Below are 42936 nucleotides of genomic sequence, written 5' to 3' on the forward strand. Positions count from 1 at the left end.
CCGAAACCAGCCCCGCACCCGCCCCGAAACCAGCCCCGCACCCTGCACCGGCTCGACAAGCAGGGCCCGCTGTACACTTTTTAGGGCGTCGCGCATGGGTGACGTCAAGCTCCGGGCCACGACTACGGCCCCGAGTAACTGCAAAGGATCCACACTTCACATGACGACACTTCCCCGCCTGGTTGCCTTCGATCTCGATGACACGCTGGCCGCTTCCAAGTCGCCGCTCGACCCGCGCATGGCCGAACTCATGGTCAACCTGCTCGGGGTCGTCGACGTATGCGTCATCTCCGGCGGGCAGATCGCCCAGTTCCACATGCAGTTGATCGACAACCTCGACACCGTGAGTGAAGACATCCTCTCGCGCCTGCACCTGATGCCCACCTGCGGCACGCAGTACTACCGGCACGCCGACGGTGCCTGGAACCAGATCTACGCCGAGTACCTGACCGACGCCGAGAAGACGGATGCCCTCGCCGCCGTCGAGATCTCCGCGCGTTCGCTGGGCTACTGGGAGAGCGACACCTGGGGCCCGATCCTCGAGGACCGCGGTTCGCAGATCACCTTCTCCGCCCTCGGCCAGGCCGCCCCGGTGGCCGCCAAAGTCGCGTGGGACCCAACGGGTGAGAAGAAGAACACCCTGCGCGAAGCCGTGCAGGCGCTACTGCCCGACCTCGAGGTGCGCTCCGGCGGCTCCACCTCGGTGGACATCACCCGTCGCGGCATCGACAAGGCGTATGGCATGAACAAGCTCGCAGCCCTCACCGGCGTGCCGCTCGACGACATGCTGTTCGTGGGCGACCGCCTCGACGAGAACGGCAACGACTACCCGGTCAAGGTTCTCGGCGTGGAGTGCGTCGCCGTGCAGGGCTGGGAAGACACCGCCGCGTTCCTTGAGACGCTGATCCCGCAGCTCGCCGCCGCCGCCGCCGCAGCCGCAGCAGCCTCTGCCGCTGCCACTGCCTCCGCCTGACGGATTCTGATCAGTCGAACCCCGCGACGAAATCTTGCAACCACGGCCGCAGGTCCGGCCCGAGGTCCTCGCGGTCTGCGGCGAGCCGCACGATCGCCTTGATGTAGTCCAGGCGGTCGCCGGTGTCATAGCGGCGGCCGCGGAAGATCACTCCGAACACGCCACCCGTCGCATCCGGGGTCGTCGCAAGCTCCTGCAGCGCATCCGTGAGCTGAATCTCGTTGCCCTTGCCCGGCAGGGTGTGCTCGAGCACGTCGAACACCTCCGGGCGCAGCACATAGCGGCCGATGATGGCCAGGTTCGACGGGGCATCCGCGGCGCTGGGCTTCTCCACGAGCCCGGTCACGCGCACCACGTCGGGGTCGTCGGTGGGCTCGATCGCGGCACAGCCGTAGAGGTGGATCTGCAACGGATCGACCTCCATCAGCGCCACGATTCTGGCGTTGCGCGCGCCCTGCTCCACCAGCATCCGGGCCAGCAACGGGTCACGGATGTCGATCAGGTCATCACCCAGCAGCACCGCGAACGGCTTGTCGCCGACGTGCATCTTCGCGCGCAGCACCGCATGCCCGAGTCCGAGCGGGTCGCCCTGGCGCAAGTAGTGGATGTCGGCCAGCCGGGTGGGGAGCCGCACCTTCGCGAGGCGGTCGTGGTCGCCCTTCTTCTCGAGCAGCGACTCCAACTCGGTCATGCGGTCGAAGTGGTTCTCCAACGCGTTCTTATGCCGCCCTGTCACCATCAGCAGGTCGGTCAGGCCGGCCGCGGCTGCCTCCTCGACCACGTACTGGATCGCGGGCTTGTCGACGACGGGAAGCATTTCCTTCGGCATGGCCTTGGTCGCCGGCAGGAAGCGTGTTCCCAGTCCTGCCGCGGGAATGACGGCCTTGGTAATCTCGGAGCTCATGAGACTCAGACTAAGGGCGCAGTGTTGCCGCCGCATCACCCACCGCGGATCTTTCGGTCTGGCGCCGTGATCTGTCTCGGTCACCGGCCACTGCCCGTGAGGTCACCTGCCGCCCGCTCTGGGCTGCCTTGCCGTACCCCTGAGTCGGGCTGGCAGCTGCGGCTAATTCAGGAGAAACTCGGCCACAGTCATCCGTTGCGCCGTATTCCCGGGGGCTGTGCCGCGCATCCAGCCCAGATCTCCTGAGTTAGCCACCTGTGAGTCCGGTGGCCGGTGCCTCAGCTGGCGTAACTTCTGCAATTCGCGGCCGGAGGGTCACGCCAAGCCGGGTCGGGCACATCCGTCAGAATCTGCAGGAGTTGTGCGCGGCCGTAGGGGGCTAACTCAGGAAAACCGAGCCGGCTGCGGCTTGCGCCCCCGGAATTACGCAACGAATACCGAGGCCCATCCCGGATCTCCTGAGTTAGCCACAGAAAAGGCAAGTGCACGTGCCGACGGGCACCCCGGCGCACACCCGCACCCGACCTGCAGTCCCCGTCAGCGCCCGCGGCCGCCGCGCAACAGAACCAACCCGAGCACCGTGCCGACCGCAGTCCCGACCGTGTTCGCGACCACATCGGCGAGGGTGGCGAACCGGTCCGGCAGGAAGATCAGCTGCCCGAGCTCGATGGTGCAGCTCGCCGCGAACCCGACAAGCACGGCCAGCCACCACCGTCGTGCGCCGGCCACGAGCACGACGAACAGGCCGACCGGCACGAACAGGGCGATGTTGGCGATGAACTCGACCAGGCCGTAGCGCACCCAGCCGGGCGCGCCGTGTTCCTGCAGCCAATCGATAAGGGCCAGGAGTGAATCGTATGCCGCCCGGTCGACCGGCACCGGCCAGAACGCGATGAAGGCCAGCGCGACCAGATAGACGAGCATGAGCCAGGGCGCCCACCGGCGCAGCCGGGTGGGCGCGGCTCCGCCCGCCGCGGCAGGGCCCGGCGGTCTCGGCGGGGGAGTGCGACTCGCGTCGGTCATGTCTCGCCTCCCGGTACGTCACGATCGGCGAACCGACGGCGCCGGGACCTGACCGCAACACTGTCGATCTATTTACCGTAGACGCATCCGTGCGCGGGGGCTCGCAAATACGCTCTGAGCCGAAGGATGCCCACCGCCGACCACTTCTATTCCGGTCGAGAGTGACTGGTAAAGCGGGCGCTCTCGACCGGAACGGGCACCCTCACGACGGGAACCCCGCCCCTACCGCCCGGCCGACACCCGCTTCGGCAGCACGAAGACGAGCAGCAGTGCCAGCACGCTGAACGCGGCGCTCACGCCCATCGCCGCGGTGGCGCTGTCGGTGAAGCCGGCGGCGACGGCCTCCGCCCCGGGGCCGGCCACGACCAGCGTGCCGAAGAAGACGCTGCCGATCACGGCGATGCCCACGGCGCTGCCGACCCGCTGCATCACGCCGACCACGCCGCTGGCCGCACCGGCCTCGGAGCGGTCCACGGTCGCCACGATGAACTGGGCGTTCGGCGCGATGAAGAATCCGCTGCCGAGACCCGCGATCAGCAGCGGCGGCAGCAGCTCCCAGTTGGTGATCGCCGGGCCGATCAGGAGCAGGGCCAGCCAGACCCAGACCAGGCCGATGGTGACCAGGGACACGCCGATGATCAGCACGGTGCGGCCGAGCCGCTGCGCCAGCCGGTTGCTCTGCGAAGCGCCGATGATGGTTCCGATCGCGAACGGGATCGATACCAGCCCCGACTCGAGGGCGGTGTGCCCGAGGCCGGCCTGCCAGAGGATCGAAATGGTGAAGAAGATGCTGGTGAACGCGGCGAAGTAGACCAGGGCGAGCACGATGCCGCCGGTGAACGCCGGATGCCGGAACAGCCGCGGCGGCACCAGCGGGCTCTTGCCCCACCGGGTGTACGCCACCTCCCAGAAGCCGAATGCCACAATCAACAGCGCCCCCGCTGCCAGGGTCAGGTAGGTCCAGAGCGGCCAGCCCTGGTCCTCGCCCTCGATCAGGGGAACGAGCAGCGCCACGAGCCCGCCGGAGATCAGCAATAGGCCCACCCAGTCGATGCCGCCGCTCGGGGTGCCCGGGGCACGTTCGGAGCCGGCCGGCAACAGGATCGCCGCCGCGACGAGGGCGACGATGCCGATCGGCAGGTTGACCCAGAAGACCAGGCGCCATCCGTTCTCGTCGCCGAAGGCCTCGATGATCAGGCCGCCGATGATCGGGCCGAGCGCCGTGGATACGCCGATCACCGTGCCCATGATCGCGAACGCCTTGCCGCGGGTGATGGGCGGGAACAGAAGCTGGATCACAGCGGTCACGGCCGGCACGAACATGCCGCCGGCAAGCCCCTGCACGACCCGGGCGATGATCAGCTGCAGATCGTTCTGCGCGAGCCCGCAAGCCAGGCTGGCCAGGGTGAACAGCAGCAGACCGGTGAAGAAGACCCACTTGTGGCCGATGCGGTCGCCGAGCCGCCCGGCCGGGATCAGCGCGATCCCGAAGGCGAGCGCGTAGCCGGAGATGATCCAGGAGAGGGTGGCCTCCGAGGCATCCAGGCTGGTACGGATGGTCGGAAGCGCCACATTCACGATCGTGGTGTCGAGCAGCGCCATGAACATGCCGGCCAGCAGCACGATCAGGGCCTGCCAGGCATGCCGTGGGATAGCGACAGGTGCGGGGAGACCCGGGCTGGAATCGGTCATGACATGATCCTCTCGCGCTTCTGGCCGCGCCGGCCCGGCCGCACCAAACACCAACTACCAAACACCAACTACCAAACACCAACTACAAAAACCCCCACTCCGAAGAGTGAGGGTTTTGCATATCTGTCGGGGTAACAGGATTTGAACCTGCGACCTCGTCGTCCCGAACGACGCGCGCTACCAAGCTGCGCCATACCCCGATGGCCCGTAAGCCTTGACAAGTATAACCCCCCGGATGCCCTACCACGACCATCCGGTGCCGAGCCTGCCGATACCCCCGCTACGCCGCCGTCAGCGTGAGCAGGGTCGCCTCCGGCGCGCAGGCGAACCGCACCGGCGCGTAGATCGACGTGCCGAGCCCCGCGGACACGTTCAGGTACGAGGTGTGCAGTCCGGAGTCCCAGAGGCTGAGGCCCTTGACCTGCTTGCGTGGGATGTCGCAGTTGGTGACGAGGGCGCCGTACCGGGGAACGCACACCTGCCCGCCGTGCGTGTGCCCGGCCAGGATCAGCTGGGCACCATGGTTGACGAACGAGTTGAGCACCCGCTGGTAGGGCGCGTGGGCGACGCCCACCGTGAGCGTCGACCGCGGCGGGGTCGCCTCCTCGGGGTCGGGCCAGTGCTCCTCCGACAACGGGTCGTTCGCTCTCAGGTCGTCGATCGCCCGGGTGATCAGGTCGAGGCGGTCGAGCCCGATGTGCGGGTCATCCACCCCGAACAGCTCCAGGTGGGTGCCGTTGATGTCGAGCGCGGCCGCCGCGTTGTCGAGGTCGATCCAGCCGAGGTCGCCGAACACCCGGTGCAGGTGGGCGATGTCGAGCTTCTCGTGAAACGCCGAGCGAAGCGTCGACGGGGCACGAAAGTACCGCATCGGGTTCTTCAACTGCGGCCCGTAGTAGTCGTTCGACCCGTTGACGAAGATGCCCGGAATGCCGCGGAACGGTTCGAGGGCATACTCGATCCCGGAAATGCCGTCGGCGTGACCGAGGTTGTCGCCCGTGTTCACGATCAGGTCCGGCGCGAGGTCGGCCAAGCCGCGCACCCAGTCTTGTTTATCCCGCTGCCACGGTGCCATGTGCAGGTCGGAGAGGTGCAGCACCTTGATCGGGGCGGATCCCGGCGCGAGCACCGGAACGAGAACCTCGCGGAGGGTGAACATGCGGCGCTCCACGAGAGAGCCCCAGGCGAACGCGACGACTCCGGCCGCGGCTACCACCCCGGCGCTGACGGCCAGGGAGGTGCCTGCGGAGTTGGCGCGCGTCATCCGTTGCCCCCGCCGTTCGCGTCGGGTTTCGCGTCGGGTTTCGCGTCGGGCTTCGCGCCGGCGGCAAGCTTGCCGACCACGATCGTGACGGAGCTGCCCGCCGCGGCGCCGGAGCCGGCGGTCGGTGTCATGGAGAGCACCGTGCCGACCTGCTTCGGGTCGGTGACGTCCTGCTCCTGCTTGACGATGCCGAAGCCCGCCAGGGTGGAGGTAGCTTCGGCCTCGGTCTTGCCCACGACATCGGGCACGATCTTGAGCGCGCCGTTGCTGGAGTAGACGGTCACGGTCGAGCCGCGGCTGGCGCTGCTGCCGCCGGCCGGGTCGGTGCGGGCCACGGTGCCGGCGGGCATCTCGGAGTCGGTCACACCGCCGTCGACCACGTCGAAGCCGGCCGAGGTCAGGGTGGAGGCGGCTTCGCTCATCGACTTGCCGCGCAGGTCGGGCACGGGAATCTGAACGGCCTGCAGCACCTTGTTGGATGCCTCGGCGAAGGCGTCTCCGCCGTACTTCGCGTTCGCGACGCTCATCACCTCCGGCCACATGCGGTGACGGGCGGTGGCGGCCGTGCCGCCCTCCCAGTCGTCCACGAGACGCTGGTTGATGTCGCCGGTGACGCTGACGACGCCGACCACCGTGGCGACCTTGGTGCTCGCGCCGCTCATCCAGGTGTCCTTGTTGCCGTCGGTGGTTCCGGTCTTGCCGATCATCGGCACCCTCGGGGAGACCGCGGAATTCGACGCGCGTCCCGTGCCTTCGGTCATCACCTTTTGCATGGCATACGTCATGCCGGCGTCGACCTCGGGGGTGACCGCCTGGGTGCACTTGGTCTGCGGCGGGGTCATGTCGACGCCGTCGCCGCCGACGATCCGGTCGATCACGATCGGGCTGCAGCTGAGGCCGTTGTTGGCGATGCCGGCGAAGGCGATGGCCATGCTGAGCGGCGCGACCTCGTTCGTGCCGAGCACGGCCGAGGGTCCCTTGACGAGTGGCTCCAGGTCGGCGCGGCCCACTCCGAAGGCGTTGGCCATGTCGGCGATGCCGCAGAGGTCCAGCTTCTTCGCCATGCCGATGAAGCCGGTGTTGATGGAACCGATCGTCGACTGCAGCGCGCTGTAGTTCGTGCCGGGCTCGTTCGCGTCGTTCTTGGGGTTGAAGACATAGCTCTGGTTGCCTTCACAGCTGTTCTTGAACACGCCCCAGTCGCTCTTGCGGCGGGAGTCGACGCGTTCGTTGAGCGTGTGCCCCTGGGTCAGCCACTCGGCGAGGGTGAAGACCTTGTAGGTCGAGCCGGGCTGGAACCCGAGCGAGCCGCCCTCGTTGGAGTTGGTGTTGTAGTTGATGCCCGTGTAGTCGTTGTTGTTCTCGGTCACGGCCGGGTCCTGGCTGTAATCCTTGTTCTGGGTCATGGCCAACACTCGGCCGGTGCCCACCTCGACGCTCGTGATCACACCGCCCACGTCCCAGTCCCCGTACTGCTTCGGCACGTGCTTCTTCATGGTGGTCTCGGCGGCGTTCTGCAGGTCGAGGTCGAGCGTGGTGTAGATCTCGTAGCCGCCGCGACGGAAGTTGGCCATGCGGGTGCCTTCGTCTTCGCCGAAGGAGGGGTCATTCTGCAGGGTGTTGACGACCAGGCTGCAGAAGTACGCGCTGCCGCCGGCTGTCGCACACCCGGTGCTGGGTTCCGTGATGGTCGGCTCGATCACTGTGGCCAGGGCGGCGTCGTGGTCTTCCTGGGTGATCTTCTGATACTTGAGCATCTCGCCCAGGATGTAGTCGCGGCGTTCCTTGTTGGCGGCATACCCGTTGGCGACGCCGTTGGTTTCGCTGTCCGGGTTGTCGAGCTGGAACTTGACCGGGTTGTTCACGATCGCCACCAGGCTCGCCGCCTGCGCCAGTGACAGGCCCGCGGCGGTGGTGTTGTAGTAGTAGTTGGCGGCCGATTCGATGCCGTAGACCGTGCCGCCGAAACCGGTGATGTTCAGGTACTGGCGAAGGATGTCGTCCTTCGCGTACTGCTTCTCCACGCCGATGGCGAGGCGCATCTCCTTGAGCTTGCGGTCGGGGGTGGTCTCCGTGGCCGTGTCGTAGCAGCTCATGCGCTTCTTTTCGTCGGCCAGAGCCTCGCACTTCTGCACCTGCACGTTTTTCACGTACTGCTGGGTGATCGAGGAGCCGCCGCGCGCGGTGCCGGTGGCCACGGTGCTCACGACGCCCTTGACGGTGCCCTCGAGGTCGATGCCGCCATGCTCATAGAAGCGGGGGTCCTCGCCCGCGATCACGGCATCCTTCACGAACGGGCTGATCGCGTCCCACTCGACTTCCACCCGGTTCTGATCGTAGAACGAGGCCAGAAGCAGGGGGCTGCCGTCGGCGTTGGTCGCGTAGATGTTGCTCTTCTGCGCCAGCTGGTCGATCGCGAGGTAGTCGGGGAGGCTCTCGAACATGTTGATCGTGTTCGTGGCTGTCATGCCGGAGAGGGCCAGAGCGGGGGTGACAGCGGCGGCGACGAGGACGCCGGCCACGGCGCTCATCCCGACGAAACCGAGGAACCCGCCGAGCGCTCCACTGACCGTACGATTTTTGGCAGACATACTATTGAGACTAAGTGACAAATCTGAATAACCGCCTGAATCGGAGCCTTATGCCTGCCTGGGAGTACCTTACGACGCCGCTGATGATTCACAACACAGCTGCCATTTTGAACAACTGGGGCTCGGAGGGCTGGGAGCTCGTGCAGGTCGTTCCCGGACCCGAGGGTGGGCTTGTCGCCTACCTCAAGCGCCCCGTCGCCACCGAAGGAGCCTGAGGCGTGGCGCAGATCGCTGCCCGACTGGCCGAGCTCGGCATCGAGCTGCCGAGCGTCGTGCCTCCCGTGGCCACCTATGTGCCGGCCATGGTCTCCGGCTCGCTGGTGTTCACCAGCGGTCAGCTGCCGATGATCTCGGGGGCGCTGCCGGCCACCGGCAAGGTCGGCGACGGCCACGGACTCGTGCCGGCCGCCGACGCCCAGGACTACGCCCGGCAGTGCGCGCTCAACGGGCTTGCCGCCATCCAGGCCGCGATCGGATCGCTGGACCGAGTGACGCAGGTCGTCAAGGTCACCGGCTTCGTCGCATCCGACCCGTCGTTCACCGGCCAGCCCGGTGTCGTCAACGGTGCCTCCCAGGTGCTCGGCGAGATCTTCGGCGACCGGGGCGTGCATGCCCGCTCGGCCGTCGGCGTCGCTGTGCTGCCGCTGGATTCCCCGGTCGAGCTGGAGCTCATCGTCTCCTTCGCCTGAGCCCCAGAAAGCGGGCAGGCCCACTGGGCCTGCCCGCTTTCGTGTGTCTACTCGGGTGCGTGCCCGAACGAATTGGTTAGACGCTGGTTACTTCAGGGTGGACATGATCGCCGTCATCACCGAGGTGTCAGCGAGGGTGGTGGTGTCGCCGACCTCGCGGCCCTCCGCGACATCCTGCAGCAGACGCCGGATGATCTTGCCCGAGCGCGTCTTCGGCAGCTCGCTCACGATGAAGATCTGGCGGGGCCTCGCGATGGCACCGATTTGCTGGGACACGTGCGCCCGCAGCACGGCCTGGATGTCCGCGTGCGAGGACTCCTCCAGGTGGCTGTACTTGATGATGACGAACGCCACCACCGCCTGGCCGGTCGTGTCGTCGTGCGCGCCGACCACGGCCGCCTCGGCGGTCATCGGGTGCGCCACCAGCGACGACTCGATCTCGGCCGTGGACAGACGGTGCCCCGACACGTTCATCACGTCGTCGACCCGGCCGAGCAGCCAGATCTCACCGTCACGGTCGAGGCGGGCGCCATCACCGGCGAAGTAGCGCGGGTTCTCCGATCCAAACTTCTCCCAGTACGTCTCCTTGAAGCGCTCCGGGTCACCCCAGATGCCGCGCAGCATCGACGGCCACGGTTCGGTCACCACGAGCAGGCCACCGTTGTCGCGGCCCACGTGGTTTCCCTCGTCGTCGAGCACGTCGATCACGACGCCGGGGATCGGGCTCTGCGCCGAGCCGGGCTTGGTCGTAGTCACGCCGGGCAGGGCGGAAATCATGATCGCGCCGGTCTCGGTCTGCCACCAGGTGTCGACCACCGGCGCGACATTGCCGCCGATGACCTCGCGATACCACATCCACGCCTCCGGGTTGATGGGCTCGCCCACCGAACCGAGCAGGCGCAGGCTGGTCAGGTCGAAGCCCTGCGGGATCTGGCGACCCAGCTTCATGAAGGTACGGATGGCCGTGGGCGCCGTGTACAGGATGCTCACCTTGTACTTCTCAACGATTTCCCACCACCGGCCGGGGTGAGGGGTGTCCGGGGTGCCCTCGAAAAGCACCTGGGTGGCGCCGTTGGCGAGCGGGCCGTAGACCACGTAGCTGTGGCCGGTGATCCAGCCGACGTCGGCGGTGCACCAGTAGACATCAGTCTCGGGGTGCAGGTCGAACACGTTCTTGTGGGTGAACGCCACCTGCGTGAGGTAGCCACCGGTGGTGTGCAGGATGCCCTTGGGCTTGCCGGTGGTGCCGGACGTGTAGAGGATGAACAGCGGGTTCTCGGCCGGGAAGCCCAGCGCCTCATGCTCTCCCGCGACCGAGGCGAGCTCGTCGTGCCACCACAGGTCGCGGTCGAACCACTCCACGAAGCCGTCGGTGCGCTTGACCACGAGCACGTTGCGCACGGTGGTCTCGCCGCCCTCCAGAGCCGCGTCGACGGCCGGCTTGAGAGCGGACGCCTTGCCCTTGCGGTAACCGCCGTCGGCGGTGATCACGAGCACGGCGCTGGCGTCATCGATGCGCGAACGGAGGCTTTCGGCGCTGAAACCGCCGAAGATGACCGAGTGCACTGCGCCGATGCGGGCCACGGCGAGCATCGAGATGACGGCCTCCGGGATCATCGGCAGGTAGATCGCGACGCGGTCCCCGGCATTCACGCCGAGTTTTGTCAGCACATTCGCAGCACGCTTCACTTCGGCAGTGAGCTCGGCATATGTGATGTCGCGGGAGTCTCCCGGCTCACCCTCGAAATGCAGCGCGACCCGGTCGCCGTTGCCGGCCAGCACGTGCCGGTCGAGGCAGTTCCAGGCCACGTTCAATTCGCCGTCTTCGAACCATTTGGCGAACGGTGGATTGGTCCAGTCCAGGGTTTTTGTGAACGGCTTATGCCAGTGCAGAAGCTCGCGGGCCTGATCAGCCCAGAATTTCAATCGGTCGTCCGTGGCGTCCTGATAGATCTGCGGCTTCGCGATGGATTGTGCGGCAAATTCCGGTGTCGGCGGGAATCTGCGGGATTCATGGAGAAGGTTATCGATCTTGACGCTCATACGTATGTCGCTCCTTTGCGATGCGCTGCGTGTATCGGGCGCGTGAACCAGCCCCTCCTGAACCCTACACGGCGACATGTGTCGCCCAGGTTGCGCGGAATTGCGGCGAGTTCCCACCCCCAATTGTGGTCTCATCAGGCACCCGGGTTCTGTGTCCTCATTTATGAGGACACGGGGGACTTGCGCATCTGTAATTCCCCTTGTACATTTGTCTTTGTCTGAACGAAAGTTTTGACCTGCGGTGTGTCTGGTTCCCCCCAATCAGCGCACTGCCGAGGCGGCACCTGTTCCCCCCAATAGGTGCCGCCCCCCTTTTTAACCTTTGGTTTTTCGCGGTGGTGCGTCCCGGTCCTCCCCAGCCAGCGGTCGGCCCGGGTTCTCCTCGATCCGGCGCAGGGGCCGGATGCGCTCCCACCGCCGATCTAACGTCGGGGCATGCCCGAGCCGTTCGTCGCCGTCCCGTCGTATGGCAGGTCCGTGCCTGTCCGCCCTCCCAACGGTGCTCCCGACCGCCGCACGGATGCCCGGCCGCCCGGTGCGCTCAGCCCCGGTGCTCTCAGCCCCGGTGTGCTGCCGGCGATCCGGCCCCTCGACGTGTTCGTGCTCGGCCCGCTCGCCGAATTCGCCGCCGACGGCGAGGTCACCGATCTGTTCGTCAACGGCGCCGCCGGGCTGTGGGTGGATGCCGGCCACGGACTGCTGCACGCCCCGCAGTGGAGCTGCCCGGAACCGGCTGTGCGGGAATTGGCGGTGCGCCTGATCGCCCTCGGCGGGCGCCACATCGACGAGGCCAGCCCCTGCGTCGATGTGCGGCTGTCCGACGGCATCCGGGTGCATGCGGTGCTGCCGCCGGCGTCGAGCACGGGCACGCTGCTGTCCATCCGGCTGCCTCGCGCCGAGCGCCTGAGCCTCGCCACGCTCGCCGCCGGGGGTCTGTTCGGGGTGGGGGAGGCATCCGTCGCCGTCGCTGACCGGCTGCGCGTGGCCGTGCACCGGCGCGAGAACCTGCTCATCACGGGAGCCGCCGGCAGCGGCAAGACCACCCTGCTCGCGGCGCTGCTGGGCGAGGCACCGCCTGGGGAACGCATCGTGGCCATCGAGGACGTCGCCGAACTGCGCATAGACCACCCGCATGTCGTGGCGCTCGAGGCACGGCAGCCGAACCTCGAGGGTGCCGGCCGGATCGGCCTGGAGAGTCTCCTGCGCGAGGCGTTACGGATGCGCCCCGACCGGCTGGTGCTCGGCGAATGCCGCGGTGCCGAGATCCGGGAGCTGCTGGCCGCGCTCAACACAGGCCACGACGGCGGCGCCGGTACCCTGCACGCGAACTCCCTGCACGACGTTCCGGCCCGACTCGAGGCCCTCGGCGCTCTCGCCGGACTAAGTCCGGAAGCGGTGGCGCGGCAGGCGGTGAGCGCGATCGGGCTGGTGCTGCACCTCGAGCGCCGCGAGGGCCGCCGTCGGCTCGCTCCGCTCGGCCGGTTCGCGCTGGACGCCCGGGATCGCCTGCTGGTGATCGCCGCGGCCCCGGGGAACCGCTGGGCCCCGGGGGAGTCCGGCCCGCCCAGACCGGTCCGCACACACGGGCGGCGGGCCGCCGCGGCCGCCGAGACTGGAGAGTCGGAATGAGAGTCGGCACGAGACTTGGCAGGAGACTCGGCACGTGGCTCGGCGTGAAACGGCGGCACGGTCCGCCCAGCCCGGCCATCGAGGAGGTGGCGCAGGTGACCCAACGCATCGCGGTTCTCCTCGCCGCCGGCGTCTCCCCGGCATCCGCGTGGGCCTACCTCGAACCCGTCGCTTCGCACCCCGTCGGCGAAAAGTCTCTGTCGCCGACACCGCCCTCTTCGGGGGCACAGATCATCCGGGCGGCGGCCGACGCCGGGCGCCGCGGCGACAACATCGCCGACGCCGTGGCCGCCGAGGCCCGCGCACTCGGCGGCCAGATCGGCGCCGCCTGGCTGGGCCTCGCCGCGGCCTGGCAGGTGGCCACCCAGGCCGGAGCGCCGCTGGCCTCCTGCCTGCGGCAACTGGCGTCATCCTTCCGGGACCTCGGCCAGTTGCATGCCGACCTCGCCGTGGCGCTCGCCGGCCCGAGCGCCACGGCACGGATGGTCGCGTTCCTGCCGGTCGTCGGTGTGCTGTTCGGCAGCCTTCTGGGCTTCAACACGCTGCAGACGCTATTCCTCACCGCACCCGGCTGGGCCTGCCTCGCCGGCGGCGGCGCCCTCATGCTGGCGGCGGACCGCTGGAACCGGCGGCTCGTGCACTCCGCCCGGGCACGGGACCCGACCCCCGGGCTCGAACTGGACCTCACCGCCATCGCCATGACCGGCGGCGGCTCCGTCGACCGCGCCCGGACCCTGGTCGACGCGGCGGCAGAGCGGTTCGCCCTGCACCGCGCGGACTCGGCGGCCAGCATCGACCGGGTGCTCGCTCTGTCGGTGCGCGCCGGCGTTCCCGCCGCGGAGCTGTTGCGAAGCGAGGCCGACCAGCTGCGTCGGCAGGCCCGCAGCGACGGCCAGCACCGGGCCGCCACCCTCGCGGTCACGCTCATGATCCCGCTCGGGGTGTGCGTGCTGCCCGCATTCATGCTGGTCGGAGTTCTGCCGCTGTTGATGACCGTCCTCTCGTCCACAGTGCTCGTTTTCTGAAGTTCTGCACCGAAGCGAGCGGCTGTCGGTGTTCCGCCCTCGCCCGCGCCAGTCTGAGACCACTCGTGCCGCCCACACACCGCGTCGCCCGACGCGAGAAGGAGACGAACGAATGCCCACCATCGAACCGACCACCGATTCTGCCCTGACACCGACCACCGATCAGGCCGCCAAACCGACCAGGGGTCAGGCCCTGCGACCGACCGTTGAACCGGCCACCGACGAGGTCACCAACCTGACCAGGAACCTGATCGCCGAGCGCGCCACCGGCACGATCGACGCAGCGACCACCGGCCCCGGCCTCGGCCACGATTCTCTGCGCAAGGCGGCACCGGCACCCCGGCTTCCGCGCCCCGACCGGTTCCGGCTGCCGCGCGGCCTGCGCGCCGAGACGGGTGCAGCCACCGCCGAATACGCCGTCGCAACGATGGCGGCGGTCGGATTCGCCGGCCTGTTGATCGTCATCCTGCGCGGCGACGAGGTGCGCGGCATCCTGACCGATCTGGTGCGCAATGCGCTTTCCGTGGGGTAGCCGCCGGCCCGACGTGCACTCCGACGGGCACTCCGACGGGCGCTCCGACGACGCCCCGAGCGCCCGAAGCCGCGCGCGGCGCCGCCCCGGCCCCAGGGACCGCCCCCGCGACCGCGGCAGCGTCACCGCCGAGTTCGCGACGGTCGTTCCGGCTGTACTGCTCGTGCTCGCCTGCTGCCTGGGCGCCCTGCAGGTGATCGGCCAGCAGGTGCGCCTCACGGATGCCGCGGCCGATGCCGCCCGGTCCCTCTCCCGCGGCGACAGCGTCGACCGGGCCTCTGGGCTGGTGCAGCGGGCGGTGCAGGGGGCCTCGATGACCCCGGAGCGCCGGGGTGAGTTCGTCTGCGTGAACCTGCGCGCACCGAGCTCGTTCAGCGCTTTCGCGGCCTTCGGCCTCACGCTCCGGGCCGGGTCCTGCGCGCTCGGCGGTGGCCGGTGAGGCCCCGCCGGGGGAGGTCCCGGACGCTGACTTCCCGGGCTCTGCGGCGGCGGACCGTGACTCGCCGGGCTCTGCGGCGGCGGCACTGGTCAGCACCCGAGCGCGGCTCGGGTACGGTGCTAGCTGTCGGGGTGCTGGGCGCGGTCATGCTCCTGACGGCGGTGCTGCTGCCGCTGTTCGCCGCGCTGGTGGTCGGTCAGGCGGTGCAGGGGGCAGCGGATGCCGCGGCGCTCGCCGCCGCCGACACCGCCTCGGGCGCCGTGGCCGGGATTCCCTGCGCGGCGGCGGCCGAAGCCGCGAGGCTGAACGGGGCATCCGTCACCGTCTGCACGGTGGAGGGATTGATCGCATCGGTGACCGCGGTGCGCGGCTACCTCGGGTTCGAGCTGGGCGCGCAGGCACGGGCCGGGCCGCCCGATTCGCCCGGCGGCCCCGCCGGCTGACTTCGTCTCAGCGGGCGCGAAAGCCACGGGCGGCTCAGTCGAAGAGGGCCTCGATGTAGCGGTAGTCCACGGCGGTGGGTCGAGCCGGGAATGTGCTGGAGTCGAATTCGAGGCCGGAGCCGCGTAGATAGAGGTAGCGCTTGTTGCCGTCGGCAGGGATCTCGAGTCGCGGCCGCGGATCGCCGGATTCCAGGAACTGGGTGGTGACTGTCTTGCCTTGGAGGGGGCCGTCCGTGAGCTTCGCGGTGTACGTGCCCGTCGCTGAATTCGCCATGCTCCAATTGTCTCCGCCAGCGCAGGCCTGGCAACCCCCAATGGTCTCGCGCGGCGTGGTCGATTAGGCAGGCACCATATTGAAGTGTGTATGGTGTGCCATGGCCCACTTGGACCCGTACCTATAAAGAGGAGTCTGGTGCCAGGCACTAAGAAGCTGGTCATTGTCGAATCGCCGACGAAGATGAAATCGATCGCCGCGTATCTGGGCGACGGCTACGAGGTCTTGTCCTCGGTCGGCCATATTCGCGACTTGATCGAGCCCAAGAACCTGCCACCCGAACTGAAAAAGGGTCCGCTCGGCAAGTTCTCGGTCGACGTGGAAAACGGTTTCGAGCCGTACTACGTCGTGTCCGACGCGAAGAAGAAGACCGTGGCCGAACTCAAACGGGCCATGAAGAACGCCGACGAACTCCTGCTCGCAACTGATGAGGACCGCGAAGGCGAGGCCATCGCCTGGCACCTGCTGCAGGTCCTGCAGCCCAAGGTGCCGGTCAAGCGCATGGTCTTCCACGAAATCACCAAGGAAGCCATCCTTCAGGCGAAGGACAACACCCGCGACCTCGACACCGCCCTCGTCGACGCGCAGGAGACCCGGCGCATCCTCGACCGCATCTACGGCTACGAGATTTCCCCCGTGCTTTGGCGCAAGGTCGGCCCGGGCCTGTCCGCCGGCCGCGTGCAGTCCGCGGCCACCCGCCTCGTCGTCGAACGCGAACGCGAGCGCCTCGCGTTCGTGTCGGCCGGCTATTGGGACCTCATCGCCCAGCTTGCTACCGGCGCGTCCCGGGCGGATTCCGCATTCCAGTCGAAGCTCGTGCGCCTGGGCGGAGAGCGCATCGCCTCCGGCGGCGACTTCGACGACCTCGGCCGGCTGAAACCCAAGGTGACGGCGGTCACGCTCGACGAGGCATCCGCCCTCGCCCTGGCCACCGCCCTCAAGGAACCATCGGTCGCCCTGACCGTGACGAAGGTGACCGCCAAGCCCTACCGTCGTAGCCCGGCCGCGCCCTTCACCACCTCGACCCTGCAGCAGGAGGCGGCCCGCAAGCTTCGCTTCACCGCCCGCCAGACCATGAGCGTGGCCCAGTCGCTCTACGAAAACGGGTACATCACCTATATGCGAACCGACTCGCCGTCGCTGTCGCAGCAGGCGATCACGGCCGCGCGCACCCAGGCGGCGGCGCTCTACGGCCCCGAAACGGTGCCCGACAAGCCCCGCCTGTACAAGGGCAAGAGCAAGAACGCTCAGGAGGCGCACGAGGCGATCCGTCCGTCCGGCGACACATTCCGCACCCCTTCGGCGCTCGCATCCACTCTGCGCGGCAACGACTTCAAGCTCTATGACCTGATCTGGAAGCGCACCGTCGCCTCGCAGATGGCGGATGCGACCGGCTCGACCGCGTCGGTGACCATCGCGGCCGGGCCGACCGGCACGTCCACGCACCCCGCGACATCCGGGGTGCTCGCGGAATTCGCCGCCAGCGGCACCGTGATCACGTTCCGCGGCTTCATGCTGGCCTATGAGGAATCCCGTGACGAGGAGCGCAACGCACCCACCGACGCCACCGAGTCCAAGCTGCCGCCGCTCGAAGAGGGCCAGAAGCTGACCCTGCTCGACGTGGAAGCCAAGGGCCACGAGACCACCCCGGCCGCCCGCTACACCGAGGCGAGCCTGGTGAAGAAGCTCGAGGAGCTCGGCATCGGCCGCCCCTCGACGTACGCGTCGATCATCTCCACGATCACCGAGCGCGGCTACGTCACCCCCCGCGGCCAGTCGCTGGTGCCCAACTGGATCGCCTTCTCCGTCGTTCGCCTGCTCGAGGAGTACTTCTCCGACCTGGTCGAATACGACTTCACCGCCGAGATGGAAGACGACCTCGACCGCATCGCCGACGGCAAAGCCGACCGGGTGGACTGGCTGACCAGCTTCTACTTCGGTTCCGACAAGCACCGCGGCCTGCGCCAGGTCATCGACAACCTCGGCGAGATCGACGCGCGCTCGATCAACTCGATGCCCATCGGCGACGACATCACCCTGCGCATCGGCAAGTACGGTCCCTACCTCGAGGTCATCGACCCGGGCGCGGCACCGGATGCCCCGCCGCGCCGGGTGAACATCCCGCCGAACCTGGCCCCCGACGAGCTGACCCCGGCGAAAGCCCGCGAACTCATCGACGCGCCGGTCATCACCGACCGCGTGATCGGCGAGAACCCGGAGAACGGCAAGCGGATCGTGGCGAAGGACGGCCGGTTCGGCCCCTACGTCACCGAGCTGGAGCCCGAGGTCGAGGTCGTCGAACCCGGCGAGACCATCGACCCGGTCACCGGCGAGGTGACCCTGCTTGCCGATTCGGCCGCCGCCGAGGCTGCCTCCACGACCAAAACGACGGCCGCGGCCGCGAAGCCCAAGCGCAAGCCCCCGGCGAAGAAGGTCGCCGCGGTGAAACCGCGCACGGCCTCGTTGTTCAAGACCATGGACCTCGCCACGATCGACCTCGACACGGCCCTGCATTTGCTCGCCCTGCCGCGCGTGGTCGGCCTCGACCCGGAGACGGGCGCGGAGATCACGGCCCAGAACGGCAAGTTCGGCCCGTATCTCAAGAAGGGCGTGGACACCCGGTCACTGACCAGCGAGGACCAGATCTTCGAGATCGATCTGGCCGGTGCGGTCGACCTGTACGCCCAGCCCAAGTACGGCGCCCGGCGGGCGTCGAGCGCGCTCAAGGAGTTCGAGGCTCCCGACCCCGAGAGCGGCAAGGCGATCAAGATCAAGGACGGCCGGTTCGGCGCCTACGTCACCGACGGCATCACCAACGCCACCATCCCGAAAGCCGAGACGGTGGAGGAGGTCGACTTCGACCGCGCCGTGCAGCTGCTCGCCGACAAGCGCGCCAAGGGCCCGGCCGTCAAGAAGGCGCCGGCGAAGAAGGCCCCGGCCAAGAAGACGGCGGTCAAGAAGGCCCCGGCGAAGAAGACGGCGGTCAGGAAGGCCCCGGCTCGGAAGTCGGCCGTCAAAAAGCCGACTCCGTCGGGTGCCACCACGACGGTGCGCGCTCAGCGCACCCCGGCTCAGAAGGCCGCGACGGCGGCCAAGGCTGCGGCGACCCGGGCGGCCACCGCGGCCGCGAAGGCCGCGACCCAGGCGTCGTCGCTGTCGTGACCCGAGAAGTTCCGGAAGCCGTGACCGGTCCCGCCGCTGCCGGGCTGTTCATCACCCTCGAGGGTGGTGACGGGAGCGGCAAGACGACCCAGTCGGAGCTTCTCACCGACTGGCTCCGGCAGAGCGGGCGCACCGTGCTGCGCACCCGCGAGCCCGGCGGAACGGATGTCGGCGGCGCCATCCGTGAGATCGTGCTGCACCACCGCGGTGAGATCGCACCGCGGGCCGAGGCGCTCCTCTACGCCGCCGACCGGGCCCAGCACATCGCGACCGCGGTGCGGCCGGCGCTCGCCCGAGGCGAAGTGGTGATCCAGGACCGCTATCTGGACTCATCCGTCGCCTACCAGGGTGCCGGACGGGTGCTCGACGCCACCCCGGTGCGTGATCTGTCGCTCTGGGCGGCGGAGGGACTGTTGCCCGCGCTGACCGTGCTGCTCGACCTCGACGAGACCGTGGCGCGCGGCCGCCTCGACGCTGAGAACAAGCCCTTCGACCGGCTCGAGGCGGAGAAGAGCGACTTTCACCGCCGGGTGCGCGCCGCGTTCCTCGCCCTGGCCGACGCCGAGCCGGAGCGGTTTCTGGTCGTGGACGCCGGGCGTCCGGTGGCCGAGATCGCCGCCGTCATCCGCGACCGGGTCGCCGCGCTGCTCTAGGGATGGTGTGAACGGATGTCCGAGGCCGCTGCGGCCCGGCGGCCCGCCGCTGCGGCGGCATCCGTTTCACGCGCGGGCTCGCCGTGCGCCGTGCGCCGTGCGAATTCGACGGAGATTTTGGCCCTGGACCCCGTTATCGGCCCCAAACCGGCCGTTTTCGGCAAAATCTCCGTCGAATTGGTTCGGCACCAGGCGCGGTGCTGCGCCGGCTGGACGGAATGCGCCGACTGGACGGGCCCTGCCGGGGGCGCAACCAGCTGACGGCGCCGGCTGGACGAGCTCTAAGCCCTCTGTCACCGACGAAAGGTACTCTGGTCCGATGACTGTGTGGGATGGCCTGACGGGTCAGGCGAGAGCGATCGCGATCTTCCGCGCGGCGGCCGAACGTCCGAGTGACGGAGACGCCGAGGCGCGCGCCGGGTCGGCCATGACGCACGCCTGGCTGATCACCGGGCCGCCCGGCTCGGGCCGCTCCAACCTCGCGTTCGCCTTCGCGACCGCGCTGCTCAGTCCCGGCACCGAGGCCGGTGACGAGAGCGCCCGCCGCCTGGTCGACGCCCGGACGCATCCCGACCTGACCGTGCTCTCCACCGAGGGCGTCATCATCAAGATGGACTCGGTCAAAGAGGCCGTGAAGCGCTCGCAGTACTCACCGTCGGTGGGCCGTTACCGGGTGGTCGTGGTCGAAGACGCCGATCGCATGGTCGAGCGCACCTCCAACGTTCTGCTCAAGGCTTTGGAAGAGCCGCCGGAGCGCACCGTGTGGATTCTCTGCGCTCCCAGCGAGGCTGACCTGCTGCCCACGATCCGGTCCCGCGTGCGATCGGTGCGGTTGCGGGTGCCGAGCATCGACGACGTCGCCGAGCTGCTCGTGGCCCGGGACGGTGTCGACCGGGCCACCGCGGAACGAGCCGCTCGGGAGGCGCAGAGCCACATCGGCATGGCCCGCCGCCTGGCGACGAACCCCGAGGCGCGAGCGCGACGCGAGGAGACCCTGCGGGCGGCCCTCGGCATCCGCGGCGTGTCGGCGGCGGTGAATGCGGCGGCCCGGCTGCTCGCCATCGCCGGTGACGACGCGAAGGCGATCACGCTCGAGCGCGACGCCGCCGAGCGTGAGGGCGTGTTGCGCTCCCTGGGCGTCGAGCCGGGACAGTCGGTCCCGCCCGGCCTGCGCAGCCAGATCAAGGCCCTCGAAGATGACCAGAAGCGGAGGGCCACCCGCAGCCTCCGCGACGGGATCGACCGCATCCTGGTCGACCTCACCTCGCTGTACCGCGACGTGATCATGGTGCAGCTCGGCCGGGAGACCAGCGTCATCAACCGGGAACTCCTCACGGAGGTGCGGGCGGCGGGAACCGTCTGTGCGCCCGCCGCCACGCTCTTCACCCTGGACGCGATCGCCCAAGCCCGGCAGCGGATCGAATCGAACGTGGCGCCGGCGCTGGCCCTCGAGGCCATGCTCGTATCGGCAATCCGCCGGTGACCGAGAACACGTCCCAGAAAAGGGGAATCCGTTGACCAGACGAACTCGCGTGCGCACCCTGTCGGCGCGTGCCAGGGCCACCGCCCTGGCACTGGTGCTCGCCATGGGCCTCAGCGGCTGCGTGCCGCTGTTCCTGCCGGGGCAGGCGCCGACCACCTCGGTCCCGACCGGGGAGAAGGTCGACGCCGACCTCGAACCGTTCTATGACCAGGTGCTGAAGTGGGCGGACTGCGACTCCGGCCTGCAGTGCACCACGGCTTCGGCGCCGCTCGACTGGGCCGACCCGGGCAGCGGCGAGACGGTCGACCTGGCGCTGGTGCGGCATCCGGCCACGGGCACCCGGGTGGGTTCCCTGCTGGTCAATCCCGGAGGCCCCGGCGGCTCCGGTTACGACTTCGTGAAGGATTCCCTCGACTACGCCACGGATGCGAAGCTGCAGGCCGGTTTCGACGTCGTCGGTTTCGACCCGCGCGGGGTGGGCCGTTCCTCGGCGGTGAGCTGTTACGAACCGGCTGAGATGGACGAGTACCTCTACGGCTTGCCCGCCGCGGTGCGGGGGAGCGACGCCTGGATCCAGGAGCTGTCGACGGCCGCCGTCGACTTCGGGGCCGCCTGCCAGGAGAATACCGGCGCCCTGCTCGCACACGTCGACAGCCTCAGCGCAGCCCGCGACCTCGACCTGCTGCGCGCCGCGCTCGGTGACGAGAAGCTCAACTTCCTCGGCTACTCCTACGGCACCTTCCTCGGTGCGACCTACGCGGACCTCTACCCCGAGCGGGTCGGACGCCTCGCCCTCGACGGCGCCCTCGACCCGTCCACCAGCAACGCCGATGTGACCCGGGTGCAGGCCACCGGGTTCGAGAACGCGCTGCGCTCCTATCTGGCCGACTGCCTGGCCGGCGAGGAGTGCCCCTTCGATGGCACCGTCGACGAGGCCATGACTACCATCGGAGCCCTGCTCGCCTCGGTTGACGTCAGCCCGATCACGGCCACCGACGGCCGTCGACTCGGCGCGAACACGCTGCTCACCGCCATCATCTACCCGCTCTACCAGGCCACCGCGTGGCCGAACCTGAGCGAGATGTTCGCGAGCGTTCTGCAGGGCGATGCCGACATGGCCTTCCAGTTCGCGGACGGCTACAATGGCCGGTCCGCCGACGGCACCTACCGCGACAACGCGACCGAGGCCTTTCTGGCAATCAACTGCGTGGACTACAGCTACAACGACGATCCCGCCTCGATGCGCGCGCAGGCCGCCGAGATCGAACAGGCCGCCCCGACGATCGGCAAGTACATGGCGTTCGGCGACATCGGCTGCGCCAACTGGCCCTACCAGTTTGACGGGGAGCGGTCCGAGATCGCCGCCGAGGGGGCCGACCCGATCCTGGTCATCGGCACCACCAACGACCCGGCCACACCCTATGTGTGGGCCGAGAACCTGTCGGAGCAGCTCGCCAGCGGCCACCTCGTCACCTTCACCGGCGAAGGGCACACCGCCTACAACAAATCGAACGACTGTGTGAACTCGGCCGTCGACGATTACCTGCTGAAGGGCACGGTGCCGGCCGAAGACCCGATGTGCTGAGCATCCGCCTGGCTGCAGATTTGCGCGCTGTGTAAGAATTGAGGCATGTCGCTGCACCACGAGGAACCGGGCCTACGCGAACGTAAGCGGCTCGCAACGCGACGCGCCATCCAGCGCGCCGTGTTGACGCTCTCCTGCGAGCGGGGGCTCGAGAAGGTGACCGTCGAGGACATCAGCCGGCTCGCCGATGTGTCGCCGCGCACCTTCTTCAACTACTTCCCCTCGAAGGATGCCGCGCTGGTCGGCGACGAACTCGACCTCGCGTCCGAAGAGCAGATCGAGGCCTTCGTGCACGGCGGCCGCGATGGGGACATCCTGGCCCAGCTGGCCGCGCTGCTCTCGGTCAGCCTCAGGAACACCGAGGGTGACCGGGAGATCCACCAGCTGCGGCGTCAGGTCATGAAGGAGAATCCCTACCTGTTCGGGATGCGGATGGCCACCCTGCGCAACTTCGAGGGTCGACTGCAGGAGATCGTCACCCGGCGCTTCGTCGTCGACCACCCCGAGCTCGGCGCCGGCTCGGCGCAGCTTGAGCAGCGGGCGCTCCTGTTCACCATGGTGGCCGTGGCTGCGCTCCGCCACGCCTGGCGGTGCTGGGCCGACTCCGACGCGGCCCGCCCCCTGGCCACGCACGTCGCGGCATCCTTCGCGGACCTGTACGAGATGACCCTGAAGACCAGCTAGACTTTGTAGCTGTGTCCGAGGTTTTCCGAGAGGAATAATCGTGACGCCGCCTTAGCTCAGTCGGTAGAGCGTCTCACTCGTAATGAGAAGGTCATCAGTTCGATTCTGATAGGCGGCTCCATCTCAACTCAGGCAGCCGTGGCTTTCGCTCGTGCCGCGCACGCCCGGCACGCAAGTGCTCACCGCGAAGTCACCCGAATCGCGTACAGGGGCGTTGGGCTCGTGGCCGGGACGAAATCGACCGCCTCATCGACCGAAGTCGCCTCACCCGCGTGGTCGCCAACCGCAACCTCGCGGAAAGCCACTTAGTGCACGCACGCACGCACGCACGCGGCGCGGCTCATCGAGCTGATACCGCCCTACTGAGCCCGCAACCTGAGGCTGACTGAGCCGACCGGGGCATCCGTCGTCACGTAAACGCGGAGATTTTCGGGAAACGCCGGTTCTACGGCCCGGCCGAGCGGCGTGTTGCGAAAATCTCCGGAGTCACCGTGCTGTCCCCACGGATGCCCGGTGCCGGGCCGCCGGACCAGGTCGCCGGGTCGTGACGGGCTCGGCCGCCGGCCGCCCGCGATCGCTAGGCTGATCCCATGACCGACACAACCCGCACCGACACTATTCGCTGGGGAATCCTGGCCACGGGCGGGATCGCCCACGCATTCACGGACGACCTCGTCCGGAACGGTTTTCAGGTGCAGGCGGTCGGTTCCCGCTCGCAGGCGTCGGCGGATGCCTTCGCGGCCGAGTTCGGCATTCCCACGGCTCATCCGAGCTACGAGGCCCTGGCCGCGGACCCGGATGTCGATATCATCTACATTTCGACCCCGCATCCGTTTCACGCCGAGAACGCCAAGCTCGCCCTGAATGCCGGCAAGCATGTTCTGATCGAGAAGCCGATCACCCTGAACGGCGCCGAGGCCCGCGAGGTCGTCGACCTCGCCGCGACCCTGGGGCTGCTGGTGCTCGAGGGAATGTGGACCCGGTTCCTGCCGCACATGGTGCGCATCCGCGAGATCCTCGCCGAGGGCACCCTCGGCGACGTGCGCACCCTGATCGCCGATCACACCCAGGACCTGCCGGATGACCCGGCGCACCGGCTGAACGCCATGCACCTGGGCGGCGGGGCGCTCCTCGACCTCGGCATCTACCCGCTCACCTTCGCGTCCGAACTGTTCGGACGCCCCGAGACGATCCTCGCGACCGCCACCTTCAAGGCCACCGGCGCCGACGCGCAGATCGCCACGACCTTCCGCTACGCGGGCGGGCAGATCGCCCAGACCCTGTCGGCCAGCAACACCACCGGCCCGAACACGGCCACCATCCTCGGCACGCTGGGCCGCATCGACATCGACCGGGTCTGGTACTCGCCCACGGACTTCCGGGTGCTCAACAGCGCGAACGAGGTCATCGAGACCTTCACCGCCGAGATCAACGGGCGCGGCATGCACTACCAGGCGGCCGAAGCGGAGCAACTGATCCGGGCCGGCAAGATCTCGAGCGACATCCTGCCGGTCGAGGAAGTGGTGGCGATCATGGAGACGCTCGACCTGGTGCGCGCGCAAATCGGCCTGCGGTACCCCGGGGAGTAAGCGGGAGTCCGTGCGCTGTGCTCCGGTCGATAATCTGACCAGTAGAGCGGGAGGGGGCAGAATGGCGCTGCGTGGATCCAGTGGTGGTGTCACGAACCGGCCTCACCGCCCCCATACGTGGCCGTTGCGGCTCCTCGGCGCGCTGGTCGCGTGCTCCGTCGTCGAGCCGCTCGAGTTCGTTCCGCCCGTCGGATGACGCCACCCCCCGTTTTGGGGTGGTCGTACTCGGGGGCGTTGGTCCATCGGCCCATGACGGCTCGGCTAGCGTGTACGCAACGGGAGCGGGGGATCCGATGCACGCCAACGCGCACGCGGATCGAATCGATGACCGCTCCCTTCGCCATGCGCGGCTCGGCCGCTGGATCCTGTGGCTGATGTGGGTGCTGCTGATCGGTTACGCGATCGGCCTGTTCGCCTCCTTCGGCCCGGTTTTCACCGGCTCCTTGTCGCTAATCACTGCGGGGCTCCCGGCCCTGCTCTGCTGGGCAGCCGCGCTCTGCGCGGAGCGCGGCCGCACGCAGCTGATTCTGGTGTCGGCCGCGATGACGGCCTTTACCCTCGGCAGCACCTATTACCTGCTCGCGGGCGCGGCGACCCTCTCGTTTCCGTCTCCGGCCGACATCGGTTACACGCTTTTCTATCCGCTGATCCTGGCCGGACTGGCTGTCCTGGTCCACCGTCAGCGTGGTGAAATACCCCGGTCGGTCCTGGTGGACGGAACCATCGGGTCGCTTGGCGCGGCATCCGTGCTGGCCGTGTTGCTCAGCCCGGTGATTGCATCCGCGGGTGTCTGGCCGCCCTCCCCGGCCGCCCTGGTGTCCGCCAGCTACCCTCTGCTCGATCTGTTGCTCGTGTCGGTCATCACGGGGATTGCCGCCGCCCGCGGACTCGACGTGGGCCGACGGTGGGCCCTGCTGGTGCTCGGACTCCTGATCTTCGCGGCAACCGACGCCGTCTACGCCTTCCAGGTTTCCGCCGGAACGTACACCTTCGGGGAGCCGTTGGATGCGGGCTGGGCGCTCGGCCTCACCCTCATTGCGGTCTGGGCGTGGGACTTGGCTCGGCCCGGTGTCACCGCCCGGCGCCCCCTGAGCGGCGTGTGGACTCTCGCGGTGCCCGGGGCAGCCACGATCGCCGGGATGGCGGTGCTCGTCCTCGGCACGCAGGTGAAGATCTCCACAGGCGCCGTGCTCCTCGCAGGCGTGACCCTGGTGCTCGGGACCGTGCGCACTCAGCTCGCCTCCCGGCAGATCGGGCGGATGGCCGACCTTCACCGCCAGGCGAGCACCGACGACCTGACCGGGCTGCCGAACCGGCGCGCCCTCTACGCCGAGGCATCCGCTCACCTCGTGCCCGGGGACGGCCACCGGAGCGCCCTGCTGCTCCTGGATATCGACCGGTTCAAGGAAGTGAACGACAGTCTCGGCCACGACGTCGGCGATCTGCTGCTGGTGCAGGCCGGATCGCGCCTGTTCGATCAGCGACGACCGGGCGATCTTCTCGCCCGGCTCGGCGGCGACGAGTTCGCGCTTTTGATCCAGGACGCCGGCCACGACGAGGCCGTGGCGGCGGCCGTGCGGCTGCGGGCGGTCCTGGCCCGGCCGTTCACGCTGGAGGGCATCGCGATCGAGTCCAACGTCAGCATCGGCATCGCCCTATTCCCCGACCAGGGTGACACCCTCAAGGTGCTGCTGCGCAAGGCCGACATGGCCATGTACAAGGCCAAGTCCTCCCGCAGCGGGCACCACGTCTTCGTCTGCTCCGACGACGATCACGGCGACTCCAGGCTGCGGATGATGGAAGACCTGCGCGGCGCCCTCGCCATGGACGAACTCGTGCTGCACTACCAGCCCAAGATCGAGCTGGCCACCGGGCACGTGCACGGTGTGGAGGCGCTGGTGCGCTGGCAGCACCCGAGCCGGGGTCTGCTGCCTCCCGACGTGTTCCTGACCCTGGCCGAAGACGTCGGGCTCATGCGCGACCTGACCCGGATCGTGCTGGGAAAGGCGCTCGACCAGGCCGCGGTCTGGCGTGCGCAGGGAACACCGCTGACCGTTGCGGTCAACATGTCTCCCAGCACCCTGATCGAGTCCGATCTGCCCGCACGCATCGCCGCCATGATCCAGGTGCGGGGGTTGTCGGCCGCCGACCTGATGCTGGAGATCACCGAAGAGTTCCTGATGGAAGACCGGGCCAGGGCCAGGGACATCCTGATCCGCCTGCGGGAGAGCGGCATCCGCATTGCCGTGGATGATTTCGGCACCGGCTACAGCTCCCTCGCCTACCTCCGGGACCTGCCGATCGACGAGCTCAAACTCGACAAGTCCTTCGTGTTCCCGATGGCCGACGACGCCAGGGCCGCGGCCCTGGTGGCCTCGATCATCGCGCTCGCGCACAGCCTCGGCGTGCGCATGGTGGCGGAGGGCGTCGAGGACGCCGTCGCCTACGCCGAGCTGACCCGGTACGGCTGCGACGAGGCCCAGGGCTTCCACATGTCCCGCCCGCTTCCGGCCGCGGCACTGGATGCCTGGCTCGCCGCCCGGCACGCGCCGGCGGCCACGCGGGCGCCGTCGCAACGCCGCAGTAACGCCGTCGCAACGCCGTGGGCACGAGGCACAGGCTGACTCACAAGCCCGGCGGGTAGGGTTCACGGGTGGAAGAATCGAAGCCTCGCAAACGCCTCGCGGCCGTCCTCGTCACCGTGGCGGTGCTGCTGGGCGCGGGTGCCGTCCTGATCGGGGCGTCGACCCGGGCCCCGGATGCCGCGGCCACCGCCTCCATCGCCGCCGCGAACACCGGTGCGAGCGTGAACGTGCCGGCCGCGGAACCCGTTTCGGAGCGCCCCGTGCCGTCCACCGCCTCCGATGCCAGAAACCTGCGTACGTGTTCGGTCTCAGCGCTGGCCGCCGACCCCCGGTTGGCTGATTTCCAGGCCCAGGTGGTCAACGCCAGCACCGGCGAGGTGCTCTTCGACCGCGGCGGCGATACCTCCTCACGCACGGCGAGCGTGCTCAAGGTGCTGACCAGCGCCGCCGCCCTTGAGGTGCTCGGACCGGACTACCGGGCCACGACCACCGTCGTCACCGGCAGCACACCGGGGTCTGTCGTGCTGGTCGGCGGGGGAGACCTCACCCTCACGCGCCTGCCCACCGGCACGGAATCCGTCTACCCCGGCGCAGCCCACGTCGATGAGCTCGCCCGCCAGACCCTCGCCGCCTGGCGGGCGAACCCGGCGAACCCGCCGATCACCTCCCTCGTGCTGGACGCCTCGTTCTTCGGCGGGCCCGGCTGGGAACCGAGCTGGGATGAACTGGAACGCAACGCCGGTTCCATGCCCGACGTGACCGCCCTGCAGGTCGACGGTGACCGCGACGACCCCTCGCGTCAGAGCTCTTCCCGCAGCGCCGACCCCGTCGGGCGCGCCGGCGCGGCCTTCGCCGCCGCGCTCGGCGGCGGCGTGAGCGTCAGCGTCGGCACCGCGCCGGCCGGGGCCGAGCAGCTCGCCGCCGCCCGGTCCCAGCCCGTGTCCGTGCTGATCGGGCAGTCGCTGATCGTGTCGGACAACACCCTCGCCGAGATGCTCGCCCGGCTCGTCGCGGTGGAGTCCGGGGCCGGCAACACCTATGGCGCCCTGCAGGAGTCCGTCGTCGCGGCGCTCGACGCCTATGGCATCGACACGACCGGCATCATCATCCGGGACGGCTCAGGCCTCAGCGACGACAACGCCGTACCGCCGTCGTATCTCACCCGGCTGTTCGTCAAGATCAACGCGCGCGACGGCGACCTCGGCGTCATCTTCGACGGCCTACCGATCGCCGGTGGACCCACCGGATCGCTGTCCTACAGCGACCGGTTCACGGGCGACAACGCCGTCGCCGACGGCGCCGTCTTCGCCAAGACAGGCTGGATCGACACCGGCTACACGCTCTCCGGCATTATCCGGGCGGCCGACGGCACGCCGCTCACCTTCGCCGTTTACGCGCTCGGGGATGTGAGCGATAATGCGAAGCAGGCGCTCGACACCATCACCGCCGGGTTCTTCCGCTGCGGCGACAACCTGTCGAACTCCTGACTTCAACCGGCGACAGAAGGAGCAATCCGTGACCAGGGCCCTGTTCATCATCGACGTTCAGAACGATTTCACCGAGGGCGGGGCCCTCGCCGTCGAGGGTGGGTCTGCGGTGGCCGCGGGCGTCAGCGCGCTGCTGGGGGAACATCCGGATGCCTATGACGTGATCTTCGCCTCCCGCGACTGGCACGACCCCGACAGCGACAACGGCGGACACTTCGCCCGGGCCGGCGAGCCAGGCTCCACGGACTCCTGGCCCGTGCACTGCGTGGCGGGCACCCCTGGCGCCGAGTACCACCCCTCGCTGCTGGTGCCGGACACGACCATCCACATTCGCAAGGGGCAGGGCCAACCGGGCTACTCCATTTTCGACGGCATCTCGGTGGGCGGCGAGAAGACGGGCGAGCTGCTCATCGCGAACGGGGTGACCGACATCGACATCGTCGGCCTCGCCACCGACCACTGTGTGCGCGCGTCCGGCCTGGATGCGCGGGGCCACGGCCAGCATGTGCGGGTACTGACCGACCTCGTCGCCGGCGTCGCCCCGGACACGAGTGACGCGGCTCTGGGCGAGCTGGCCTATGCCGGTGCCGTGCTCGTCACCTCCGACGTGGTCGTCTGAGCGTGGGGGTGACCGGCCGGGCGAGTCCGGCCCCGGCGGGACCGGCCGCGGCGGGACCGGCCGCGGCGGTTTCTGCTCCGGCGGGCTCTACTCCGGTGGGTTCTGCAGGCGGGGCGCTGTTCGCGCAGCGCCTCGACGGCGTGCGGATCGCCTACGACGTCGTGCCCGGCGAGCGCCCGATCCTGCTCGTGCACGGGTTCGCGTCGACATCGCAGGTCACCTGGGTCGGCACCGGCTGGGTGCGAGCCCTGCAGGACGCCGGGCGCGGCGTGATCACCCTCGACCTCCGCGGTCACGGCCGCAGCGACAAGCCGCACCGCAGCATCGACTACCTGCCCCGGCAACTCGCCGCCGACCTCGTGGTCGTGCTCGACGCCCTCGGGCTGGAGCAGGTCGACGTGGTCGCCTATTCGATGGGCTCGCGCGTGGCGGCGGCGCTCGCGCGGCTGGCGCCGTCCCGGGTGCGCCGACTGGTGCTCGGTGGAGCCGGGCCGGACGAACTGTTCGAGACCTGGCATCCGGATGCCGTGCGCCGGTTCGTGACCGACGGCACCGCCGGCGCCGACCCGTCGATCGCGGCGATACTGGGTGCCGCGATCACCGCCGGCGCCGACCGTGAGGCCCTCGTGGCGTGCGTCGGCGGGGTGGCCGGCTCCTCGCTGGACGTGCCGGTCGAGATTCCCGTGCTCTACGTCGCCGGCGGCGCCGACTCCATCCCGGCCGGGGTCGCCGAACTTGCCCGCGCGCGCGGTGCCGACTACCTCGAACTGGCGGGCCGGGACCACGTGAACACGCTCACCTCCCGCGAGTTCAAGCGCGCCGCACTGCAGTTCCTGGCCTGAGCGCCCTGAGTCCGGGCACTCGCTCGCCTCTCACGCCCCTAACGAATTCGACGGAGATTTTGTCCGCATCGCCCTAAACACCTTCAGAAACCCGCACATATCGCAAAATCTCCGTCGAATTCGTTCGCGCTGTGGGGCGGAGCGCGTGGGGGCTGCCCGAACCGCACAAGAGATGCTGCGCATCCGGCTGGCGCTGCTGGGCAACCGGCCGGTGTTGGGGCTAACTCAGGAGATCCGTCCGGGCCGGCCCGGACATCCGCGCTGGTTCCGCACTGGTCCGGGGCGGCCGGGCCACCGGGCGACGGATGTCCTGAGTTGGCCACACGCGCGAGCTCGGCTGGCCCTGGCCCTGACCCTGACCCTGACGAATTCGACGGAGATTGTGCCCATAACCGCGTCCAACACACCGAAAACCCGCACATATTGCAAAATCTCCGTCGAATTGGTTCGCCGCCGGCTGGGGGAGTGAGCCCCGGCGCCTCCCCTAGGCTGGGGGCGTGCGGGCCTCGCTGCCGAGGCCGCCGAATGCCGACCGGGGGACCGTCATGACAACCGACATCCAGGATGCGATGGGTTCGGTTTCGACAGGCTCGACCACCGGATCCGGCTCGTTCACCGGCGCCCGGGGCAGGAAGTACTGGCTCGCGCCGGCCGCCGCGATCTTCGCCGTCGCCTGGGGCGGCAACGAATTCACCCCACTGCTGGTGATGTACCGACAGGCGGACGGGTTCTCCAACCAGCTGGCGAACCTGCTGCTCGGGGCCTACGTACTCGGCATCATCCCGGCGCTACTGATCGCCGGCCCGCTGTCGGACCGGTTCGGCCGCCGACCGCTGATGCTGCCCGCGCCCTGGGTCGCGATCGCGGGGAGCGTGCTGCTGGCCCTGTCCGCGGGAAATGTGCCCATGCTGCTGGCCGGCCGCATCCTCTCCGGCGTCGCCCTCGGCCTGGCCATGGCCGTGGGCACCAGCTGGGTGAAGGAACTCTCCGCGAGACCGTTCGACTTCGGGGCCGACCGTTCCTCGGGGGCACGACGGGCGACCATCGCGCTGTCCCTCGGTTTCGCACTCGGCGCGGCGAGCTCCGGAGCGCTGGCCCAGTGGGCGCCGTTCCCCGGCGTGCTGCCGTACGCGGCGCACACCGTCATCGCCGTGCTCTTCGGCCTTCTGCTGTTTTGCACCCCGGAGTCCCAGGGACGGGGCATCGCGGCCGGGGCCCTGCCGGCCGTCCACCCGGCCATCTCCCCGTACCCGCGGTTCCTGCTCCTGATCGTGCCGGTGGCGCCGTGGGTCTTCGGAACGGCCACGACCGCCTACGCCATCCTGCCGGCGCTCGCCGCGACCGAGATCCCGTCCGCGCCGGTGGCATTCGCGGCCCTGCTCTGCGTGGTGGCTCTCGTCGCGGGAGCGTCGCTGCAGCTCTTCAGCCACCGCATCACCGCCGGGCACAATGCCCGAGGAATCATGTTCGCGCTGATGCTGACCGTCGGGTCGCTGCTGCTCGCATCCGTCGCCGTGAGCCCACCCGTGCTCTGGCTGATTTTGCCGGCGGCGGCCCTGCTCGGCGCCGCGTACGGCCTGCTGATGGTGTCGGGGCTGCAGGAGGTGCAGCGGATCGCGCCGCCCGACCACCTCGCCCGGCTGACCGCGATCTACTACGGCATCACCTACCTGGGGTTCTTCGTGCCGTTGGCGCTGTCCCTGCTCGAGCCGTGGCTCGGCTACCCGGCGATGTTCGCGGGCGGGGCCGCGTTCTCGGCCGTGTCGCTGGTGGTGGTGATGCTGGTCTTCCGCCGGGACATCTCCCTGCATCGCGCCGCGGCGAGCCGATGAAATCGCGCGCGACCTGCAGCCCGCAAAAAAAGTTTTACAGAGATTTCCATGCATGTGCATCCGTTTGGGGACGTGCGAGAGAAGTAGGGGTTAAAGAGGTTTCAAGAATCTCTTCAGAGTGACCCACTCACAGATCCATTACGCAGGAGGAAACGATGCACAAGTCCCTCAAGATCGGAATGACGGCCAGCGCTCTCGGTGCTCTCGTCGCCCTCGGCGGTCTCGCTCCGGCACAGGCAGCCGAAGACGTCGCGAAGCTGTCTGTGTTTCACGGAGTTCCCGGCCTCACCGTCGACGTCTACGTGAACGACAAGCTGACCCTGGACGACTTCAAGCCGGGCGACCTCGCCGGTCCGCTCGACCTCGCTCCCGGCACCTACAAGGTGGCCATCACCGCGTCGGACGCAGCGGATGCCAGCGCACCTGCCATCGGCCCGGTCGACCTCCCGCTCGAAGCCGGTAAGAACTACACCGCCGCCGCGCACCTCGACGAGGCCGGCAAGCCCACGGCGTCGCTGTTCACCAACGACATCTCGCAGCTCGCCGCCGGGGAGGGCCGCCTGACGGTTCGCCACGTGGCAGCAGCCCCCGCGGTCGATGTTCTCGCCAACGGAGCCGTCGCGATCACCGCCCTGGTGAACCCGAAGGAATCCGTGCTCACGTTGCCGGCCGGCACCATCTCGGCCGCCGTCGCCGCAACCGGAACGACTGACCCGGTGATCGGCCCGGCAGACGTCAACGTCGCAGAGGGCACGAACACGATCGTCTACGCGTGGGGCAGCCTGACCGACAAGAACCTGGCCCTGGCCGTTCAGACCATCGACGGGCTTCACTCCAACCCGGACAGCATCCCCGCCGGTGAGGCCGGTCTCGTCGCCACCAACCAGGCGGACGACTCCATGGGGCTCATGGTCGGTGGCTTCGCCGCCGTGCTGATGGGTCTGGTCGCCGCCGTCGTCGGTATGCGTCGCCTGTCCGCGGCTCGCCGCTAGTCACGCCAGTCAGAAAGGGAGATCCACAATGAGAGCCACAGTGGGCACTTTCACAGTGCTCGCTGTGGCTCTTGCCCTGCTCACGGGCTGCAGCAGCGCCCCGAGCACATCATCGCCCACGGCCTACGTTCCCCCGACGAACGCAGCGCCGACTCCGACGCCGTCGGCCCCGCTGCCCGTCGCCGAGGTCGACGTGCCGACCGTCAGTTCCTCGCTGGATCAGAACCAGACCCCTCAGGCCCGGCCGCCCCAGACCATCCGAGTCGACTCCCTCGGAATCGACATGGCAATCGAGTCCGTCGGTCTGGCCGACGACGGGGCGATGGAGCTGCCAAAAGACCCCTCGCTCGCCGCCTGGTATCGCTTTGGACCGTCACCGGCCAGCACCACCGGCGCGACCGTGATCGCCGCTCACGTCGACTCCCTGATTTACGACATCGGACCGTTCGCCCAGCTCGCCTCGGCGCGTGCGGGCACCGAGATCGTGGTGACCACCGACGACGGTCAGGAGCGTCGCTATTCCGTGGAATCCGTTCAAACCGTGGTCAAACAGGATGTGCCCTGGGACTCGATCTTCGACCGGTCCGGTCCCAACCGGCTCACCCTTGTGACCTGCGGCGGCGAATTCGACTACTACGCCCGCACCTATCTGTCCAACGTAATCGTCTCGGCGAGTCCAATCGCATGACCCAGGCACCATGACGCAGAGGGGTGGCTATGCTGGTCATCACGGTGGTCGAGGCTTGCTCTCCGGCGGAGCCTGACATGTACGACCTCCCGATGCGCTCACCAACCGGGGGAAACCGATACGACGTGACGGCACTCACCGACGAAGACGACCACGCCCAGCTCGTTCTCGCGTTTCGGGCGGGAGACGAACGTGCGCTCGCCGAGGCCTACGCCCGCTGGTCATCCCTCGTCTACACGATCGCCGTTCGTTCGCTCGGCGATCCCGGCGAAGCCGAAGACGTCACCCAGAAGGTCTTCATCGCCGCCTGGCGCGGGCGGGACGGATTTGATGCGTCGCGGTCGCCTCTGTCGGCCTGGCTCGTCGGGATCACTCGGCACACCGTCGCGGATGCCCACGAGGCCCGCTCACGACGGCGGCGGGTCGAGGAGGCTGTCCTCGTCGACACCGCGCTCAGCCAGACCGACGAATCCGCCGACATCGCGGATCGTGTGCTGATGAGCGACGAACTTCGCCGGCTCGGACCCGTTCCTCAGCAGGTGATGCAGCTGGCCTTCTACGACGATCTCACGCACACCCAAATCGCCGATAACCTCGGACTGCCGCTCGGCACCGTTAAGAGTCACATCCGCCGAAGTCTTTCGAGACTGCGCACCAGATTGGAGGCGAACGATGACACACATTGACCGGGAAAACCTCGCTCTCATCGCAATGACAGAGTTCGACCTCACCGAACCCGAACGCCAGCACCTGTCGGAATGCCCCGAGTGCTCCTTGGAACTCATCGCCCTGCAGCACACCGCCCACGTCGGCCGGTCCGCGCGCAGTGTGCAACTCGTGGAGCCCGGCGATCGAGTCTGGGCCGGTATCCACGCCGCCCTCGGCCTGTCCGACGCCGTGGCCGCCACCCCTGGGCGCAGCGGCTACGAGGCAGCGGACCAGCCCCCTACAACGGTCGAGCCTGTCGAGACCCCGTCCGCCACGGTCACCGACATCGGCTCCGCCCTGCGCCCCCTCCCACGACGCCGCAACTGGATGCCGATGGCCGTGGCCGCCGGCATCGCCGGACTGCTCGGCGGCCTCGGCGGCGGCATCTGGTGGCAGTCCGCACAGCAGCAGGAACCCGCGCCGGTGCTACTCGCCGAGGCCCAGCTGGACCCGTACCCCGGCTGGGACGCCGCCGGCAGCGCCTACGTCGCGAAGACGGCCGACGGCCACCGGGAGGTCGTGCTCGACGTCACCGGGGTGAGCGCCGACACCGATTTGCGCGAGGTGTGGCTGATCAAGGCGGATGCGTCCGGGCTGATCAGCATCGGACTGCTCGACGGTGAGTCCGGGCGCTTCGCCATCCCCGACGGCGTCGACCTGTCGCAGTACCCGCTGGTCGACGTCTCCGCGGAACCCGACGACGGCGACCCGCAGCACTCCGGCGAGTCGATCCTGCGCGGGGAACTGCGTACGGCCTGACACCACCCGCACGTGAGTGTCAGAGCGTATTGCCGAGCTTGAAGCCGTGCTCCACGTCGTTCTTGCGGGTGTACGAGAACCCGTCGGCGCCGACCGTGACGGCCATCTCGCTGGACTCGGTGCGGGCCATGACCGGCTGGGGGTTGCCGTCCAGATCGAGCACCAGTGAGGCATCCGTGTACCAGCTCGGCACGACCGCGTTGCCCCACCAGTCGCGGCGCTGATTGTCGTGCACGTCCCAGGTGACGACGGGGTTGTCGGGGTCGCCGGTGTAGTAGTCCTGGGTGTAGATCTCGACCCGGTGGCCGTCGGGGTCGCGCAGGTAGAGGTAGAACGCGTTCGAGACGCCGTGGCGGCCGGGGCCGCGCTCGATGACGTCCGACATCCGCAGGGCGCCGAGCTTGTCGCAGATGTAGATGATGTTGTGCTTCTCGTGCGTGGAGAAGGCGATGTGGTGCATCCGCGGGCCGTCGCCGCCGGTCAGGGCGGTGTCGTGCACGGTGTCCTTGCGGCGCATCCAGGCAGCGTAGGTGACGCCGTCTTCGTCCTGGATGTCCTCGGTGACGCGGAAGCCGAGGTCCTCGAGGTAGCCGCGGCCGAGTCCCACGTCGGGGGTGACCTGGTTGAAGTGGTCCAGGCGCACGAGGGCGCCGGGACCCTGCAGGTCGTAGCGCCAGGCCAGGCGTTCGACGTGGTCGACCGAGTAGAAGAACTCGTAGGGGAAGCCGAGCGGGTCTTCGACGCGCACGGAGTCACCGACACCCTTTGCGAACCCGTTGATGCGGCGTTCGGTGCGGCAGCCGAGCTCCTGATACCAGGCCTCGGCCAAACCCACGTCTTCGGGGGCGCGCACCCGGAAGGCCATCGCGGCGACAGCGGCGACCGGGCCCTGGCGCAGCACCAGGTTGTGGTGGATGAACTCCTCGAAGCTGCGCAGGTAGATCTCGGTGTCGCTCTCCTCGGTCACGACGAGGCCGAGCACGTCGACGTAGAACGCACGCGAGCGGGCCAGGTCGGTGACGACGATGTCCATGTAGGCGCAGCGCAGGATGTCCGGCGGGGTCGCGGTCGGCGTGGGGATGGGGGTGGTGGTCATGGAATCCTCCTCATTGAGATGTCGCGGTGGTCGAGCGTGTCGGTGGTCGAGCGTGTCGGGACCCGGGACTGGGGACCCGAGATCAGTGGGCGCCGAAGCGGGCGGTGTGCACAGGCCCGAGGGAAACGTGCACGGCCTGCTGCTCGGTGTAGAAGTCGATCGAGCGGTAGCCGCCCTCGTGGCCGAGGCCCGAGGCCTTGACCCCTCCGAACGGGGTGCGCAGGTCCCGCACGTTGTGTGAGTTGAGCCAGACCATGCCCGCCTCGATCGACTGCGCGAAGGTGTGCGCCCGGGTGAGATTGCTGGTCCAGATGTATGCGGCCAAGCCATACTTGACGCCGTTGGCCAGCTCGAGGGCTTCTTCGTCGGTGTCGAACGGCGTGATCGCCACGACCGGTCCGAAGATCTCCTCCTGGAAGATGCGGGCCGTCGGGGCGACATCCACGAACACGGTCGGGGACACGTAGTTGCCCTCCGGCAGGTTCTGGGGGCGGCCGCCGCCGGCGAGCAGGCGGCCCTCGCTCTTGCCGATCTCGACGTAGCTCATCACCTTGGCGTAGTGCTCGGGGTGCACGAGCGCGCCGACCTCGGTGGCAGGGTCGTGTGGGTCGCCGACGACGATGTTCTGTGCCCGGGCCGCATAGCGGGCGCAGAAGTCGTCGTAGATCGGGCGTTCCACCAGGATGCGGCTGCTGGCGGTGCAGCGCTCGCCGTTGAGCGAGAACACCCCGAACAGGGTCGAGTCGAGCGCGGCCTCGAGGTCGGCGTCGGCGAAGACCACGGCGGGGGACTTGCCGCCGAGCTCCATCGACATGCCCTTGAGGTTCGCGGCGCAGTTGCGGTAGATGGTCTGACCCGTGGTGGTCTCGCCCGTGAACGAGATGAGGGGGACATCCGGATGCTTGACCAGCGCGTCCCCGGCCTCCTCACCCAGCCCGTTGACCAGGTTGAAGACCCCGTCGGGCAGCCCGGCGGAGCGGAAGATCTCCGCCCACAGGCTCGCCGACAGCGGCGTGAACTCGGCCGGCTTGAGCACGACCGTGCAGCCGGCGGCCAGTGCGGGGGCGAGCTTCCAGCTCTCCAGCATGAACGGGGTGTTCCACGGGGTGATCAGCCCGGCCACGCCGACCGGTTTGCGGAAGACGTAGTTGATCTGGCTGCCGGGCACCTGGTAGGTGTCGTCGGTCTGCGCCACGATCAGGTCGGCGAAGAAGCGGAAGTTCTCGGCCGCCCGCTTGGCCTGGCCGAGGGCCTGGGTGATCGGCAGGCCGGTGTCGAACGTCTCGAGTTCGGCGAGGCGGGCATCCTGGGCCTCGACGGCGTCGGCGATCTTGTTCAGGATGCGGGAGCGTTCGCGCGGCTTCATCCTCGGCCACGGCCCGGCCACGAAGGCGTCGGTCGCGGCGGCGACGGCGAGGTCCACGTCTTCCTTCTGGCCGGCTGCGGCGGTGGCGTAGGTCTGGTTCGACACCGGGTCGAGCACGTTGAAGGTCGCGCCGGAGACGCTGTCGACGAACCGGCCGCCGATGAAGTGCTGGATGCGGGACGGCAGGTTCTCGGGCACGTGCTGCGCGCGGGTTCTCGTGGTGGTGGTGTCGGTCACGGCGGTCTCGGTCATGGCTCAGGCTGCTTTCGGGGTGAAGCCGGCGATAGTGAAGCCGTCGACGGGGGAGAGGTACTGCTCGCCGGCGGCCAGGAGCGCCTGCATTTTGGCGATGCCCGCATCCGTCGGGGTGATCAGCGGCGGGCGCACGAAGCCGCTCTCGATCAGGCCGCGCTGCTCGAGCACCCATTTGCCCGGGGCCGGGTTCGTCTCGACGAAAAGCAGGTCGACGAGTGGGTGCAGGCCGTAGTGGATGCGCCGGGCCGTCTCGATGTCGCCGGCCATCCACGCGTTGTACATCTCGACGTGCGCGACCGGGGCGATGTTGCTCGTGGCGCTGATGTATCCCACGCCGCCGAGGGCCAGCAGAGGCAGGCAGAGCAGTTCGATGCCGCTCCAGACCAGCAGTTCGGGGCCGCAGAGCTGCAGCACCCGGGAGAAGTGCTCGAAGTCCTTGGTGGTCTCCTTGACGCCGACGAAGTTGTCGAAATCGCGGTAGAGGCGGGCGATGGTCTCCGGGGCGATGTCCACGGCGGTGCGGCTGGGCACGTTGTAGGCGACGATGGGCAGGTCCGGAAACTCCTCGGCCACGGTCTTGTACCAGACGTAGAGGGCTTCCTGGGTGGGGCGGGCGTAGTAGGGGGTGATGATCAGGGCGGCGTCGACGCCGGCGTCCTGGGCCGCGGCGGTGAGCTCGAGGGTCTCGTCGAGCTTGGCCGAGCCGGTGCCGGGCATGAACGGCACCCGGTCGCCGACCGCGGCGGCCACGGTGCGGATCGCGCTGGCACGCTCGATGATGGTCTGCGAGCTCGGCTCGCCGGTGGAGCCGCCGAGCGAGATCCCGTGCGTGCCGGAGGCGAGCTGCCAGTTCACGAGGTTGGTGAGGCCGGCGTGGTCGACGGCGCCGTCGGCCGTGAACGGGCTCATCAGGGGCGCGATAGAGCCTGTGATCTGACTCGGGTCGGTGCGGAACTTCATTGTTCTTCCTTTCGAGGGCAACGGATGCGTCCGCGACTGTTGCCGAATCGGACGAATGTTCCCGGTGTGCGGGCAACAGTCGTCCGTTACGGGAACAGTTGCGGGATTGGCTGTTAGGGGGTGGAGGCGGTGGGGGCGGTGTGCTGCTGGGCGAGGAAGGCGTTCAGGGTGCCGAGCCGGTGGTCGCGCGCGGCCAGTTCGATCTGCAGGGGATCGGCGCCGTCCTTGATCAGGTCGAGCAGCGCGGTGTGCTCGGCGACGGACTCGTGCGCCCGACCGGGCACGAAGCTGAACGTGGATTCGCGAAGGGTGCCGAGCCTGCTCCAGCCCCGCTGCACCAGGTCGAGGATATGCGCATTGCTGCAGGCCTCGAACAGGGCCGAGTGGAACTCGCGGTTCAGGCTGGTGAAACGCACCGGGTCGAAGTGGTGCAGGCACTCGTCCATCTCCGCGTTGATCTCCCGGGCGCGCAGCAGCGTCTCCGGGTCGAGCCGCGGCGCCGACAGGGCGGTGGCGTAGCCCTCGACGAGGGCCAGCGTCTGCATCGTGTGGGTGTACTCGGTGACGTCGAGCATGGCCACCTGGGCGCCGACGTTGCGCTCGAACGTGACCAGACCCTCTGCCTCCAGCAGTCGGATGGCTTCCCGCACCGGCACGGTGCTGACACCGATCTCCCGGGCGATCTGCCCGAGCACCAGGCGGTAGCCCGGGCTGAAGCTGCCGTCGGAGATGCGGGCCCGGATCCACCGGTGGGCGAGCTGCGCCTTGCTCAGCGACGCCTCCGCGCCGGTGGTCGAGACGCCGGTGGTCGAGCCAGTCGCAACGCCAGTCGAGCCCGCCGAGCCTGTCGATCCAGTCGATCCTGTCGAGACCGAGGCCGTCATGCCTGCTCCTCCAGCCAGACCCGATAACGGGCCTTCCACTCGGCGTTCATCGGGTAGAGCCCGTCGACGCCGTGCCCGGCCGTGACCATGGCGGCGATGAAGGTCTCCTCGCGCTCCTGCACGATGGCTGCGGCGACCACCTCCTCAACCAGGTGCGGCGGGATCACGATCAGCCCGTCGGCGTCCCCGACGATCACGTCGCCGGGCTGCACGGATGCCCCGCCGCAGGCCACGGTCAGGTCCGTGTCCCACGGCACGTGCCGGCGTCCGAGCACGGCAGGGTGCGGTCCGGCGTGGTAGGTGGGGATCTCCAGGGCGGTGACGGCCGCGAGATCGCGCACACCGCCATCCGTCACGATGCCGGCCGCGCCGCGCATCTGGGCGCGCAGGGCGAGGATGTCGCCGACCGTGCCCGTGCCGCGCTCGCCGCGGGCCTCGATCACGAGCACGTCGCCCTGTCCGAGCGAGTCGAAGGCGCGCTTCTGGGCGTTGTAGCCGCCGCCGTGCGACTCGAACAGGTCCTCCCGCGCCGGAATGTACCGGAGTGTGCGGGCCCGGCCGACGAGACGGGCGCCCGGCCGGGTCGAGCCGAGGCCGTCGATCGACACCGAGTTGAGCCCGCGCTTGCGCAACTGGGCGCTGAGGGTGGCGGTGCCCACACTATTGATCCGGGCCTTCAGCTCGGGGGTGAGGGCGAACGGCGGGGGCGTCTGCTCCGCTGTGGGTGCGGTGACGGATGCCGGTGCGAGCCCGGCCGCCTCCGCCGAACCCCACGCCTCGGTGCGCTGCAGATTGTCGACCCGCGGGCCGGCCCCGAACGCGCCGAACGGCACCGTGCCCTGCCGAATCGGGCTGACGAGGCGGCCGGTGCGGGGTGCGCCCGGGGCTCCTGGGGCATCCACTTCGACCTCGACGATGTCGCCGGGCACGACGACCGACGATCCGGCCGGCGTGCCGGTGAGGATCAGGTCGCCGGGCTCGAGCGTGAGCAGCTGCGAGAGGTCGGCGACGAGCCGGCCGAACCCGAAGAGCAGGTCGGCGGTCGTGTCCTCCTGTACGAGCGTGCCGTTGACCCAGGTGCGGATGCGCAGCGCTGCCGGGTCGAGGCCGGCCGCCGGCAGCAGTGTCGGCCCGACGGGGGTGAAGCCGTCGGCGCCCTTCGAGCGCAGGTTCGAGCCCTTGTCGGCGTAGCGCAGGTCGTACACGCCGAAGTCGTTGGCGCAGGTCACGTGCGAGACCGCCGCCCAGCCCTCCTCGGGCGAGACGCCGCGGGTGCGGCGCCCGATCACCAGCGCGATCTCGCCCTCGAACACCAGCAGCTCGCATCCGTCGGGCCGTTCCACCGGCGTGCCGCTGGAACTCCGCGACGACGCCGGCTTGAGGAAGTACGACGGCTGCTCCGGCGTGCGGCCGCGCTGGGCGGCCCGGCTCGGGTAGTTGAGGTGCACCGCAATGATCTTGCCCGGTGTGGCGAGATCGGTGGTGGCGGTGACGCTGATACCCGCGCTGCCGGTCGCGCTGGTGCTTGCGCTGTTGCTTGCGCTGTTGCTTGCGCTGTTGCTTGCGCTGACGTCGGCGGCGCCCACGGAGGTCGAGTTCGGCATGTTTTGCGGCTTTCTAGTCGTGCTGGGAAATGCCGAGCGGGACTCCACGGGTTTCCTTCACCACGGAGACCGCGACGAAGGAGATCGTGGCCAGCACCATGATGTAGATGCCGATCGACGGTGACCAGGCGGTCTCGTCCAGCAGCAGCTGCGCGATCAGGGGAGCGAACGCCCCACCGAGGATGGCACCCATGGCGTAGCCGATGGACACGCCCGAGTAGCGTACCTGAGCCGGGAACATCTCCGCGTAAAGCGCCGCCTGTGGACCGTACGAGAAGCCGAGCCCGCTGGCCAGCACGACGAGCGCCACCGTGAACCAGAGGATCTCGCCGGTGTCGATCAGCAGGAACATCGGGATGGCCCAGAGGAACAGCCAGGCGTAGCCGAACTGGAACGTGCGGATGCGCCCGATCTTGTCGGAGAGGATGCCGCCGATCATCGTCGACGCGAGCCAGAACGCGGCGGCGATGGTGCTGGCCAGCAGCACGGGGGAGCGTTCCATGCCCAGGCCGCCGGCCTCGACCGGCTTGGTGGCGTAGGAGGAGAAGAACGCGATCAACAGGTAGCCGGCGGCGTTGTTGGCGATGAAGATCAGGGCGGTCAGGATGACCTGGCGCCAGTGGCCGCGGAAGAGCTGGCGGAGGGGGGCGGCCGATTCCTTCTTGCGATCCTGCATCTCCTTGAAGACGGGGCTCTCGTCGACCGAGCGGCGAATGATGAAGCCGACCACGATAAGCAGCACCGAGACGAGGAACGGGATGCGCCAGCCCCAGGCGAGGAAGGCCTCCTCGCTCATCGTGCTGGTCACCAGGAGCATGACGCCGGTGGCGAGGATGAGCCCGGTCGGCACGCCGATCTGCGGGTACGCGCCGAAGAATCCGCGCTTGTTGACCGGGGCGTGCTCAACCGACATCAGGGCGGCACCGCCCCATTCCCCGCCAGCCGAGAAGCCCTGCAGGATGCGCAGCACGATCAGCAGGATCGGCGCCCAGACGCCGATCTGCTCGAAGGTCGGCAGGAGGCCGATCAGTGCCGTGGCCGCGCCCATGATGACGAGGGTCAGCACGAGCATGGCCTTGCGGCCGAGGCGGTCACCGAGGTGGCCGGCCACGACCGCGCCCAGCGGGCGGAAGAGGAAGCTGATGCCGAGGGAGGCCCAGGCCACGAGCTGCGCCAGACCGGCGTTGTCGTTGGCGAGCGGGGCGAAGTACAGCCCGGCCAGCACGAGGCCGGCGGCCTGCGCGTAGATGAAGAAGTCGTACCACTCGATGGTGGTGCCCACCATGGTGCCGGCGAGGACCCGGCGTTCCTCGTGTCGTTTCGCGGCGGTCGCTTTCGCGGCGCTCGCTCGGTCGGTCGTCAATGCCATGGAATACCCCTTTGTATTTCCCTGTGTGGTGCTGGAATCGTGCGATCTCGAAACGGTATCACAGATCGTATATTATCTACAGGGCTAGGAACGGGGTCGTCCGGGGGCCTGGATGGTGCCGCCGTCTCGTGGTCCGGATGCCGCCGTGCGCCGGGCCGGCTGCCGGCGCCCGCCCGGTCGGCGCCCGCCCGCCCGGCTGCCGGCGCCCGGTCG

Annotated in this window: 37 protein-coding genes and 2 tRNA genes; 25 read left to right on the top strand and 14 right to left on the bottom strand. The window is 68.8% G+C overall.

Features of this window, described 5'->3' with window-relative positions; translation table 11 throughout:
• The first annotated feature begins 160 nt into the window (after window positions 1–160).
• On the top strand, window positions 161–973 hold the full coding sequence (locus CXY79_RS01440) for an HAD-IIB family hydrolase (protein ID WP_104099390.1): 813 nt from the start codon (window positions 161–163) through the stop codon (window positions 971–973).
• Window positions 974–983: 10 nt separating this feature from the next.
• Here CXY79_RS01440 and CXY79_RS01445 read toward each other — a convergent pair whose 3' ends face one another.
• From CXY79_RS01445 to CXY79_RS01470, 6 genes are all read right to left on the bottom strand, one after another.
• On the bottom strand, window positions 984–1877 hold the full coding sequence (locus CXY79_RS01445) for a UTP--glucose-1-phosphate uridylyltransferase (protein WP_104099391.1): 894 nt from the start codon (window positions 1875–1877) through the stop codon (window positions 984–986).
• 537 nt (window positions 1878–2414) lie between these two features.
• Entirely contained in the window at window positions 2415–2900 is a 486-nt protein-coding gene (locus CXY79_RS01450; RefSeq protein WP_104099392.1) for a VanZ family protein, read from the bottom strand.
• Window positions 2901–3122: 222 nt separating this feature from the next.
• Window positions 3123–4592 carry a DHA2 family efflux MFS transporter permease subunit gene (locus CXY79_RS01455; RefSeq protein WP_104099393.1) on the bottom strand — a complete coding sequence of 490 codons (1470 nt, stop codon included), beginning with the start codon at window positions 4590–4592 and terminating at the stop codon, window positions 3123–3125.
• Between the two features lie 126 nt (window positions 4593–4718).
• Window positions 4719–4792, bottom strand: a tRNA-Pro gene (locus CXY79_RS01460).
• A gap of 80 nt (window positions 4793–4872) precedes the next feature.
• Window positions 4873–5856, bottom strand: coding sequence for a metallophosphoesterase (locus CXY79_RS01465; RefSeq protein WP_104099394.1), 984 nt, complete (start codon window positions 5854–5856; stop codon window positions 4873–4875).
• Window positions 5853–8447 carry a transglycosylase domain-containing protein gene (locus tag CXY79_RS01470; protein ID WP_104099395.1) on the bottom strand — a complete coding sequence of 865 codons (2595 nt, stop codon included), beginning with the start codon at window positions 8445–8447 and terminating at the stop codon, window positions 5853–5855. The genes CXY79_RS01465 and CXY79_RS01470 overlap by 4 nt, the downstream gene beginning before the upstream one ends.
• A gap of 50 nt (window positions 8448–8497) precedes the next feature.
• Between CXY79_RS01470 and CXY79_RS15580 the strand changes: the two genes are divergently transcribed.
• Window positions 8498–8662 carry a DUF4177 domain-containing protein gene (locus CXY79_RS15580; protein ID WP_134342594.1) on the top strand — a complete coding sequence of 55 codons (165 nt, stop codon included), beginning with the start codon at window positions 8498–8500 and terminating at the stop codon, window positions 8660–8662.
• A 3-nt stretch (window positions 8663–8665) separates the two neighbouring features.
• Complete coding sequence (locus CXY79_RS01475; RefSeq protein WP_104099396.1) at window positions 8666–9136, top strand: RidA family protein; 471 nt, start codon at window positions 8666–8668, stop codon at window positions 9134–9136.
• 87 nt (window positions 9137–9223) lie between these two features.
• On the opposite strand, the gene acs is transcribed toward CXY79_RS01475, so the two are convergent.
• Window positions 9224–11179: an acetate--CoA ligase gene (gene acs, locus CXY79_RS01480; RefSeq protein ID WP_104099397.1), complete on the bottom strand. Its 1956-nt coding sequence runs from the start codon at window positions 11177–11179 to the stop codon at window positions 9224–9226.
• Window positions 11180–11614: 435 nt separating this feature from the next.
• Here acs and CXY79_RS01485 point away from each other — a divergent pair, with 435 nt between their 5' ends.
• From CXY79_RS01485 to CXY79_RS01505, 5 genes are all read left to right on the top strand, one after another.
• Window positions 11615–12808: a TadA family conjugal transfer-associated ATPase gene (locus CXY79_RS01485; RefSeq protein WP_104099398.1), complete on the top strand. Its 1194-nt coding sequence runs from the start codon at window positions 11615–11617 to the stop codon at window positions 12806–12808.
• Between the two features lie 95 nt (window positions 12809–12903).
• Window positions 12904–13833, top strand: coding sequence for a type II secretion system F family protein (locus tag CXY79_RS01490; RefSeq protein WP_233191126.1), 930 nt, complete (start codon window positions 12904–12906; stop codon window positions 13831–13833).
• 367 nt (window positions 13834–14200) lie between these two features.
• A complete protein-coding gene (locus tag CXY79_RS01495; RefSeq protein ID WP_233191137.1) occupies window positions 14201–14365 on the top strand; it encodes a DUF4244 domain-containing protein in 165 nt (54 codons plus the stop codon).
• Complete coding sequence (locus CXY79_RS01500) at window positions 14346–14804, top strand: TadE family protein (RefSeq protein WP_104099400.1); 459 nt, start codon at window positions 14346–14348, stop codon at window positions 14802–14804. Before CXY79_RS01495 ends, CXY79_RS01500 begins: the two co-directional genes overlap by 20 nt.
• Window positions 14805–14860: 56 nt before the next feature.
• The gene (locus tag CXY79_RS01505) at window positions 14861–15247 is read left to right on the top strand and encodes an Rv3654c family TadE-like protein (RefSeq protein ID WP_241973128.1); all 387 of its coding nucleotides are present in this window, start codon (window positions 14861–14863) and stop codon (window positions 15245–15247) included.
• A 34-nt stretch (window positions 15248–15281) separates the two neighbouring features.
• On the opposite strand, the gene CXY79_RS01510 is transcribed toward CXY79_RS01505, so the two are convergent.
• On the bottom strand, window positions 15282–15521 hold the full coding sequence (locus CXY79_RS01510) for a hypothetical protein (protein WP_104099401.1): 240 nt from the start codon (window positions 15519–15521) through the stop codon (window positions 15282–15284).
• A 138-nt stretch (window positions 15522–15659) separates the two neighbouring features.
• Between CXY79_RS01510 and topA the strand changes: the two genes are divergently transcribed.
• From topA to CXY79_RS01590, 17 genes are all read left to right on the top strand, one after another.
• Window positions 15660–18683, top strand: a complete 3024-nt coding sequence (topA, locus tag CXY79_RS01515; RefSeq protein WP_104099402.1) for a type I DNA topoisomerase — start codon at window positions 15660–15662, stop codon at window positions 18681–18683.
• The gene (gene tmk / locus CXY79_RS01520; RefSeq protein WP_233191130.1) at window positions 18680–19336 is read left to right on the top strand and encodes a dTMP kinase; all 657 of its coding nucleotides are present in this window, start codon (window positions 18680–18682) and stop codon (window positions 19334–19336) included. The genes topA and tmk overlap by 4 nt, the downstream gene beginning before the upstream one ends.
• 319 nt (window positions 19337–19655) lie before the next feature.
• Window positions 19656–20819 (top strand): DNA polymerase III subunit delta', encoded by a 1164-nt coding sequence (locus CXY79_RS01525; RefSeq protein WP_104099403.1) that lies wholly within the window; start codon window positions 19656–19658, stop codon window positions 20817–20819.
• Between the two features lie 31 nt (window positions 20820–20850).
• Window positions 20851–22404 (top strand): alpha/beta hydrolase, encoded by a 1554-nt coding sequence (locus tag CXY79_RS01530; RefSeq protein ID WP_233191132.1) that lies wholly within the window; start codon window positions 20851–20853, stop codon window positions 22402–22404.
• 45 nt (window positions 22405–22449) lie between these two features.
• The gene (locus tag CXY79_RS01535) at window positions 22450–23088 is read left to right on the top strand and encodes a TetR/AcrR family transcriptional regulator (RefSeq protein WP_104099404.1); all 639 of its coding nucleotides are present in this window, start codon (window positions 22450–22452) and stop codon (window positions 23086–23088) included.
• 45 nt (window positions 23089–23133) lie between these two features.
• Window positions 23134–23209, top strand: a tRNA-Thr gene (locus CXY79_RS01540).
• A gap of 469 nt (window positions 23210–23678) precedes the next feature.
• On the top strand, window positions 23679–24677 hold the full coding sequence (locus CXY79_RS01545; protein ID WP_104099405.1) for a Gfo/Idh/MocA family protein: 999 nt from the start codon (window positions 23679–23681) through the stop codon (window positions 24675–24677).
• Between the two features lie 266 nt (window positions 24678–24943).
• A complete protein-coding gene (locus CXY79_RS01550) occupies window positions 24944–27301 on the top strand; it encodes a bifunctional diguanylate cyclase/phosphodiesterase (protein WP_146068068.1) in 2358 nt (785 codons plus the stop codon).
• A 29-nt stretch (window positions 27302–27330) separates the two neighbouring features.
• On the top strand, window positions 27331–28749 hold the full coding sequence (locus CXY79_RS01555) for a D-alanyl-D-alanine carboxypeptidase/D-alanyl-D-alanine-endopeptidase (RefSeq protein ID WP_233191134.1): 1419 nt from the start codon (window positions 27331–27333) through the stop codon (window positions 28747–28749).
• A 28-nt stretch (window positions 28750–28777) separates the two neighbouring features.
• On the top strand, window positions 28778–29368 hold the full coding sequence (locus CXY79_RS01560) for an isochorismatase family protein (protein ID WP_104099407.1): 591 nt from the start codon (window positions 28778–28780) through the stop codon (window positions 29366–29368).
• 95 nt (window positions 29369–29463) lie between these two features.
• Window positions 29464–30210: an alpha/beta fold hydrolase gene (locus CXY79_RS01565; RefSeq protein WP_233191135.1), complete on the top strand. Its 747-nt coding sequence runs from the start codon at window positions 29464–29466 to the stop codon at window positions 30208–30210.
• 145 nt (window positions 30211–30355) lie between these two features.
• On the top strand, window positions 30356–30679 hold the full coding sequence (locus CXY79_RS15585) for a hypothetical protein (protein WP_146068069.1): 324 nt from the start codon (window positions 30356–30358) through the stop codon (window positions 30677–30679).
• A gap of 76 nt (window positions 30680–30755) precedes the next feature.
• Window positions 30756–32042, top strand: coding sequence for an MFS transporter (locus CXY79_RS01570; RefSeq protein ID WP_198415673.1), 1287 nt, complete (start codon window positions 30756–30758; stop codon window positions 32040–32042).
• 155 nt (window positions 32043–32197) lie between these two features.
• On the top strand, window positions 32198–33034 hold the full coding sequence (locus CXY79_RS01575; RefSeq protein ID WP_104099408.1) for a DUF4397 domain-containing protein: 837 nt from the start codon (window positions 32198–32200) through the stop codon (window positions 33032–33034).
• A 28-nt stretch (window positions 33035–33062) separates the two neighbouring features.
• Window positions 33063–33722 (top strand): class F sortase, encoded by a 660-nt coding sequence (locus CXY79_RS01580; RefSeq protein WP_104099409.1) that lies wholly within the window; start codon window positions 33063–33065, stop codon window positions 33720–33722.
• Between the two features lie 29 nt (window positions 33723–33751).
• The gene (locus CXY79_RS01585) at window positions 33752–34408 is read left to right on the top strand and encodes an RNA polymerase sigma factor (protein WP_233191136.1); all 657 of its coding nucleotides are present in this window, start codon (window positions 33752–33754) and stop codon (window positions 34406–34408) included.
• A complete protein-coding gene (locus CXY79_RS01590) occupies window positions 34395–35189 on the top strand; it encodes an anti-sigma factor domain-containing protein (RefSeq protein ID WP_104099410.1) in 795 nt (264 codons plus the stop codon). Before CXY79_RS01585 ends, CXY79_RS01590 begins: the two co-directional genes overlap by 14 nt.
• A gap of 19 nt (window positions 35190–35208) precedes the next feature.
• Here the strand turns inward: CXY79_RS01590 and hpaD are convergent, their stop codons facing one another.
• The 6 genes from hpaD to CXY79_RS01620 all read right to left on the bottom strand — a co-directional run bounded on the left by hpaD (window position 35209) and on the right by CXY79_RS01620 (window position 42723).
• Window positions 35209–36285 carry a 3,4-dihydroxyphenylacetate 2,3-dioxygenase gene (gene hpaD, locus CXY79_RS01595; protein ID WP_104099411.1) on the bottom strand — a complete coding sequence of 359 codons (1077 nt, stop codon included), beginning with the start codon at window positions 36283–36285 and terminating at the stop codon, window positions 35209–35211.
• 82 nt (window positions 36286–36367) lie between these two features.
• Window positions 36368–37903, bottom strand: coding sequence for a 5-carboxymethyl-2-hydroxymuconate semialdehyde dehydrogenase (gene hpaE, locus CXY79_RS01600; RefSeq protein ID WP_104099412.1), 1536 nt, complete (start codon window positions 37901–37903; stop codon window positions 36368–36370).
• Between the two features lie 3 nt (window positions 37904–37906).
• Window positions 37907–38866, bottom strand: a complete 960-nt coding sequence (dapA, locus tag CXY79_RS01605; protein ID WP_104099413.1) for a 4-hydroxy-tetrahydrodipicolinate synthase — start codon at window positions 38864–38866, stop codon at window positions 37907–37909.
• Between the two features lie 113 nt (window positions 38867–38979).
• Window positions 38980–39750: a GntR family transcriptional regulator gene (locus CXY79_RS01610; RefSeq protein ID WP_104099414.1), complete on the bottom strand. Its 771-nt coding sequence runs from the start codon at window positions 39748–39750 to the stop codon at window positions 38980–38982.
• Window positions 39747–41354: a fumarylacetoacetate hydrolase family protein gene (locus CXY79_RS01615; RefSeq protein WP_104099415.1), complete on the bottom strand. Its 1608-nt coding sequence runs from the start codon at window positions 41352–41354 to the stop codon at window positions 39747–39749. The genes CXY79_RS01610 and CXY79_RS01615 overlap by 4 nt, the downstream gene beginning before the upstream one ends.
• Window positions 41355–41367: 13 nt before the next feature.
• A complete protein-coding gene (locus tag CXY79_RS01620) occupies window positions 41368–42723 on the bottom strand; it encodes an MFS transporter (protein ID WP_104099416.1) in 1356 nt (451 codons plus the stop codon).
• Window positions 42724–42936 lie beyond the last annotated feature (213 nt).

The organism is Cryobacterium sp. M96 (assembly GCF_002929845.1).
Taxonomy (GTDB): Bacteria; Actinomycetota; Actinomycetes; order Actinomycetales; family Microbacteriaceae; genus Cryobacterium; species Cryobacterium sandaracinum.

Coding starts and splice junctions, on each gene's coding strand:
- dapA (WP_104099413.1), bottom strand. CDS start 38,866: ATGAAGTTCCGCACCGACCCGAGTCAGATCACAGGCTCTATCGCGCCC.
- CXY79_RS01510 (WP_104099401.1), bottom strand. CDS start 15,521: ATGGCGAATTCAGCGACGGGCACGTACACCGCGAAGCTCACGGACGGC.
- CXY79_RS01485 (WP_104099398.1), top strand. CDS start 11,615: ATGCCCGAGCCGTTCGTCGCCGTCCCGTCGTATGGCAGGTCCGTGCCT.
- CXY79_RS01545 (WP_104099405.1), top strand. CDS start 23,679: ATGACCGACACAACCCGCACCGACACTATTCGCTGGGGAATCCTGGCC.
- hpaD (WP_104099411.1), bottom strand. CDS start 36,285: ATGACCACCACCCCCATCCCCACGCCGACCGCGACCCCGCCGGACATC.
- CXY79_RS01470 (WP_104099395.1), bottom strand. CDS start 8,447: ATGTCTGCCAAAAATCGTACGGTCAGTGGAGCGCTCGGCGGGTTCCTC.
- acs (WP_104099397.1), bottom strand. CDS start 11,179: ATGAGCGTCAAGATCGATAACCTTCTCCATGAATCCCGCAGATTCCCG.
- hpaE (WP_104099412.1), bottom strand. CDS start 37,903: ATGACCGAGACCGCCGTGACCGACACCACCACCACGAGAACCCGCGCG.
- CXY79_RS01440 (WP_104099390.1), top strand. CDS start 161: ATGACGACACTTCCCCGCCTGGTTGCCTTCGATCTCGATGACACGCTG.
- CXY79_RS01455 (WP_104099393.1), bottom strand. CDS start 4,592: ATGACCGATTCCAGCCCGGGTCTCCCCGCACCTGTCGCTATCCCACGG.
- CXY79_RS01580 (WP_104099409.1), top strand. CDS start 33,063: ATGAGAGCCACAGTGGGCACTTTCACAGTGCTCGCTGTGGCTCTTGCC.
- CXY79_RS01535 (WP_104099404.1), top strand. CDS start 22,450: ATGTCGCTGCACCACGAGGAACCGGGCCTACGCGAACGTAAGCGGCTC.
- CXY79_RS01500 (WP_104099400.1), top strand. CDS start 14,346: ATGCGCTTTCCGTGGGGTAGCCGCCGGCCCGACGTGCACTCCGACGGG.
- CXY79_RS01615 (WP_104099415.1), bottom strand. CDS start 41,354: ATGCCGAACTCGACCTCCGTGGGCGCCGCCGACGTCAGCGCAAGCAAC.
- CXY79_RS01590 (WP_104099410.1), top strand. CDS start 34,395: ATGACACACATTGACCGGGAAAACCTCGCTCTCATCGCAATGACAGAG.
- CXY79_RS01525 (WP_104099403.1), top strand. CDS start 19,656: ATGACTGTGTGGGATGGCCTGACGGGTCAGGCGAGAGCGATCGCGATC.
- CXY79_RS01465 (WP_104099394.1), bottom strand. CDS start 5,856: ATGACGCGCGCCAACTCCGCAGGCACCTCCCTGGCCGTCAGCGCCGGG.
- CXY79_RS01570 (WP_198415673.1), top strand. CDS start 30,756: ATGACAACCGACATCCAGGATGCGATGGGTTCGGTTTCGACAGGCTCG.
- CXY79_RS01610 (WP_104099414.1), bottom strand. CDS start 39,750: ATGACGGCCTCGGTCTCGACAGGATCGACTGGATCGACAGGCTCGGCG.
- CXY79_RS01445 (WP_104099391.1), bottom strand. CDS start 1,877: ATGAGCTCCGAGATTACCAAGGCCGTCATTCCCGCGGCAGGACTGGGA.
- CXY79_RS15580 (WP_134342594.1), top strand. CDS start 8,498: ATGCCTGCCTGGGAGTACCTTACGACGCCGCTGATGATTCACAACACA.
- CXY79_RS01450 (WP_104099392.1), bottom strand. CDS start 2,900: ATGACCGACGCGAGTCGCACTCCCCCGCCGAGACCGCCGGGCCCTGCC.
- CXY79_RS01585 (WP_233191136.1), top strand. CDS start 33,752: ATGCTGGTCATCACGGTGGTCGAGGCTTGCTCTCCGGCGGAGCCTGAC.
- CXY79_RS01620 (WP_104099416.1), bottom strand. CDS start 42,723: ATGGCATTGACGACCGACCGAGCGAGCGCCGCGAAAGCGACCGCCGCG.
- CXY79_RS01575 (WP_104099408.1), top strand. CDS start 32,198: ATGCACAAGTCCCTCAAGATCGGAATGACGGCCAGCGCTCTCGGTGCT.